Annotated in this window: 51 protein-coding genes (1 of these 51 running past the window's edge); 32 read left to right on the forward strand and 19 right to left on the reverse strand. The window is 48.6% G+C overall.

Going from position 1 to position 57,671, the window contains the following annotated elements; all coding sequences use genetic code 11:
• The 4 genes from AC6R1A_RS05200 to rplT form a co-directional block, all read left to right on the forward strand.
• A partial coding sequence (locus tag AC6R1A_RS05200; RefSeq protein ID WP_500646150.1) for an aminoacyl--tRNA ligase-related protein occupies positions 1-745 on the forward strand: 745 nt, incomplete at its 5' end.
• 3 nt (positions 746-748) lie between these two features.
• Positions 749-1,300 (forward strand): translation initiation factor IF-3, encoded by a 552-nt coding sequence (gene infC / locus AC6R1A_RS05205; protein ID WP_334552191.1) that lies wholly within the window; start codon positions 749-751, stop codon positions 1,298-1,300.
• Positions 1,301-1,412: 112 nt separating this feature from the next.
• A complete protein-coding gene (gene rpmI / locus AC6R1A_RS05210) occupies positions 1,413-1,607 on the forward strand; it encodes a 50S ribosomal protein L35 (protein ID WP_140131889.1) in 195 nt (64 codons plus the stop codon).
• Between the two features lie 41 nt (positions 1,608-1,648).
• Positions 1,649-2,002, forward strand: a complete 354-nt coding sequence (gene rplT / locus AC6R1A_RS05215) for a 50S ribosomal protein L20 (protein WP_009841742.1) — start codon at positions 1,649-1,651, stop codon at positions 2,000-2,002.
• 144 nt (positions 2,003-2,146) lie between these two features.
• Here rplT and AC6R1A_RS05220 read toward each other — a convergent pair whose 3' ends face one another.
• The gene (locus AC6R1A_RS05220; protein ID WP_487901599.1) at positions 2,147-2,491 is read right to left on the reverse strand and encodes a DUF3316 domain-containing protein; all 345 of its coding nucleotides are present in this window, start codon (positions 2,489-2,491) and stop codon (positions 2,147-2,149) included.
• 336 nt (positions 2,492-2,827) lie between these two features.
• Here AC6R1A_RS05220 and AC6R1A_RS05225 point away from each other — a divergent pair, with 336 nt between their 5' ends.
• From AC6R1A_RS05225 to AC6R1A_RS05235, 3 genes are all read left to right on the forward strand, one after another.
• Positions 2,828-3,658, forward strand: a complete 831-nt coding sequence (locus AC6R1A_RS05225) for a DUF6279 family lipoprotein (RefSeq protein ID WP_500632968.1) — start codon at positions 2,828-2,830, stop codon at positions 3,656-3,658.
• A gap of 124 nt (positions 3,659-3,782) precedes the next feature.
• Positions 3,783-4,562, forward strand: a complete 780-nt coding sequence (locus AC6R1A_RS05230; RefSeq protein WP_500632969.1) for a sulfite exporter TauE/SafE family protein — start codon at positions 3,783-3,785, stop codon at positions 4,560-4,562.
• Between the two features lie 166 nt (positions 4,563-4,728).
• Positions 4,729-4,923: a hypothetical protein gene (locus tag AC6R1A_RS05235; RefSeq protein ID WP_500632970.1), complete on the forward strand. Its 195-nt coding sequence runs from the start codon at positions 4,729-4,731 to the stop codon at positions 4,921-4,923.
• Positions 4,924-4,992: 69 nt separating this feature from the next.
• Here the strand turns inward: AC6R1A_RS05235 and exaC are convergent, their stop codons facing one another.
• Positions 4,993-6,513 carry an acetaldehyde dehydrogenase ExaC gene (exaC, locus tag AC6R1A_RS05240; protein ID WP_500632971.1) on the reverse strand — a complete coding sequence of 507 codons (1,521 nt, stop codon included), beginning with the start codon at positions 6,511-6,513 and terminating at the stop codon, positions 4,993-4,995.
• A 322-nt stretch (positions 6,514-6,835) separates the two neighbouring features.
• Between exaC and AC6R1A_RS05245 the strand changes: the two genes are divergently transcribed.
• Positions 6,836-8,593, forward strand: a complete 1,758-nt coding sequence (locus AC6R1A_RS05245; RefSeq protein WP_500632972.1) for a sigma-54-dependent Fis family transcriptional regulator — start codon at positions 6,836-6,838, stop codon at positions 8,591-8,593.
• Between the two features lie 32 nt (positions 8,594-8,625).
• Here AC6R1A_RS05245 and AC6R1A_RS05250 read toward each other — a convergent pair whose 3' ends face one another.
• The 4 genes from AC6R1A_RS05250 to zwf form a co-directional block, all read right to left on the reverse strand.
• On the reverse strand, positions 8,626-8,769 hold the full coding sequence (locus AC6R1A_RS05250; protein WP_500632973.1) for a hypothetical protein: 144 nt from the start codon (positions 8,767-8,769) through the stop codon (positions 8,626-8,628).
• 184 nt (positions 8,770-8,953) lie between these two features.
• Entirely contained in the window at positions 8,954-10,402 is a 1,449-nt protein-coding gene (gene gnd / locus AC6R1A_RS05255; protein ID WP_500632974.1) for a decarboxylating NADP(+)-dependent phosphogluconate dehydrogenase, read from the reverse strand.
• A gap of 40 nt (positions 10,403-10,442) precedes the next feature.
• The gene (gene pgl, locus AC6R1A_RS05260) at positions 10,443-11,159 is read right to left on the reverse strand and encodes a 6-phosphogluconolactonase (RefSeq protein WP_500632975.1); all 717 of its coding nucleotides are present in this window, start codon (positions 11,157-11,159) and stop codon (positions 10,443-10,445) included.
• Positions 11,156-12,658, reverse strand: coding sequence for a glucose-6-phosphate dehydrogenase (zwf, locus tag AC6R1A_RS05265; RefSeq protein WP_334552192.1), 1,503 nt, complete (start codon positions 12,656-12,658; stop codon positions 11,156-11,158). Before zwf ends, pgl begins: the two co-directional genes overlap by 4 nt.
• A gap of 424 nt (positions 12,659-13,082) precedes the next feature.
• Between zwf and AC6R1A_RS05270 the strand changes: the two genes are divergently transcribed.
• From AC6R1A_RS05270 to AC6R1A_RS05280, 3 genes are all read left to right on the forward strand, one after another.
• Complete coding sequence (locus AC6R1A_RS05270) at positions 13,083-14,012, forward strand: GyrI-like domain-containing protein (RefSeq protein WP_500632976.1); 930 nt, start codon at positions 13,083-13,085, stop codon at positions 14,010-14,012.
• A 197-nt stretch (positions 14,013-14,209) separates the two neighbouring features.
• Positions 14,210-16,366: a TonB-dependent siderophore receptor gene (locus AC6R1A_RS05275; RefSeq protein WP_500633974.1), complete on the forward strand. Its 2,157-nt coding sequence runs from the start codon at positions 14,210-14,212 to the stop codon at positions 16,364-16,366.
• An 83-nt stretch (positions 16,367-16,449) separates the two neighbouring features.
• The gene (locus AC6R1A_RS05280) at positions 16,450-17,211 is read left to right on the forward strand and encodes a siderophore ferric iron reductase (RefSeq protein ID WP_500633975.1); all 762 of its coding nucleotides are present in this window, start codon (positions 16,450-16,452) and stop codon (positions 17,209-17,211) included.
• Here AC6R1A_RS05280 and AC6R1A_RS05285 read toward each other — a convergent pair.
• On the reverse strand, positions 17,208-20,096 hold the full coding sequence (locus tag AC6R1A_RS05285) for an HD domain-containing phosphohydrolase (protein ID WP_500633976.1): 2,889 nt from the start codon (positions 20,094-20,096) through the stop codon (positions 17,208-17,210). The two genes, AC6R1A_RS05280 and AC6R1A_RS05285, sit on opposite strands and share 4 nt — an antisense overlap.
• 139 nt (positions 20,097-20,235) lie before the next feature.
• Positions 20,236-23,127, reverse strand: a complete 2,892-nt coding sequence (locus tag AC6R1A_RS05290; RefSeq protein WP_500633977.1) for an HD domain-containing phosphohydrolase — start codon at positions 23,125-23,127, stop codon at positions 20,236-20,238.
• A gap of 159 nt (positions 23,128-23,286) precedes the next feature.
• Between AC6R1A_RS05290 and AC6R1A_RS05295 the strand changes: the two genes are divergently transcribed.
• Positions 23,287-23,670, forward strand: coding sequence for a cytochrome b562 (locus AC6R1A_RS05295; RefSeq protein WP_500633978.1), 384 nt, complete (start codon positions 23,287-23,289; stop codon positions 23,668-23,670).
• Here AC6R1A_RS05295 and AC6R1A_RS05300 read toward each other — a convergent pair.
• Positions 23,667-24,590: a LysR family transcriptional regulator gene (locus tag AC6R1A_RS05300; protein WP_500633979.1), complete on the reverse strand. Its 924-nt coding sequence runs from the start codon at positions 24,588-24,590 to the stop codon at positions 23,667-23,669. The two genes, AC6R1A_RS05295 and AC6R1A_RS05300, sit on opposite strands and share 4 nt — an antisense overlap.
• A 189-nt stretch (positions 24,591-24,779) precedes the next feature.
• Here AC6R1A_RS05300 and AC6R1A_RS05305 point away from each other — a divergent pair, with 189 nt between their 5' ends.
• On the forward strand, positions 24,780-25,976 hold the full coding sequence (locus AC6R1A_RS05305; protein WP_487901586.1) for a glycine C-acetyltransferase: 1,197 nt from the start codon (positions 24,780-24,782) through the stop codon (positions 25,974-25,976).
• Positions 25,976-27,007: an L-threonine 3-dehydrogenase gene (gene tdh, locus AC6R1A_RS05310; protein WP_500626967.1), complete on the forward strand. Its 1,032-nt coding sequence runs from the start codon at positions 25,976-25,978 to the stop codon at positions 27,005-27,007. The genes AC6R1A_RS05305 and tdh overlap by 1 nt, the downstream gene beginning before the upstream one ends.
• A gap of 95 nt (positions 27,008-27,102) precedes the next feature.
• Here the strand turns inward: tdh and AC6R1A_RS05315 are convergent, their stop codons facing one another.
• Complete coding sequence (locus AC6R1A_RS05315; RefSeq protein WP_500633980.1) at positions 27,103-28,683, reverse strand: BCCT family transporter; 1,581 nt, start codon at positions 28,681-28,683, stop codon at positions 27,103-27,105.
• A 244-nt stretch (positions 28,684-28,927) separates the two neighbouring features.
• Entirely contained in the window at positions 28,928-29,680 is a 753-nt protein-coding gene (locus AC6R1A_RS05320) for an SDR family NAD(P)-dependent oxidoreductase (protein WP_500633981.1), read from the reverse strand.
• A 348-nt stretch (positions 29,681-30,028) separates the two neighbouring features.
• Between AC6R1A_RS05320 and AC6R1A_RS05325 the strand changes: the two genes are divergently transcribed.
• Positions 30,029-31,342: an aspartate aminotransferase family protein gene (locus AC6R1A_RS05325; protein WP_500629407.1), complete on the forward strand. Its 1,314-nt coding sequence runs from the start codon at positions 30,029-30,031 to the stop codon at positions 31,340-31,342.
• Between the two features lie 74 nt (positions 31,343-31,416).
• On the opposite strand, the gene pdxR is transcribed toward AC6R1A_RS05325, so the two are convergent.
• Positions 31,417-32,952, reverse strand: a complete 1,536-nt coding sequence (pdxR, locus tag AC6R1A_RS05330) for a MocR-like pyridoxine biosynthesis transcription factor PdxR (RefSeq protein WP_500633982.1) — start codon at positions 32,950-32,952, stop codon at positions 31,417-31,419.
• Positions 32,953-33,200: 248 nt separating this feature from the next.
• Between pdxR and AC6R1A_RS05335 the strand changes: the two genes are divergently transcribed.
• The 4 genes from AC6R1A_RS05335 (at position 33,201) to AC6R1A_RS05350 (ending at position 36,307) form a co-directional block, all read left to right on the forward strand.
• Positions 33,201-34,022, forward strand: a complete 822-nt coding sequence (locus AC6R1A_RS05335) for a transporter substrate-binding domain-containing protein (protein WP_500633996.1) — start codon at positions 33,201-33,203, stop codon at positions 34,020-34,022.
• A gap of 77 nt (positions 34,023-34,099) precedes the next feature.
• Positions 34,100-34,741, forward strand: a complete 642-nt coding sequence (locus tag AC6R1A_RS05340; protein WP_500633983.1) for an amino acid ABC transporter permease — start codon at positions 34,100-34,102, stop codon at positions 34,739-34,741.
• 11 nt (positions 34,742-34,752) lie between these two features.
• Positions 34,753-35,418 carry an amino acid ABC transporter permease gene (locus AC6R1A_RS05345; protein WP_500629410.1) on the forward strand — a complete coding sequence of 222 codons (666 nt, stop codon included), beginning with the start codon at positions 34,753-34,755 and terminating at the stop codon, positions 35,416-35,418.
• Positions 35,411-36,307 carry an amino acid ABC transporter ATP-binding protein gene (locus AC6R1A_RS05350; RefSeq protein ID WP_500633984.1) on the forward strand — a complete coding sequence of 299 codons (897 nt, stop codon included), beginning with the start codon at positions 35,411-35,413 and terminating at the stop codon, positions 36,305-36,307. The genes AC6R1A_RS05345 and AC6R1A_RS05350 overlap by 8 nt, the downstream gene beginning before the upstream one ends.
• 190 nt (positions 36,308-36,497) lie before the next feature.
• Here the strand turns inward: AC6R1A_RS05350 and AC6R1A_RS05355 are convergent, their stop codons facing one another.
• Positions 36,498-37,739 carry an MFS transporter gene (locus AC6R1A_RS05355; RefSeq protein ID WP_500633985.1) on the reverse strand — a complete coding sequence of 414 codons (1,242 nt, stop codon included), beginning with the start codon at positions 37,737-37,739 and terminating at the stop codon, positions 36,498-36,500.
• A 125-nt stretch (positions 37,740-37,864) separates the two neighbouring features.
• Between AC6R1A_RS05355 and soxR the strand changes: the two genes are divergently transcribed.
• Both soxR and AC6R1A_RS05365 read left to right on the forward strand, forming a co-directional pair.
• A complete protein-coding gene (gene soxR, locus AC6R1A_RS05360; protein WP_500633986.1) occupies positions 37,865-38,329 on the forward strand; it encodes a redox-sensitive transcriptional activator SoxR in 465 nt (154 codons plus the stop codon).
• A 242-nt stretch (positions 38,330-38,571) separates the two neighbouring features.
• The gene (locus tag AC6R1A_RS05365; protein ID WP_500628392.1) at positions 38,572-39,453 is read left to right on the forward strand and encodes an NAD(P)-dependent oxidoreductase; all 882 of its coding nucleotides are present in this window, start codon (positions 38,572-38,574) and stop codon (positions 39,451-39,453) included.
• A gap of 91 nt (positions 39,454-39,544) precedes the next feature.
• Here AC6R1A_RS05365 and AC6R1A_RS05370 read toward each other — a convergent pair whose 3' ends face one another.
• The 3 genes from AC6R1A_RS05370 to AC6R1A_RS05380 all read right to left on the reverse strand — a co-directional run bounded on the left by AC6R1A_RS05370 (position 39,545) and on the right by AC6R1A_RS05380 (position 42,010).
• Positions 39,545-40,423 (reverse strand): AEC family transporter, encoded by an 879-nt coding sequence (locus tag AC6R1A_RS05370; protein WP_487901582.1) that lies wholly within the window; start codon positions 40,421-40,423, stop codon positions 39,545-39,547.
• Positions 40,424-40,518: 95 nt separating this feature from the next.
• Complete coding sequence (locus tag AC6R1A_RS05375; protein ID WP_500633987.1) at positions 40,519-41,259, reverse strand: DeoR/GlpR family DNA-binding transcription regulator; 741 nt, start codon at positions 41,257-41,259, stop codon at positions 40,519-40,521.
• On the reverse strand, positions 41,252-42,010 hold the full coding sequence (locus AC6R1A_RS05380) for a glycerophosphoryl diester phosphodiesterase (protein WP_500633997.1): 759 nt from the start codon (positions 42,008-42,010) through the stop codon (positions 41,252-41,254). The genes AC6R1A_RS05375 and AC6R1A_RS05380 overlap by 8 nt, the downstream gene beginning before the upstream one ends.
• A gap of 278 nt (positions 42,011-42,288) precedes the next feature.
• Between AC6R1A_RS05380 and ugpB the strand changes: the two genes are divergently transcribed.
• From ugpB to AC6R1A_RS05425, 9 genes are all read left to right on the forward strand, one after another.
• Entirely contained in the window at positions 42,289-43,596 is a 1,308-nt protein-coding gene (gene ugpB, locus AC6R1A_RS05385; RefSeq protein ID WP_500633988.1) for a sn-glycerol-3-phosphate ABC transporter substrate-binding protein UgpB, read from the forward strand.
• 53 nt (positions 43,597-43,649) lie between these two features.
• The gene (gene ugpA / locus AC6R1A_RS05390; protein ID WP_500633989.1) at positions 43,650-44,531 is read left to right on the forward strand and encodes a sn-glycerol-3-phosphate ABC transporter permease UgpA; all 882 of its coding nucleotides are present in this window, start codon (positions 43,650-43,652) and stop codon (positions 44,529-44,531) included.
• Positions 44,531-45,379: a sn-glycerol-3-phosphate ABC transporter permease UgpE gene (ugpE, locus tag AC6R1A_RS05395; protein WP_487901579.1), complete on the forward strand. Its 849-nt coding sequence runs from the start codon at positions 44,531-44,533 to the stop codon at positions 45,377-45,379. Before ugpA ends, ugpE begins: the two co-directional genes overlap by 1 nt.
• Before the next feature lie 3 nt (positions 45,380-45,382).
• Positions 45,383-46,483 (forward strand): sn-glycerol-3-phosphate import ATP-binding protein UgpC, encoded by a 1,101-nt coding sequence (locus AC6R1A_RS05400; protein ID WP_487901578.1) that lies wholly within the window; start codon positions 45,383-45,385, stop codon positions 46,481-46,483.
• Positions 46,476-47,297: an HAD-IIB family hydrolase gene (locus tag AC6R1A_RS05405; protein WP_500633990.1), complete on the forward strand. Its 822-nt coding sequence runs from the start codon at positions 46,476-46,478 to the stop codon at positions 47,295-47,297. Before AC6R1A_RS05400 ends, AC6R1A_RS05405 begins: the two co-directional genes overlap by 8 nt.
• Before the next feature lie 140 nt (positions 47,298-47,437).
• A complete protein-coding gene (locus AC6R1A_RS05410) occupies positions 47,438-47,602 on the forward strand; it encodes a hypothetical protein (protein ID WP_487901576.1) in 165 nt (54 codons plus the stop codon).
• Between the two features lie 177 nt (positions 47,603-47,779).
• Positions 47,780-48,718, forward strand: a complete 939-nt coding sequence (locus AC6R1A_RS05415; RefSeq protein WP_487901575.1) for a LysR family transcriptional regulator — start codon at positions 47,780-47,782, stop codon at positions 48,716-48,718.
• Between the two features lie 129 nt (positions 48,719-48,847).
• Positions 48,848-50,767, forward strand: a complete 1,920-nt coding sequence (locus AC6R1A_RS05420; RefSeq protein WP_487901574.1) for a TonB-dependent receptor domain-containing protein — start codon at positions 48,848-48,850, stop codon at positions 50,765-50,767.
• A gap of 17 nt (positions 50,768-50,784) precedes the next feature.
• Complete coding sequence (locus AC6R1A_RS05425; protein WP_500633991.1) at positions 50,785-51,783, forward strand: MBL fold metallo-hydrolase; 999 nt, start codon at positions 50,785-50,787, stop codon at positions 51,781-51,783.
• A 68-nt stretch (positions 51,784-51,851) separates the two neighbouring features.
• On the opposite strand, the gene AC6R1A_RS05430 is transcribed toward AC6R1A_RS05425, so the two are convergent.
• Entirely contained in the window at positions 51,852-54,326 is a 2,475-nt protein-coding gene (locus AC6R1A_RS05430; protein WP_500633992.1) for a bifunctional diguanylate cyclase/phosphodiesterase, read from the reverse strand.
• A 296-nt stretch (positions 54,327-54,622) separates the two neighbouring features.
• Positions 54,623-54,823 (reverse strand): hypothetical protein, encoded by a 201-nt coding sequence (locus AC6R1A_RS05435; RefSeq protein ID WP_334551694.1) that lies wholly within the window; start codon positions 54,821-54,823, stop codon positions 54,623-54,625.
• Between the two features lie 357 nt (positions 54,824-55,180).
• Between AC6R1A_RS05435 and AC6R1A_RS05440 the strand changes: the two genes are divergently transcribed.
• A complete protein-coding gene (locus tag AC6R1A_RS05440) occupies positions 55,181-56,179 on the forward strand; it encodes an ABC transporter substrate-binding protein (protein ID WP_500633993.1) in 999 nt (332 codons plus the stop codon).
• A 2-nt stretch (positions 56,180-56,181) separates the two neighbouring features.
• On the forward strand, positions 56,182-57,513 hold the full coding sequence (locus tag AC6R1A_RS05445) for a diguanylate cyclase domain-containing protein (RefSeq protein WP_500633994.1): 1,332 nt from the start codon (positions 56,182-56,184) through the stop codon (positions 57,511-57,513).
• Between the two features lie 50 nt (positions 57,514-57,563).
• Here the strand turns inward: AC6R1A_RS05445 and AC6R1A_RS05450 are convergent, their stop codons facing one another.
• Positions 57,564-57,671, reverse strand: partial view of an SDR family oxidoreductase gene (locus tag AC6R1A_RS05450; RefSeq protein WP_500633995.1) — the 3' end only. The gene runs 600 nt beyond the window's last position; only the last 108 of its 708 coding nucleotides appear in the window; the start codon falls outside the window, past its right edge; its stop codon occupies positions 57,564-57,566.

The raw sequence follows: 57,671 nt of genomic DNA on the forward strand, positions 1-57,671 counted from the left end.
AGAGGAAGTGACGGGCTGTATTAAGATGGTCTACGACACATACCAGACGTTTGGCTTCGAGAACATCGTCGTTAAACTCTCGACTCGTCCTGAAAAGCGAGTGGGATCGGATGAGATCTGGGATCAGTCGGAAGAAGCGTTGAAGCAATCTTTGCAATCGATGGACATTCCATACGAAATTCAAGAGGGCGAAGGCGCATTTTATGGTCCTAAGATCGAATTCACTCTGTATGACTGTCTTGATCGTGCATGGCAATGTGGTACGGTGCAGCTAGACTTCAACCTACCTGGCCGTCTAGGTGCCTCTTATGTGGATGAGAACAACGAACGTCAAGTTCCAGTTATGATCCACCGTGCGATTTTGGGCTCGCTTGAGCGCTTTATCGGTATTCTAATCGAAGAGTACTTTGGCTTCTTCCCAACTTGGCTATCTCCTGAGCAAGCTGTTGTCATGAATATTACGGATAAGCAGTCTGATTACGCGAAGGAAGTGGCTCAAAAACTACAAAAAGTTGGAATTAGAGCAAAAGCAGACTTGAGAAATGAGAAGATTGGCTTTAAAATCCGCGAACATACTTTAAAGCGTGTACCATACATGCTGGTTTGTGGTGACCAAGAGATGGAAGCCGGCGAAATCGCAGTACGTACTCGTAAAGGTAAAGACCTCGGTAAATTTAAAGTGGATGACTTTATTGCATACATCCAAGACGAGATCTCTACCCGTAAGCTCAATCTGGAGGAATAAACTATTAAAGGCGGAAGACGCGGCCAAGTACCGGCCAAACAAAATGCTCATCGTTTAAACGGTGAAATTCGTGGCGTTCGTGAAGTTCGTTTGACGGGTGCTGATGGCGAATCAGTGGGTGTTGTTTCTATCCAAGAAGCAGTCGCAGCTGCTGAAGAAGCAGGTATGGATTTGGTTGAAATCAGTCCAAACGCTGAGCCACCAGTATGTCGTGTAATGGACTACGGTAAATTCCTCTTTGAGAAGAGCAAATCTGCTAAAGAGCAGAAGAAAAAGCAAAAACAGGTCCAGATTAAAGAAGTAAAATTCCGTCCTGGAACTGATATTGGAGACTATCAGGTAAAACTACGCAACCTGACGCGTTTCCTTGAAGAAGGCAACAAAGTGAAGGTAACAATTCGCTTCCGTGGCCGAGAAATGGCACACCAAGACATCGGTGTTGATGTTCTCAAGCGCTTGAAAGAAGACACAGTAGAATTTGCTGTTGTGGAATCTTTCCCAAGCAGAATTGAAGGGCGTCAGATGATCATGGTTCTTGCCCCTAAGAAGAAGTAATTAACGGCTTACAAGTAATTCAACCCCGCCGTTTACCTTACGGTCAAATGGCGGGGTTTTATTCGCCCTGATTACGTGTTTATTAAACTACTACAATGCGGAGTTATTCATCATGCCTAAGATGAAAACCAACAAAGGTGCTGCTAAGCGTTTCAAGAAAACTGCTGGTGGTATTAAGTACAAGCACGCTACAAAACGTCACATCCTGACTAAGCGTACTACTAAGAACAAGCGTCAACTACGTCCTAACGCAATCCTTCCACGTTGTGAAGTGGCTGCTGTTACCCGTATGTTGCCATACGCTTAATTCTTTTTAGTTTATTTATCGTTTAGTTTAGGAGAAGCATAATGCCTCGCGTAAAACGTGGTGTACAAGCTCGTGCACGTCATAAGAAAGTTCTAAAACAAGCTAAAGGTTACTACGGAGCACGTTCACGTGTTTACCGCGTAGCTTTCCAAGCAGTTACTAAAGCTGGTCAATACGCTTACCGTGACCGTCGCGCTAAGAAGCGTCAGTTCCGTCAACTATGGATCGCTCGTATCAACGCTGCATCTCGTCAAAATGGTCTATCTTACAGCCGTTTCATCAACGGTCTTAAGAAAGCATCTATCGAGATTGACCGTAAGATCCTTGCTGACATCGCGGTATTCGACAAATCTGCATTCGCAGTACTTGTTGAAAAAGCGAAAGCAGCTCTTTAATTAGAGTTCGCTGTTAGGATTAGGAAAAGGAGAGCTTAGGCTCTCCTTTTTTATTGCCTGTCTATCGGATGCGATCTTTTGGAACAAGGCAAAACAAAACGCAGGCAAATGCCTGCGTTTTGTTGTTTCAGAGAAAGGGCGCTACTAGCTATTATTGCTTTCGCGGTACTGATATTCATAGTCGACGTTCACTAGCGCTTTATAGGCAACTTGGCCGCGTTCAGAAGCGAACTCTTCGACGGTGACCGTCATATCTTCCACTTTGATAGAAGGTAGTAGAACGTTACTTTGATGGATAGGAAGTGTACGTTTTAACTCCGATGCATCCATGGCGCGCACTTCTTCCATCAGTTTAAAGCCCGCCTCGTAAGCCATCTGCTTACTCTGATAATCACCCGTCGTCAGTGAGCGATGTGATTGTGTGGTTTGCGTTGACGCCAACACAGAAGAACTTAGGATTAACGTTGAAAGTAGAATGAGTTTTTTCATCACGGAGACTCCTTATTGGTTACCGTTGATGTCTATACTAGCGAGTGATCGATTTTGCGTCTGTCAAGGTAAGTAATTCTTATTACAGCTTGTGTAAAGAGTTTGGATACGATGCTGACGTTGGCGCAACCTAGCGTTAACAATGTCAAACTTCTATGGATTTTTGTGGTCGTATTACAGAAGTCGGTCATGGAGTGTTGAATAGAGGTGAAGGCCTTGACCGACCAATAGCAACTTTCAAGTTTGGTATTAATATTGCTTGGTTTATCACCACTGCCAGTGCGCAGTCGTGATAAACAGAATGGACATCAGCAGTGTGTTGCAAAGGAAACCGCAATGAAGAAATTTGGACTGATGCTTTTGATCGCGCTCGGTTTAGTGGGGTGCAGTACTAAGTTTGTGTACAACAATATGGATTGGTTGTTGGTACGTTACTTACAAGACTACGTTGAACTGGATGATGACCAAGAGTCCCTCGCAAGCGAGAAGATAGCCACCTTGAGCGAGTGGCACCGTGAGCAAGAGATCCCACATTATATTGAACATTTGGATGAGTTGATGGCGATTGAGCCAGCCACGTTTACTGTCGATGATCTGATCTCTGAGCAGCAGAAGCTCGAGGCGCACACGACTCGTCTGGTCGCAAAAGTGACGCCAGAACTCTACGAACTGGCCAGCCAACTGTCTGATGAGCAAGTTGAAGAGCTCATGGACAATATCCGAGTAAAGCACACCCAGTACAAAAAACGTTACCAAGACCTTTCTGAAGAAGCGATTCGGCAACGATACAAAACGCGTATAGAAGAGAATATCGAAACTTGGATCGGTGACTTAACCGATGAACAGCAGCTGATGGTTGATCAATGGGTTGCGGACATGACACTGACCAATCAAGATTGGGTCACGCATCAGACGCGTATGCGTGTTGAGCTCAATGCCTTACTTGCTGTACGTGTCGAACCTTCACTCTTCCAACCTAAACTACAATCGTTGATGGATACTCCAGACAAGCTCTATAGCGCCGATTTAGAGCAAAAAATTGCATACAACCAGCAGCTGTCGAGACGTTACCTGGTGACCATTATCAACAGCATGACCCCTGATCAGACTGCGCACTATCGACAAGAAATCCAGGAGTGGAAGGAGATTGCACTGTCAATTCGATGAACATTAACAGCGAGAAATCAATACCTTGGTCTAAGTTAGCCAACGCACAGTTTCGTTGCTCTTTACTTGGGCTCGCCTCGAAAACTGGTTAGATTATGCTTTTTGCAGCGAAGGTTGGAGTGGTATGGATTGGGCAGTGTTGTTCGTCGCTGGCGTGTTGGGGGGAATACTCAATAGCGTCGCTGGGGGAGGCAGTTTTATCACTTTTCCTGCGCTGATGTTTGTTGGCGTGCCGCCGATTGTTGCAAACGCCACCAATACCTTTGCCGCTTGCGCGGGTTATCTCAGTGGCGCCTATGGATTTCGTGAAGACATCGCTTCTGAAAAAAAACAAATGATTCGAATTGTTCTGGGCAGTCTACTCGGCGGAGCGTTAGGTGCTTGGCTGTTATTGAGTGTCTCAGAGCAGCAGTTTCTTGGTGCAATTCCGTGGCTGCTGCTGTTTGCTACCTTGCTGTTTATTTATGGTCATCACATTAGCGCATGGGCGTCACGGCTGGCGACACATCCGACTCGAGAAGTTCGACTTAAAAGCGTCATCTTGACACTGTTTTTGGTTTTCGTCGCGGCGTATGGCGGTTTCTTCAATGCAGGGCTTGGCGTGATTGTATTGAGCTACCTTGTGTTAGCAGGCTATCAAAATATTAATCAAATGAACGGTCTTAAACTGCTGATTTCCTCGGCGGTCTCTTTGGTGGCGATCGTTATTTTTGTCGCTGAAGGGGCAATAGACTGGCCTCGTGGTATAGCGGTCATGATGGGTACACTAAGCGGCGGGTATTTGGCGGCACGTGTGTCTAGGCGAGTAGCGCAGCAAACGGTGAAACGTTTCGTCGCCTTGTCTAGCTTAGCCATGACGGTGTACTTCTTTATTGATGTATATTGGCCTATCGACGAGTGGTGATGCGCTTTGTGTTGTGCTGACTGCCATGATCACATCTAAAGCTATTTTGAGCTTGTTTTAGGTTAATTTATCTCCCTTTCTGCCACTCTCTAACTGTACTCATGACGAAGCATCTGTCACCGATATCACCCAGTTTCCCCATTCCTTTCCAGTGATAGGAGGCGTTATGAGTAGAAAACTAGGTCGCGTGATGTCGAGCAGCCGTATGATCTGTTTTGTGGCTTTTCTCGCAGCGGTATTTGCATGGATTTTGAGTATGCCGGCACTGTTTACGGTGTCACTTTTAGCGCTGGTGGCTAGTGGAGTACTGTATTGGGGTGACGTGAAGAAAGCGCGTCAATCCTCAGAAAGATCATTCTAGCATTGCTCAAGTGGCCAGATAAAAATGGGCACACGCAAGTGTGCCCAGTGAAACGTCGGATGGCCTTACCTAGAAGAACCCAAGTGGATTCACGTCATAGCTGATAAGTAAGTTTTTGGTGTTTTGATAGTGATCCAACATCATTTTGTGTGTCTCACGCCCGATGCCTGATTTCTTGTAGCCTCCAAAGGCGGCGTGGGCAGGGTAGGCATGGTAGCAGTTTATCCACACTCGGCCAGCTTCGATGTGACGCCCCATACGATAGGCAAGGTTGGCATCACGTGTCCACACTCCAGCCCCCAAGCCGTAGTCCGTATCGTTGGCTATCGCGAGCGCTTCTGCTTCATCCTTGAACTTGGTGATCGCAATGACAGGGCCGAAAATTTCCTCTTGGAAGACACGCATTTTATTGTTGCCTTCAAGTAGTGTTGGTTGGATATAGTAGCCAGAGGCAATGTCGTCACTTTGCGGGGCTACTTCTCCGCCGAACACCACATTTGCCCCCTCTTGGCGGCCAATTTCCAAATAGCTCAGAATCTTGTCAAATTGCTCTTGAGAGGCCTGCGCTCCGACTTGTGTGTCCGTATCAAGCGGGTTGCCTTGTTGAATGCTCTTTGCTCGCTCTGCGACTTTGGCAATGAACTGGTCATACACGGCTTCGTGCACCAAGACACGAGAAGGGCAAGTACAGACTTCGCCCTGATTGAAGAAAGCGAGCAATGTGCCTTCTATACATTTATTTAGGTACTCATCCTCGTGTTCAAAGATGTCAGGGAAGTAGATATTGGGCGATTTACCGCCCAGCTCAACGGTGGACGGTATCAAGTTATCCGCGGCGCATTTGAGGATGTGGTTACCGACTTCTGTTGACCCCGTAAAGGCCAGTTTGGCGATTCGGTTACTGGTAGCAAGTGCTTGACCTGCTTCATTGCCGAAGCCGTTGACAACATTAATGACTCCCGCCGGGATTAAGTCACCAATTTTTTCCATCAAGAGTAAGATGGACGTGGGTGTTTGTTCTGCCGGCTTTAATACCACACAGCAGCCCGCGGCAAGCGCTGGCGCAAGTTTCCACGCCGCCATGAGCATGGGGAAGTTCCATGGGATGATTTGACCAACAACACCAATCGGCTCAGGAAAGTGATAGCTTGCGGTTGTGGCATCCAGTTCGGCGGCGCTGCCTTCTTGTGCTCGGATACAGCCAGCGAAATAGCGGAAGTGGTCGACAACCAACGGTAGATCAGCGGCCAGCGTTTCACGTACCGGTTTTCCGTTCTCCCAAGTCTCGGCCACGGCCAGTTCTTCAAGGTTAGCCTCGATGCGATCTGCGATTTTAAGCAGGATGTTGGCGCGTTCAGTGACGCTCGTGGATGCCCATGCCGAGCGAACGTGGTGCGCCGCGTCGAGTGCGAGTTCGATATCTTCGGCGGAAGAACGTGCGACTTGGCAATACACTTTGCCATTGACGGGAGAGACGTTGTCAAAGTATTCGCCGCTGACTGGTTTCACCCATTCTCCTCCGATGTAGTTGTCGTAGTGAGACTTGAAGTTCGTAAGTGAACCTTGAGTTCCGGGTTGAGCATAGATCATGTGAAGTCCTTATGTTTCTCGTTCAGATTACTGGTAGCGCTGGGCGCTATCGTTATTGTTCTGGGTAGATTGTTCATGTGTATCAAATCGGCGAAGGTACTGATCTTCGAATCTATCGCACGGTGTTTTAAACACATGGACAAGAAATACTTAGGCAAATCACAGACCAAGTGTTAAAAACTTGTTGTAAACATGTTGTCGAGCTAGAGTTTCCAATAATGTAACGGTGTTATGGGTGCGAGTTTTTTGCGCTTTGGAAAGCGGGCAGGAATGTTCAGCTGTTCCAAATTGACACATCTGATTGTTGACTATTGGAGCAGGTATGCAGCTGCGATCGATGAACACGCAAGACTGGTTGGCTTCTTCTTGGACACGCAGTAGCCATGCGGGTCTAAGAGAAGTGAGGAAGCCAGAAGACATTACGTTAAGCAAAGCGAAATTGGATGAACGTCGCTTTCAATGTCGTGAGGTCATTGAGGCGGTGGAAACCAGTGCGCTTCCTCTGTTCAATCAAGTGATGGCTCGCACAGACAGTCGTTTGATCTTGACCGATCCACAGGGCGTGATTCTCGCGACTTGGGGACAAGATAAATTTCGCGATAAATTAGCGGCCATTTCACTCGGCACAGGTTCGTGTTGGTTGGAGCATGTTAAGGGAACCAACGCCATCGGTACAGCGATCCATGAACGTCGCGCGCTCACCATCGTTGGGGAGCAACATTACATCAAACATCACCGATTCATCAGTTGTTCGGCGAGCCCACTCTTCAATCATCAAGGTACCTTGGTTGGTATCTTGGATGTCACTAGTGAGCAGAAAACCCACGATGCCACCGAGCAGTTACTGGTGCAAAATATGGTTCAGATGGTGGAAAACCGATTGTTAGCCTCTGTACCTGACGGTGCTGTGCAACTCAACTTAGCCACAGACTCTTCCTTCCTCAGTTCTGGCTGGCAAGGCATAGTGATTGCTGATGAGCGAGGTAAGGTCTTGGCCCACAACCCAGTGGCTTCACAGCTAATACGTCACTCTGGTTTAATTGGCATGTCGGTTGAGCAAGTACTTGAGCAATCACAACGCCAGCAAGGCTTAATTGTGCAACAGACGGCGCTTGGCCCCCAAACTCGGCGTAGGAAGCGCTTCAACACGGACAATTCACTTCATTATGGCGACTCTTTGGTTGAGCAGGCTTGGCAGCAAGCGAGTCGTTTATATGGCAAAGATATCAGCTTGCTAGTGCTTGGTGAGACTGGCGTGGGTAAGGGGGAGTTTGTCAAAGCGTTGCATGCTAGCAGCGTTCGGCGTTCAGCACCTTTGGTTACTGTAAATTGCGGTGCCCTCGCAAAGGAGCTCATCGAGTCTGAGCTGTTTGGTCACGCGTCGGGCGCTTTTACAGGGGCGAACAGCAAGGGCTACATCGGCAAGGTTCGGCAAGCGGACAAAGGCTGTCTGTTTTTAGATGAAATTGGCGAGATGCCTTATGAAGCTCAAAGCCGCCTGTTAACGGTATTGCAAGACAAGGTGGTTACACCTATTGGCAGTGGGGATAGTTATAAAGTCGATGTCCAAATTATCGCCGCTACCCATCAAGATTTAGCCAAGCTCGTTGAGCAAGGGCAGTTTCGTCAGGATCTGTACTATCGACTCAATGGGTTAATCATCACTTTACCGCCACTTCGAACTCGACACGACCGACGTGAGTTAATTCAAACGCTGCACCAGAAGCATGCCCAGCGGGATAACCAGCAGCTAAGCGCAAGGCTACTTGACACACTGGATGGTTATTCGTGGCCGGGAAATTTACGAGAGTTAGACAACCTACTCAAGGTGACCGCGCTTCTTAATCCGGATGAAGAGTGGCTGAGTATTGAGCATCTGCCTAGCCACTTAGCTCATGCAATGGTGTCTGAGTCTGAGAGTTGCGATGACGAGAGACAAGATTTGCAAACTGCTGTGAATAGCGCATTGCTCAATGCTTATCAAGTGTCAAAAGGTAACATCAGCCAAGTGGCGCGCAGTTTAGGTGTGAGTCGAAATACCGTTTATCGTAAGCTGAAGTTGTTGGGATTGTTAGAGTAAAAAATAAGAGCGCCGAATGGCGCTCTTATTTTTTAGCCTTGTAGCCCGCCTTGTTGTTGGGCTTGTTTTACTAGTGCCTGACGCTCAGTCTCTTTATCAGAAATTACTCTATTATTCTTGTTATTTGCTTGTTCAACATCCGATGGAACAAATACAAAGTGTTTGTTAATAGTCATAATTGAGCCCTACTAAGTAAATATTGCCACTCCAATTTAGGTGAGTGGTCAAGGTGTGACATCATCCACACTTTTTTAATTATAGGCGTAGATGAGGGGATGAGATCACCCAACCTCATCTATCAACGGGATGAGCCAACAAAAAAGGGCGCTTTCGCGCCCGATTCAATGGTTGCGCTACAGGTTACACATCGTATGTGGTCGATGCGGTATCACCGCCTGTACCTGTCCAGTTGGTGTGGAAGAACTCACCACGCTCACGGTCGATACGCTCGTAAGTGTGCGCACCGAAGTAATCACGCTGAGCTTGCAGAAGGTTCGCTGGTAGACGAGCCGTTGTGTAACCGTCTAGGAAAGATAGCGCAGAAATCGTACATGGCATTGGGATGCCTGACTCTAGAGATTTCGCTGCCACTTTACGCCATGCTGTTAGGCTGTTTTGTAGGATGTTTTTGAAGTACTCGTCAGAACCTAGGAATGCAATGTCTGGGTTCGCTTCGTACGCATCACGGATGTTGCCTAGGAATGCAGAGCGGATGATACAACCACCACGCCACATTAGTGCCACGTTTCCGTAGTTAAGATCCCAGCCGTTTTCGTTTGATGCTTCGCGCATTAGCATGAAGCCTTGAGCGTAAGAGATGATCTTAGACGCTAGTAGCGCTTGACGAAGTGCGTCAACCCACTCTTGCTTGTCGCCTTCAACCGGTGTGATTGTCTTGCCGAACAGCTTCTCAGCTTCAACACGCTGGTCTTTTAGTGCAGATAGGCAGCGAGAGAATACTGACTCAGAGATAAGTGTCAGTGGAATACCTAGGTCTAGGGCATTGATACCTGTCCACTTACCCGTACCTTTTTGGCCAGCTGTGTCTAGGATCTTCTCAACGAGAGGCTCACCGTCTTCATCTTTATAGCCAAGGATGTCAGCCGTGATTTCAACCAGGTAGCTGTCGAGCTCAGTCTTGTTCCAATCAGCGAATACAGCTTGCATCTCGTCAGCAGACATACCAAGACCGTCTTTCATGAACTGGTAAGCTTCAGTGATTAGCTGCATGTCACCGTATTCGATACCGTTGTGTACCATCTTAACAAAGTGACCAGCACCGTCGTTACCAACCCAATCACAACAAGGTTCACCAGCGTCAGTTTTTGCTGAGATACCTTGGAAGATAGGCTTAACCGCTTCCCAAGCTTCCGCAGCGCCACCAGGCATGATTGAAGGACCGAAACGTGCGCCTTCTTCACCGCCAGATACACCAGTACCGATGAAGTGAATGCCTTGCTCACGGCAGTGCGCTACGCGGCGGTTAGTGTCTGGGTAGTTAGTGTTACCACCATCGATGATGATGTCACCTTCGTCTAGAAGTGGGATTAGGTTGTCGATGAAAGTGTCAACAACGTCACCAGCACGAACCATCAGCATCACTTTACGTGGCGTTTCGAGTTTCTCAACCAACTCTTCAAGTGAGTAAGCACCAATAATGTTGGTACCCTTCGCTGGGCCTTCTAGAAACTCGTCTACTTTCGCAGCAGTACGGTTGTGAGCCACCACTTTAAAGCCGTGGTCGTTCATGTTGAGGATAAGGTTTTGACCCATTACCGCTAGGCCAATAACACCGATATCACCTTTCATTATTTCTCTCCAATATGTTCTCGTTGGACGAGCAACCGCGTTATGCGATTTTCGCCGCTGCGTCAGAATCTAAGTACCACTCCGTCTCACCCGCTTTCGACTGAATTTTCGCCGCGGGGTAAGGCAGTTCGCTTGCTGGAGTGGTGTGAATTTCGTGCACGATATCAACTTTACCTGAGCCAAGAACGAGGTAGCTGATTCGTTTTGCTGCTTCTAGCACTTTAGCGGTTTTTGACACGCGTAGTTGGCCAGATTCAGGATGAGAAGCGACAACAGACAAGTTCTCATCCGCATAGTTGGTTTGACCCGGGAATAAAGAGGCAGTGTGGCCGTCGGCGCCAACACCCAATAGAATCCAATCAAACACGGGCGTACCGTGTTCACACGGGATAACCTCTGCCATCTCGTTGGCAAAGCGCAGCGCTTCCTGCTCGGCGTCATTTTCGCCGCGAATACGGTGGATGTTTTCAGCAGGTAGGTTCACTTTGCTAAATAGCAAAGCATTTGCTTCACCGTAGTTGCTTTCCGCGTCATCCGGTGCAACGCAGCGTTCGTCTCCCCACCAGAAGTGGAGGTTTTGCCAAGCGATGGTATCCGCGTATGGGGCCTGGGCCAACAGGTTAAACAGCATCTTAGGTGTGCTGCCGCCGGAAAGTGAAATGTGAACAGGTCGGCCAAGCTCGCTGTACGATTTCATATCGTTGGCAAGGCTTTCTACCACCTGCTGCGCGGTTGAGTGGATCTTGTGATTGATCATAGTTCGCAGTAGTCCGTATCTGTCAGGTTTTTACATGGGAAGCGCCATGCACGGTTGTTTCGTGCTAACAAGTCATCAGACTCTTTTGGCCCCCAAGTACCACAAGCGTAACCAAACAGTGCTTGTGGATCTTGTTTGAAGTCGAGAATCGGTTGAACGTACTTCCAACACGCTTCAACCGCATCGCTACGGGCAAATAGAGTAGCATCTCCATTTAAGGCATCAAGCAGAAGACGCTCATAAGCCGTCAGCATTTGGGTCTCTTGCAGGTCGGCGTAGTGGAAGTTCATTTTCACTTCTTTCGCTTTAAAGCCTGCGCCTGGCTCTTTGAGACCAAAGCTCATCTGAATGCCTTCGTCAGGCTGAATTCGAATGATGAGTTTGTTTTCTGGTGCATTTTGACCAAATACAGGATGCGGCGTCTGTTTAAAGTGAATGACCACTTCAGTCACGCGAGTAGGAAGGCGTTTGCCCGTACGTACGTAAAAAGGCACACCATTCCAGCGCCAGTTGTTGATGTAAGCTTTTAGACCAATGTAGGTTTCCGTGCGCGAGTCGTCGGCAACGCCATTTTCTTCGCGGTAACCCAATAGGTGCTGGCCACGGACTTCAGACGCCGTGTACTGACCCAACACCAAATCATTGCGCAGTGCGTCTTCGTCTAACGGTTTGAGACACTGCAGAACTTTCACCACTTCATCACGCATGGAATCAGCATTGATTTGTGCTGGCGGCTCCATCCCTACCATCGCTAACACTTGCAGCAGGTGGTTTTGGAACATATCACGCACAGCGCCAGAGCCATCGTAATAGCCACCACGTTCTTCAACACCGAGAAACTCGGCGCCAGTGATCTCGACGTAGTCAATAAAGTTGCGGTTCCACAAGGGTTCGAACATCGCATTAGAGAAGCGGAACACCAGTAGGTTTTGTACCGTCTCTTTTCCTAGGTAGTGGTCAATGCGGTAAATCTGGTGCTCTTGAAAATGTTCGTGGATCTCTTTGTCCAGCTTTTGCGCAGACTCTAGGTCATAGCCGAATGGCTTTTCGATGATCAAGCGTTTCCAGCCGTCTTCTTCATTGTTCAACCCATGTTCAGCAAGGCTGGCTGGGATGACACTGTATAAACTTGGCGGTGTCGCAAGGTAGAAGAGCGTATTGCGTTGCTCGAACTGGTACTGGTTGGAAAGGTCATCCAGACGAGAGACCAATTTGCTGTAATCGGTGCTGTCTGAGGTATTGATCGCTTGGTAATGAAGATGGTTGATGAAGGCATCGAGCGTCTCTGGAACCGTCTTTTCCATCTCTTGTAGAGAGCGCTTCAACTTATCACGGTACGATTCATCACTGTATTCAGTACGACTTACACCCAAAATGGCAAAGTTCTCTGGAAGCTGCTTGTTCGCATACAGGTGGTATAACGCGGGGATCAGCTTACGGTATGTTAAATCTCCCGAAGCACCAAAAATCACGATGCTGCTGTTTTCTGGTATTACCATCATCTTTCCTTTAGAAACAAGGGTCTTAAATCTGTTGCGCCAAATTATCAGCGCAGCGAATAAATAGAAAATCGGTGCTACCTATCATCACAATAGGGAGTGCCACTTACTTTCTAGGCGTTTGAAACGGCAGGGTATTGTCTACGACAATTTGACATACATCAACTATTGAGAAGGCAATCGATTAATATTTGTCAGACTAATTTATTAAATAATTGAATAAGCAGAAAAAAGAACAGTAACCGGTAAGGCGGCGTTCGCTATGAGCTCGAAAACGATTGCGCAAAAACCAAACAGAGCGGACCAAGAGGTGATGAGATTAAGAGTCAGGTTGACTATGGTCATTTGGGCGAGCTTGAGCACATATTTGCAGCGCTCATAGAATGTGAGACACTTCGCGAACCAGGCATTGAAAAGATGAGCGATGAGCAGCGACAGCAAGCAAGATAAATCGATGGCCGTATTTCAGCGGATCAGTAAGGTGTTGGATTACATTCACCACCACATCGAAGATCCGATGACGCTGGATGAGTTGGCTCAGCAGAGTTGCTGGTCACGTTGGCAGTTGCAACGCGTTTTTCAAAACGAGACGGGCACGACAGTGGCCAATTATGTGCGAGAGCTAAAGCTCAGCGAAGCGGCTGAACGTTTGCTCGATGGTGAGGATAAGGTCATTGATATCGGCTATGCGCTCGGTTTTGGCTCGGAAGTCAGCTTTAGCCGCGCGTTTAAACACAAGTTTGGCGTCAGTCCAAGAGCGTATCGGCAGGCAGGTAAACGCACAGGGTTAAGAAAGCCTCTTCAGTTTTCCTCGGATAGAGATACAGCGTATCAGTTTGGCAATCAGGCTGCGTTTGTCCATATTCGAGTCGAATCTAAGCCCGCATTTTATGTTCGCGGCAGTCACGGTCACATCAGTGGGTTGTTTTCACCGCAGCCCAACTTCGCCACGCAAGTCCCACTGTTGTGGCAGCAGCTTGAACAGGCGCTGCCAGACTCCACTGACCAATGGCAGAGGGTAGGGGTGGTCGACACTCAGCACGCTCAATTTGATGCCGCGCCACTGACTTATTGGGCAGGGGTTGAGCTTTGCGATGCGCGGCAAATTCCAGATAGGGCGCACTCATCTACGTTGAGTACTCTGTCCGTTCCGGCTCAAACTTATGCGGTAGTCACACATAAAGGTTCGATTCGTGGGCTACCGGACACCCTAGAGTGGTTTATTCTCAATTGGTTACCTAGCTCAAACTACCGCGGCGTTGATGGCTTTGAACTGGAAGTGTATCCAGCTCACTATTACTCTGAATCGCCAAGTGCAGAAATGGAGTATTGGTTGCCAATCGAGTTGCGATAAGGCGCAGTCCGCTGACTTCCACTCCTTTTTCTCTTTTTCCCTCCTCCGACTGAATTGCGCGCTCGCAGCGAATAAAACACTGCCAAACAAAAGTCGGTGACTTTGCACCAAATTGTTAACTTTTACCCAATTAAAAAATTTAGAATGCAAATGATATTAATTCTTATTAAGATAAGGCATGGGTAATTGAGGACAATATGCAATCTATCACTCACTTTCAGCGCTCGACATTGACGTTGGCGCTCATTTCAGCGTTTTCTTCGCCCCTTTACGCTGCCGAAGGCGGAGACGCTTCAACGATGGACACCATCACCGTTCTGGGCGAAGCGTATCGTAACACGGCCACTAAAACTGCGTTAGAACCAGAGGAAACCCCGCAAGGGATCACCACGATTGAATCAGAGCAGTTGGAGCAACGCGGTGTCAAATCCTTGAATCAGGCGCTCCGATACGCCCCTGGCGTCGTCACAGAGAAAAAAGGGGCGTCGGTCACTATGTACGACACCTTCTCGATTCGTGGTTTTGCCAACAGTGAGAGCTATTATGATGGGCTTAAGCTTCCCTATCTAACAGGATGGAACTTGCAACCACAAATCGATCCTATTGCACTGCAACAGGTGGAAATTTTCAAAGGCCCTACCTCTGTGTTGTACGGTTCCATGCCGCCGGGCGGGATGGTGAATATGATTGCTAAATCGCCGCAGCAGCAGAGCCAAACGCGTTTGAGTGTCGCGACAGGAACCAGAAACCTGATGGAAACCTCGCTCGATACGACGGGTCAAATCGGTGAGAGTGATGTCTCTTATCGTTTGGTGGCCCTTGCTCGTAAACGAGACAGTCAAGTCGATAATGCAGAGGAAGAGCGCTACGTGATTGCACCGTCGATTGATTGGCAAGCTAGCGAGCGGACGTTAATTAACCTCAACTTGTACTACCAAAAAGATCCGAACATGGGGATCAACTCAGCGCTGCCCGCGTCGGGAATGATTGACAGCAACGCCAACGGTTCAACGTCACCGTCCACCTCGGCAGGCGATGTCAATTGGAGTCAGTTTGAGCGTGAAGTGTTTATGCTCGGTTATAAAGTCAATCACGACATTAACCATCAATGGACCTTCCTACAAAACGCACGCTACGCCGATGCCTCCCTATATCAGGAAAATACCTACCACAGAGCCACGAGTTTCGATGCGTCCACTGGCGCTATGAGCCGAAACATTTACGATACGGACGAATCATCGCAGTCATTTGTGATTGACAACCAATTGTCTGGCTTAGTGACGGTCGGGCAGGCTCAGCACAACCTGCTGTTTGGCATCGATTACCTCAAACTCAAAGGGGACTCCGTCTATCGTGAATACGCTGCAAACGCCGAGTTCTATGGATTCAATGTTTTTCGCCCCAACAACGCGCTGTTAGACAGAAACGCGTTGACAGAGGTGTATGACGAAACCCACAAGATTGAGACCGAACAACTGGGCTTCTACCTTCAAGACCAAGTTCGATTGGGCGATTGGGTACTGCTGGCGGGTGGACGCTATGATCGCTTCGAATCGAGTGACCGCAAAACCAGCACCACTGGGAGCGACACCGTCGATACGGCTGACCACCACCAATTTTCTTATCGCGTTGGGGCGTTGTATGAGTTTGACAATGGCCTTTCCCCGTTTGCGAGTTTTGCAACCAGTTTTGAGCCTGCCTCAGGCACAGACATCGACGGTAATGCGCTTGAACCTCAGCTCGGTGAGCAAGTTGAGGTCGGGGTTAAGTACCAATCACACGATGGCGCGCAGAGCATGACTGCGTCTTACTTCCACATTACTAAGCAAGATGCGGTCTCTTATGACCCTAATGACCCTAGCTACCGCGCGAAGATTCAGCTAGGAGAAGTGCGTTCTCAGGGCCTTGAGCTAGAAGGCCGCTGGTTGGTCACAAGCGCTTGGGATCTTAATGCGGGCTACACCTACATGGATATGGAAGTGACAGAGGATGTCGACAGTGCCTTAGTGGGAACGACGCCGATTTACGTGCTAGAGCACACGGCCAATCTATGGACAAATTACTATTTGTACGATGGCCCGTTGGCCGGCGCGCGTGTTGGCGGGGGTGTTCGTTATGTCGGTGCGATGCAAAGAGATGCGTATAACACCGGCGAAAAAGTACCCGCTTATACCTTGGTGGATCTCTCTTTGGGGTATGATCTTGGCGCAATGAGTGAGTCACTTAACGGCGCCGTGGCCAATCTAGTTGTGAACAACCTCTTTGATGAAGAGAGTTACACCTGCTATGACGACGCGAACTGCTGGTACGGTGAAGAGCGCTCGATTGAACTCAATGTGAATTACGAGTTCTGACCGAGTTATTCCACGTTCTGGCTAACGGTGAGTTAAATTTAACAGTACTAAGCAGCCCAATTGGGCTGCTTTTGAACCAAGAGATGAATGCAAAATTGAATGCCTTAGGCAGCAGCGCGGTGGATATTGAATCGCTCGATCCCTTTTTCCATGCGCTTTTTGAGAACTGCAAACACGTCACGCCCTTGTTAGATGGCAAGGTGAGTGTACCTGAGTGCGAGCAACTGTTGCCCCAACAAACAGAGCAGAATCGACGTCTGCTCAGTGCGCTATATCAAAGGCTGAGTGAGCAACACACAAGCGCTGGAAATGGCTACTGGATAACCCGAACCTGGGATTTGGTGTGTTGGCAGCCAATGTTTGTGGCATTTGTTGCCGTCTACGCGTGTCGAGGGGTACCTAGATTTGACTCGATGGCACAAACCGTTGATGGGTATTGGGTCGCGGGATTTTCATTTGAGACCCAAGCGCATCAACATGGCGAGTTACCTAAATTGATTTCGCTTGCGGGGCGCACCTTGTCGGCGTTGTTTGAGGTTTACCGCCAAGACATTGAGTCATTTACCCGAATTAGACCGGGGTTTACCCAATCGCTGATGAGTGATGCACTGCTCAACTGTCTGGTTAAATTGTCACATTTTGAGCCGACTTTAACCTTGGAGGAAGCCAAAACACACGCTGAGTTATGGTTGGCGGCGTTTCAATTACGCCCTAGAGCGGCGCAGCAACTCTATTTGGATGATGATGGAGCGCTGAATATGCATCGCATCAGTTGCTGCCAGGTCTACAAATGCGAAAGCGGCAGCTATTGCGATAACTGCCCCAAGCGCGCGCGATCCCGCTAAGCGAGTTCGCTAAGGTACGCTTTGACTTTTTGAATGTGCCCCTTTCTGTCAAACTCGCTATGTTGCGAGGCAGGAAGGTAGTGATTTGCGTAGTACTGGTCCACTTCGTGCTCCAAAAACAGCAAGTACAGCTGCGGGTCAATATGCCCGCTAGTCGCCATCGATGTCATGATCTTGATTGACTCATCGAGTGTTTTGCCTTTTTTGTAAGGTCTGTCTGAAGAGGTAAGCGCTTCGAATACGTCCGCAATGGCCATCACGCGAGCCGGAATCGACAACTCCTCCCCCTTAAGCCCCAATGGATAACCTTTGCCATCTATTCTCTCGTGGTGTCCTCCGGCAATCTCTGGCACCTGTTTCAAATGATCGGGATAGGGGAGGCGATTGAGCATGTTGATGGTTTGAATCACGTGATCGTTAATCAAAAAGCGCTCGTCGTCATTCAAGGTGCCGCGCTTGATAGACAAGTTATACAGCTCACCCTGGTTAAACTTCAGCTCCCCAGGCTCAAGGACAAAGTCTTTTGACCAATGCTGCTTTGGATCGACGCCTTCACCCCAACTCACTTTGTGTACTTGCTTGTCTGCGAGCAGTTTTTCTTTGGTGGGCAGTGGCGTTCTAGGGCCCGCGCGATCTTTCTCAATCCAAGAGATACCCAATTGGTCATCGAGCGTGCGAGTCCACTCCTTATCGGCGATGCGCTCTAGCCTCGCGACCGCGTCGTCGGTCATAAACTCACTGCCTAAATTGCACTGTGCGACAAACTCAAAGTCATCATCAAGCTCGCGAAGGGTTCGCTCTAGCTGCGCTTGTGCCTCGGCAATCTCAACGCCGTTCGCAATGCTCTGCCAATATTCGGTGTTGGCGTCGGATTTGAGGAGCTCAAAGCGCATGCGAATCTCGTGGATGCGGTCGTAAATGGTTTCAAGTTTTGTGGCTTTGTCGACCACGTATTCTGGGGTGGTGACTTTCCCACAATCGTGCAGCCAAGCCGCAAGATGAAGCGCCTCCCATTGGTCGTCTTCCATCTTAAATTCGGGGAAATAGCGGCCGTCGTTGTGGGCCACTTTCGTCAGGACATTCGCCAGTTCAGGAATGCGTTGGCAGTGACTGCCCGTGTAAGGGGATTTGGTATCAATCGCCGAGGCAATTAGAGAGATAAAGCCATTGAGCATCTCTTTTTGCTGCTCAATTTGGGTGATGTTTTCTTTGGCAATTTCAGCAAAACTGAGCAGTTCTTTTAAGAAGGCGTGTTTGTCGCTCTGCTCGGCGGTGATGCGTCGTTCATAACCGAGCAGTAACAGCCCGACCAGTTTTTTATTTTTGTTGTGAATGGGGAATAGATAAATGTCCGAAGTGTAGAGACGATTGGCGATGCCCTGCAGCGCTGCTTGGTGGCGCTGTAAGTGGACGATCTGGCCTTGATCTAGCTTGGCTTTTAGCCCGTCAATCGCATGAATAAAGGCGTTGATCTCTAATTTAAACGGGATGATGGATGTGCTGGTTGCCAGTTCGAAATCGTCTTCACTGTTACTTTTACTGGTAAAGAGCACAACGCTTTCGGCTTTAGTCAGCTGATAGCTCTGTTTACACAGAGTTTTTGATAGAAGCGCGAAATCTCGGTTACTGGCCGTGTCACGCAGTAAGGTCAACATGTCATGTAGCGTGTGCTCCATCAATTGGATAGAGGCCGTTAAGTTCGAGACCTCTTTGATGATGCTGGAGGGATAGCGCGTTTTTTTAAACTCAAAACGGGTGATATTACTGGTCAGGGTAATGAGCGTTTTCAGTGGCGTCGAAATTTTTTGCGAGACAAACCAGATGATACACAGGCTCATGACCAGCATCATGATCGCCACTTGAATTTGCTTGTCTCGCATCGAAATCAATGAACCTAGCAGGTCATCGTGCGGGGTCGCTTCCGCTAATCGAAGTTTGATGTCTTTATTAAGCATCACAGGGACAAGTGTTATCGACCATTCAAGGCCCTCACTCTCTACTGTTTTATACACCACGCCATCGGAGAAGCGGTTGAATATTGGGTCAAACACGGTTTCTCGGATAGTGTCGTGAACCTCCTCGTACCGGCTGGATTGTTCTGGGAATACGGTACCGAGATTGTGATGAGCAAGCACGTTGAACTTTCGATCAAATAGTATGAGTTTAGTATGTTCAGAGAGCGCCATTGAATGCAACTTTCGCGACAGTGAATCTAGGGTAAAGTCGGCACCGATGACAAACTGGCCATTAGCGGATCGCCTTGAAAGCGTCACACCGGTGGTTTTGAGTTCATAGAAAAAGTACGGCTCAGTCAACTGAATCGCGCCATCTTGGCGGGTGTTTTTAAACCAAGGACGAACGCGTGGATCAAATTGGTTATCCTGTTTAAGACGCTCAGTCAGTATCTTGAGGGATGAATCAAGGAAGTAGAGGTTGTTTTTTCCATCGACACCCATCTCATGAACCATCACTTTCGCATGGCTTGGTGCGCCAAAGCGCTCTGCGTCTGCTGCGTCCTTAAAAAGGCGGATGACGTTCATATCACCCTCTTGACTGGCATAGTACATCCCCACCATCTCAGGGTTTTTCTCGAACGTCCTCACCAGAGAGGCAATCAAGCCGCGATTTTGGTGCAACGCCATACCTCGATTGAGGCTATCGCCATTGGCAATAAAATCTAACGAAGTAAAAATCGGTGCAGTGGCACTTTCAAATGTGATTTCGAGCTTTGCGCTGTTTTCGTTGGACAGCTCTTCGGCGCTCTTGTTGAGCAGCCCTTGTGAATGTTGGTAACTGGTGAACACCAGGATGACCGCAGCGATTGACGTCAGTGCCAAAAAGAGACTGGTGATGTGAATGGTCAGAGAATATCGGCGTTTCTTCATTCAATTTATCCGCTTAAATACAATACCTTATATAGCTCTAGCGTAGACCTATATTGGAGTTCCTGCTTCAAAACTGCGTTTTGTAGGTAATGATTCGTCGTGCCAGATCTCATTTTGTAGTGAAGTACGCCGTGCCCTATCAGAGAGACGCTTTGATGTAGGCTTTCACCTTCTGAATATGCGCCTCACGATCAAACTCACTGATTTGTGAAGGGTGGAGGTAGGCGCTGGCGTATTCTTGATCGATCTGGTGCTCTAAAAACAGCAGATAAAGCTTAGGATCGATATGACCGCTGGTGGCCATCGAGGTCATGATATTGATCGACTCGTCCAGCGTTTTGCCTTTTTTATAAGGTCGGTCGGATGAGGTCAACGCCTCGAAGACATCGGCAATTGCCATCACCCGAGCAGGCACGGAGAGCTGCTCGCCCGTCAAGCCAAGTGGATAGCCTTTACCGTCCATTCGCTCATGGTGTCCACCGGCAATTTCAGGCACTTGTTGCAAGTGTTCTGGGTAGGGCAGACGGTTCAGCATAGTGATGGTTTGTATGATGTGATCGTTGATGATGAAGCGCTCTTCATCGTTGAGCGTGCCTCGGCGAATGGATAAGTTGAACAGCTCGCCACGATTGTATTTGAGCTCGCCGGGATCGAGAATGAACGCTTGTGCCCACTGATCTTTCGGGTTGACGTCAACACCCCAGCCCACCTTATGTACGGGCTTATCGGCGAGCAGTTTCTCTTTGATGGGCAGTGGCGTAGGATCTCCCGCGCGTTCGCGTTCTATCCAGGAGGTACCGGCTTGATCATCTAAGGTACGTACCCATTCGATTTGCGCGATCTGCTCCAAGCGCTCAATCGCTTCGTCGGTCATGGATTCTCCACCTAAGTTGCACTCTGCGACGAAGTAGAAATCGTCATCCAATTGCTGGTGGCGCTGAGCCAATATGTGTTCTGCCTTTTCTTTCTCCTCACCATCGAGAATCGATTGCAAGCAGTCAACTTCAGCCTGCACTTTCAATAGCTCAAAACGCATTCTCACTTCATGGATACGGTCATAGATGGTTTCGAGCTTGGTGGCTTTATCGACCACATATTCTGGCGTGGTCACTTTGCCACAATCATGCAACCAAGCGGCGAGATTAAGCGCTTCCCATTGATCTTTGCCCATTGAAAAATCGGCAAAATAGCGTTTGTCTTTGTCTGCCACTTTGGTCAACAAGTTTGCCAGTGTCGGGATGCGCTGACAGTGTCCGCCTGTATAAGGCGACTTTGTATCGATAGCCGATGCAATCAGGGCGACAAACGCATTGAGCATCTCTTTTTGTTGCTCCATCTGCGTGATGTTTTCTTTGGCAATTTCGGCAAAGCTTAACAGCTCTTTTAAAAACGCATGTTTATCACTCTGTTCAGGGGGGATGGGGCGTTCGTACCCCAACAACAAAATGCCGACCAATTTCTTGTTTTTGTTGTGCATTGGGAAGAAATAGATATCGGTGTTAAACAGTGATTCGCTGTATTTTGCGATGGCGTTGTCACCACGGGTGAGATGGATAATTTCGCCTTTCTCTAAGTCTTTCTGCATCCAGGGGGTGTTAGAGAGGAACTCGTTGATATCGACTTTGAACGGGATAATCGCGTGATTGGCGGCAATCGAGAAGGAAGCGTCCTTGTTGTCCAGTGTGTAGAGCACGATGGTTTCCGCTTTGGTGACCATATAGCTTTGGTGAGTAATGGTCTTTGCCAGCAAGGAAAAATCTCGGTTACTGGCCGTTTCACGCAGTAGACGAAGTAAGTCATGCAGAGTATGTTCCATCAGCTCAATGGATTTGGTGAGATTGGATACCTCTTTGATCACACTCTTTGGGTAGCGGGTCTTTTTAAAGTCGAAACGTGCGATGTTGCTGGTCAGTGTGACCAGCGTCAACAATGGATTGGTAATGCGTTTAGACACGAGCCAGATGACCACAAAACTGACAATCAGCATAAAAATCGCCACTTGTACTTGTCTGTCTCGCATCGAAAGCAGCGAAGCAAGAATATCATGTTGTGGGATGGCTTCGGCAAGCAGCAGTCGCGTCTGGTTGTTTAACTCGACGGGAGTTAAGGTCACGGACCAATCAATACCGCCGTTTTCGAGCGCCTCATAGATGATTTGCGATGACACACGGCCCAGCACTGGCGCAAACACACTCTGTTCCAGTACGCCGTTGATATCAGATTGAGTGACGGAGTCGCTTAGGTCGGGCAACGTTACTTCTAATTGGTGGTGCGCTAAGACATTGAATTGGCTATCGAGTAACAGCAGGCGTGTTTGTTCAGAATACCCCATGGTGCTGACTTGTTGAGAGAGGGAGTCTAGAGTGAAATCCGCGCCAACAACAAATTGGCCGTCGGGCGATCTTCGTGACAACGTCACGCCACTGGTTTTGAGAAAGTAAAAAAAATAGGGTTCCGTTAAGCGAATATCACCGTCTGAGCTTGCGTTGACAAACCAAGGTCTCACTCGAGGATCAAAATCGTTGTCATTGTTTTCAATCGATTGGAGCAGCACATGGCGACCATTTAAGAAATGGACATCGTTTTTACCGCTAACGGCCATCGAGTTAATCATCAATGTTGCTTTATCAGGGGCATCAAAACGCTCACGGTCCGCGATGGTGCGAAGTGGGCGAAGGACATTGAGATCTCCCTGTTCGCTGGCGTAATACAAGGCGACCAATTCTGGGTTGCGCTGAAAGATGATCGCGAGGGAAGCGATGAATCGGGTTTGGTCAATCGGTGCGTCGGCCGACTCAATTACGTCACTCATCGACATGAAATCTAACGTGGTCAGGATAGGCCCTGCGCGATTTTGGAAGGTGGTTTCCAATTTGGCGCCATTTTCACTGCTGAGCTCCTTGGCGCTCTCGGTTAACAAGTCTTGAGAGTGCTTGTAGCTGATACCGATAAGTACCGCGCCCACGAGCGTGGTCAACACCAAAAACAGACTCGTAATGTGGATGGACAGTGAATAGCGGCGTCGACTCATGAAGTTCCCTCTATAAGAATTCTCTTAAGTATTAGCCAATCTGCGAAACATGCAAAAAAACGTCGTGAGTTTACTCATTTATAACTCGCAACACTTTTCCTATTTCACCCCTTAATCCATCGCTTACAATGGCGTTTTGAATCCAATAAGTAGAATAAAATGAGAAAGTTAATAGCAGCGATGAGTTTGCTGGTCGCGTGCCAAGTTTGGGCCTCGGGCGGCGACCTTAAGGCCGTGATGAAGCAGATGAAAGTGGAGTTTCGTCACGCGGCGCAAGCCAGTGATGTAGTCGAGATGCAAACTGCGGTTGGGGCGCTCAATTCGCTGGTGGAGCAAGCTAAGCAAGGCGAGTACCCACCCGAGAAAGTGGAGGTGTACCAAGAAGGTTTTCAAGCGCTATCTCAAGCGCTTGGAGAGGTACAGCAGTCATTGGAAGGTGGCGATCTTGCTCGCGCTAAGACGCAGTTGAAACGCGTTGACGAGCTTCGCATCGAATATCACGACAAACGCAATCCAAGCATCTGGAGTAAGTTGTTTGGCTAACGCGCTAATTTCTCTTTCAGTGCGTCGCTGACATAATCGATGAATGCCCGCAACCTCGCGGGCATATACTTGGTTTGCGGGTATTGCATCGCCACCGCGCCATGGTAGTTACTCTTTATCGTCCACTCGGGCAGCACCGCGATGACCTCACCACATTCAATTGCATCCGCGATGACGAAATCGTGAAAAATCCCGATTCCAATCCCTTGTTTGACCCCATTTAAACGCATTTGTGAATGATTGACGGCGTAGCGTCCGCTCACGGCAACGGAGTGGTATTCGTCCTCTTTGAAGAAATCCCAAATGTGGTCTTTGTCGGTTTCAGCCAAATAGAGACAGCTGTGGTTCGCGAGCTCAGTGGGGTGCGTCGGCACGCCATGAGCGCTGAGATAGTCCGGGCTCGCGCACAATTGTAGGTGTGTTTTCCCCATCTCTTTGAGGACCAAATTCTCATCCGGTTTGTCGGTCAGTTTGAAAGCGATGTCAATGCGATCGCGCAATAAGTCTATTTCGCCATCGGCGGCGCGCAGTTTGAGCTGAATATCGGGGTAGGCTTTTAAAAAGGGCGTCACAAAGGGTTGCAAGACCGAGTTAAGAAACGCCTCTGGCGCCGCGACCACAAGTGGCCCTGTGGGCTCACTGTGATCAGAGCTCGACAAGTCCACCGCCTGGCGAGCGGCATTGACCATCACAATCGCTTGGTCATAAACCTGTTGCCCTGTAGGTGTGATGATCAATGAGCGTGTGGTTCTCTCAAACAGCTTGGTCGAGAGTGATTTTTCTAGCCTAGTCACCAATTTACTGAGCGCAGAAGGGGTGACGCCAAGTTGCTTGGCGGCCGCGGTGAAGCTGCCTTCCTCGACAACAAGAATAAACGAAGCTAAATCGGGCAGTAGTGTCAGTAGTCGGGTATCAAACAAGATCAAGAACTCGGTGTAACAGTGATGAAGACTAGTGTATCAGAGCGTGATTGGGCGCTAAACCAACAGAGTTCACAAAACCGCCTTATCTGTGCCCTAGAGGCAAAAATGTTTTTCCGTGCCTATGGATAATGGAAGTGAAGACGATGGATTACACTTAGCCTAACCATAACGCGAAAGGAAACAGCAATGTCTTCTGCATTCTATCAACAAATTCAAGATCAAATCGAAGAAGTAAAGGCGGAAGGCCTTTACAAAGCGGAGCGAATCATTACGTCTCAGCAGCAAGCCGCCGTTAAAATCTCAACGGGCGAAGAAGTGCTTAACTTCTGTGCAAACAACTACTTAGGGCTCGCTAACCACCCAGATCTCATCGAGGCGGGTAAAGCGGGTATGGATGAGCACGGCTTTGGTATGGCATCGGTACGCTTCATCTGTGGTACGCAAGACATCCATAAACAACTGGAGCAAAAACTGTCTCAGTTTTTAGGTAAAGAAGACACCATTCTGTACACCTCATGTTTTGATGCGAATGCGGGCCTGTTTGAAACCATTCTGGGTAAAGAAGATGCGATCATCTCTGACGCGCTGAACCATGCCTCGATCATTGATGGTGTTCGTTTGTGTAAAGCGATGCGTTTCCGTTACTCCAACAACAACATGCAAGAGCTTGAAGAGCAGCTGATTGCGGCAAAAGAAGCGGGCGCTCGCCACATCTTGATCGTGACCGACGGTGTGTTCTCGATGGATGGCGTGGTCGCCAACCTTCCGGCTATCTGTGATCTGGCGGATAAATACGGCGCATTGACGATGGTCGACGACTCTCACGCCGTTGGCTTTATGGGCAAAACCGGCGCTGGTACGCATGAGTATCACGACGTAGTGGATCGCATAGATATCATCACAGGTACACTGGGCAAAGCGATGGGCGGCGCGTCAGGTGGTTACACCTCTGGTAAGAAAGAAGTGATTGAATGGCTGCGTCAGCGCTCACGCCCATACTTGTTCTCAAACTCTGTCGCACCAGCGATTGTCAGTGCATCACTTCGTGTGCTTGACCTGTTGAAAGAGAGCGGTGATCTGCGCGAGCGTTTGTGGGACAACGCCGCACATTTCCGTGCGCGTATGGAAGCGGCTGGCTTTACGATGGGCGGCGCGGATCATGCGATCATCCCAATTATGTTAGGCGATGCCAAGGTAGCGGCAGAGTTCGCTGAACGCGCATTGGCGAAGGGCATTTACGTCATTGGCTTCTCGTTCCCTGTGGTACCTAAAGGTCAAGCGCGTATCCGCACGCAAATGTCCGCGGCGCATTCTCGTGAGCAACTGGATCGTGCGATCGACGCCTTCATTGAAGTGGGCCGTGAGATGGAGATCATCCAATAATGAAAATCAAAGCACTCTCTAAACTTAAGCCTGAAGAAGGCATTTGGATGACGGAAGTGGACAAACCTGAGGTTGGCCACAACGATATCCTGATCAAAATTAAAAAGACCGCCATCTGCGGAACCGATGTCCATATCTACAACTGGGATGAGTGGTCACAAAATACCATTCCCGTTCCTATGGTCGTTGGCCACGAATACGTGGGTGAAGTGGTAGCGATTGGCCAAGAAGTTCGCGGCTTTGAAATTGGTGACCGCGTGTCGGGCGAAGGCCATATCACCTGTGGTCACTGTCGTAACTGTCGTGGTGGCCGCACGCACCTGTGCCGCAACACGATAGGTGTGGGTGTGAACCGCGAAGGTGCGTTTGCTGAATACCTAGTGATCCCTGCGTTCAATGCATTCAAGATCCCTGAAGGCATTTCTGATGATCTTGCTTCAATCTTTGACCCGTTTGGTAACGCGGTTCACACGGCGCTCTCTTTTGATCTCGTCGGTGAAGATGTGCTTATCACTGGCGCTGGCCCAATTGGCATTATGGCGGCGGCCGTCGCGCGCCACGTTGGTGCTCGTCATGTCGTGATCACAGACGTTAACGAATACCGCTTAGAGCTGGCACGCAAAATGGGCGTCACTCGCGCGGTGAATGTTGCCGAACAAAAGCTGGAAGACGTCATGTCAGAGCTTGGCATGACTGAAGGTTTTGACGTCGGTCTTGAGATGTCTGGCAATCCATCCGCCTTCAACTCAATGCTTAAAACCATGAACCACGGTGGACGTATCGCATTACTCGGTATTCCACCATCGGACATGGGCATCGACTGGAACCAAGTGATCTTCAAGGGCCTCGTCATCAAAGGCATCTACGGCCGAGAAATGTTTGAGACTTGGTACAAGATGGCAAGCCTGATTCAATCGGGCCTGGATCTGACGCCAATCATCACTCACCACTTCAAGGTCGATGACTTCCAAAAAGGCTTTGACGCCATGCGTAGCGGGGCTTCTGGGAAGGTTATCCTTGATTGGGAATAAAGACATCAATTAAACAAAGCGCTCCGATTGGAGCGCTTTTAGTTTATCTTTATATGACGCTGGATTAGTGTCACTGGATAAAGCGTTTAGGCGTCTTATTTTATACCTTGCTCATACATCATAATTTGCGCGTATTTTCTTCCGAACCAGATGCTAGGGAGAAGAACAAAAGAGACGGGTACCGCAGTCACAACGATAAACGATTGCAGTGCGTTGATGCCGCCCTTACCCATGGCGATTAGGGCGATGGCAACTAAGCCCATAGTGATGCCCCAGAATGCTCGTAATATCGCGTTGGGCTCTTTCTCTCCGCTGATGACCATACTGATGGTGTACGTCATGGAGTCTCCGGTGGTGATAATAAACGTTGTGGTCAGTATTAGAAATAGCAATGCAATCGGTGTCGAAAGCGGCAGTTGATCTGTGATAGCAAGCAGTACTGCAGGTAAATTAAAGCCCTCAAACGCTTGTGAGATGACGCCTGGGTTGGCAATTTCAAATGCGAGTCCACTGCCGCCAATTGCGGTAAACCAAAAACACGTCACTAACGGCGCGACAATGCTGACTGAGAGAACGAGTTGTCGGATACTTCGACCACGTGAAATACGAGTGATAAATATGGCCATCATTGGCCCGTAGCCGATAAACCAACCCCAAAAGAAAACGGTCCACCAACTAAGCCAGTCTGTGTCTGCTCGATAGAGGGCCATCACGACAAAGTTATCGAGCATACCTCCTACCCCTTGTAAGTAACCATCAATAATAAATTGAGTGGGGCCAAACAGCAGAATGAAGCCGATCAAAACTACTGAGAGAATGATATTGTATCGACTCACAATTTGAATGCCTTTACTAACGCCACTAAGCGCAGAAAGCGTGTACATAGCGACGGCGAATAGGATCACCATGGTCTGAGTCGTAAATCCATCCGAGATACCAAACAAAGCATTCAACGCGTAACTGATTTGCAGCCCTAAAAAACCGATCGGGCCGATGGTACCAGCAGCCACTGCAATGATGCAGGCAGTATCAATGATGTTTCCGAGTGAACCAGTTATGGCTCGTTGTCCAAATATCGGGTAGAGCAAGGTTCGCGGTTTGAGTGGTAGGCCTTTGTCGTAATGCAGGTGCATCAACACAACGGAAGACAGGCAACCAAGAATAGCCCAGGCCAAAAAGCCCCAATGCAGAAACGACTGAGACAAAGCATTGATGGCGGCTTCGATAGGGGGCGCTTCGCCATACAAAGGGGGGGCAGTTACGAAGTGGGCGATTGGCTCAGCAGCAGCCCAGAACACGCCACCACCAGCCAGTAGTGTACATAAAATGATAGAGATCCACTTAAATGTGCTTATCTCTGGGGTGAGCAGTCCACCCAATCGCACACTCCCGCTACGAGATACGGCTAAATAGAGTCCAACAATGAAGTTTGCAAGCAGAAGAACTTGCCAAAATGCTCCAAAGTATTCGGTCGCTAGTGCAAAACCTTGATTGACCCAATTTGAGAGTAAAGAGGTATTCGTTAGCGCTAAGAACACAAAGGCTATGAAAAAGGCGCTACTCATTTGAAATGTTGGATTCGTCAGTTGAAGTTGTTGAAAGAGCGTCGGTGCTCCGTTTTGAGTAGGACTTTCGGCCATTTCGGAAGTACTAATGGCGTGAGTCGTATTAGACATGTCGCTGTTCACTTTTTTGTGGCTGAACTTTGGCATTCAGCGTGTATTTGTCCTCGAATAGCTAGCATAATGCGAGGTGCGTCACGTTATGGTAACACGCCGGGCAGTTTGAAGAATACATGAAGCACGCATTGGAGGTGCTTCAAATTTGGCAGGGTGTAAAGCTGTGCTGACAATGATACTTAAGTTGCCAGCATAGCGGTCGTCGAACGAGCAGTGCGATCTACGGATAACACCTGGGCAATCAGTCTCTATCTATCGCAAAAGGTGACCACGCTTGGCGAGTCGGCATTACTTCAACCCTATTGACGTTGATGTGATTTGGAAGCGTAGCGATGTAAAACATATGCTCTGCAATGTCTTGTGCCGTTAAGGGTGTGGTGCCTCGATATAAGTTGTCCGATGCAGATTGATTTCCCTTCGTTCTGACCAACGTGAACTCTGTCTCCGCGATACCGGGAGCTAGGTCTGTCACACGTACTCCGGTCCCGAGGAGATCACAACGTAAGTTGTAGCTGAACTGTTTGACAAACGCCTTACTCGCACCATACACGTGGCTGCCGGGATAGGGCCATTGACCTGCAATAGAACCGACGTTGATGATGGTCGTACCAGCACCAATGTCAATCAGTGTTGGAAGTAAAGCATGTGTTACATTGACCAATCCTGTGCAGTTGGTTTCGATCATAGTATGCCAATCTGTTAGCGCTACTTCAGCAGCGCCTTCGGGTGCTAACGCCAGTCCTGCGTTATTGATCAGTGTGGTCACTTGTGCAAATTCGCTTGGAAGTTCATCGACCGCCTTTATTACCGCATCGGCATCTCGTACATCCAATTGAACAACGTGAGTAGGTACATCTAGGGACTCTTTTAGGTCCAGTAGTCTCTCTAGTCGTCTCCCTGACAGCACCAGAGACCAACCTTCACTGGCAAATTTTTGCGCGGCGGCGCGGCCAAAACCAGAGGTGGCACCGGTAATGAATGCGATATTTCTCATTTATTGTTACTCCCTGTTCATGTAGTAAAGGCTGGCGGTTTATTTAATTCGTGATAGACACACAGCCACTGAAGCCAGTCCGTATTCGAACCTATCCATTACAATGCTTTGCATCGATGACAGAGTCGGTGTAGAAGCATCTTGCATTGCCGTTGGTAGGCTGTCGCCAATGTAATTAGTCTGCTGTACTCTCCATAGAGCCAGTTTGCAAAAATCGCTAGGGCAGAGGAAAGGCACTGACTGACCCACGACTTTGTTTAAACTGACACTACGCTTTCTCCCAGTTTTCTCGCCAAGATAGCAGAGCGGCTCGCGACTCAGAGCGATGGTTTTGTACAGGAGAAAAAAATGGATTTGTTATCATCTGGTATCACTAACCAAGACGTTATTGATCTCGACAAGAATGTCTTTCACTCGTGGTCCGTTCAAGAGAGTGCGACGCCAGTGGCTATCGCGAAAGCTCAGGGCTGTAGCATGTGGGATTTCGAAGGAAAAGAGTACCTCGACTTCAGTAGTCAGTTGGTGAACACTAATCTTGGACACCAGCATCCTAAGGTGATTGAAGCGCTAAAATCTCAAGCCGATACGTTGGCGACGGTCGCACCTGCAACAGCCAATCTAACGCGAGGATTGGCGGCAAAATGTATTTTGGAACGAGTACCAGAGTACTTTAAGAAGGTTTTCTTTACCAACGCAGGGGCTGATGCGAATGAGAATGCTATTCGTATGGCCAGACAATACACAGGGCGAGATAAAATTTTGTCTGCTTATCGATCTTATCATGGCAATACCGGTTCCGCGATAGCAGCCACAGGAGACTTTAGACGTGTACCGAATGAATACAGTCGTGGTCATGTCCACTTTTTCAACCCCTATCTCTACCGAACGGAGTTCAATGCAACCTCTGAAGAAGAGGAGTGTGAACGAGCATTAATACACCTCAAGCGTGTCATTGAATGCGAAGGTCCTAGCTCGATTGCCGCAATCATCCTTGAGACTATTCCTGGAACTGCGGGCTTTCTACTCCCCCCAGAGGACTATCTTCAAGGCGTTCGTAACATTGCCACTGAATACGGGATTCAACTGATTTTTGATGAAGTGATGGTGGGCTTTGGTCGGACGGGAAAATGGTTCGCTTTTGAACACTTTAATGTAATACCGGATCTCGTCACCTTTGCCAAAGGAGTGAATTCTGGCTATGTCCCCGTTGGAGGCGTAATAGTAAGTGATCCAATTTGCGAGTTTTTTAAGTCCGAATTCTTTATGGGTGGGTTGACTTACTCTGGGCACCCACTGGCTATGTCGACCATTGTTGCAGCTATTGAAACAATGGAAGAAGAGGGCATCGTCCACTATGCAGATGAAATTGGTAACACACTTCTTGGCCCGACGTTAATTGCTTTAATGGACAAACGCTCTGTGATCGGTGACATCCGGGGCAAGGGCATGTTCTGGGCCGTCGAGCTAGTTGAAGATAAACAGAGTAGAATACCTCTGAGCAATGAAAAGATGGCGCGAGTTAAGCACGAGCTTACCGAAAAAGGGTTGCTAACGTTTATCGTAAACAATCGAATTCATGTCACTCCTCCGCTCATCATAAAACCCAACGAGATTAAGCACGGTATAGATATCATCAGTGATGTATTGGCTGAATTTGATTGATATAGATTTCTGCACTCAATTAATAATGCCAAGCATGAAGCTTGGCATTGTTCGTCTTGTTTACCTCAGGCCGATTACGTTAATCCGTCGAAGGCTTTGGCCAGTGCAACTATACCTGGTTGTATCAACGGCTTATCAATAGAGTGAAACCCAAGTCTAAAATAGCGATTCGCATCCTTACTCATTGTATCGGTACCGATGAAAGCGTCACTATCACTGGTAGGCTGAGAGGGATTTATAAAGTGAGAATGTCCTGCCTCAACTAACACACCATGTTGAGCTGCTCGAGAAACGAGTCTTTGACTACAGACTCCCGCAGGCGTTTGTAGCCATAGTGCATTGCTCAACTCGTTTTTTGCTAGTCTTTCACAATAGGGAATGTGCTTTTTTACTGCATCATTAATGATATCCCAGCGCTGACGGGTATTTTCCCGAAAACGGCGAACAAAACTGTCGTAATATCCTTGCGAGATGAAGTGTGCCATTTCCATTTGCAGCCGTGTGGGTGGGTGACGAATCATTAGTCGCCTAAGAGCCCTAAGCTCATAAATGAGCTCTTCCGGTGCTACGATGAATCCCAATCTGAGTCCAGGAGCAAGTATTTTAGAGAAGCTGCTAACATAGATGACTCGACCAGACTTATCTTGAGCTTTTAGTGCGGGGGCGGGGTTAGATTCGAAATTGCTATTGGAATCGTAATCATCTTCGATAATGATAGCGTCGTTTTGCCGCGCAGTTTCCAATATGGCTTTGCGACGCTGCTGGCTCATGGTTACCCCAGTTGGGGCCTGATGGCTAGGAGTGACATAGAAGTAGTCGCACATCGATGAGAGAGAGTTTAGCTTAAGGCCGTTCTCGTCGACTTGGTGGGGGTGTAACTGTGCACCTGCAAGTGCAAAAATATTGTAAGCTTCTTTATAGCCTGGATTCTCCACGCCAACGCGAGAGTGGCGATCCATGAGAAGTTGTGACAACAAATATAAGCCGTTTTGTGAACCAATGGTAATAAGTATCTCATCATTATTGGCCAGAATACCTCTTTGTGGGAGTACTCTAGTCCGTATCTGTTCGATAAGCAGCTCAACATCTTTATCAACTTTATCACACAGCCATCCATGGTTTTGAGAATCCGCGATCACTTTTCTTGAGGCTTCACGCCAATGCGCCAATGGGAATTCATTGATATAAGGCTGGCCATAAATAAAGGGATACTGATAACAGCTCCAATGACTCGGCTTGACTATTCTTGGAAACAGGTGCGAATCGACCTTGATCTTGCTGTCCCAATTTGGTGCGGAGTCTGCACTATTTTCTTCTTTCTCACAAAGTTCAATGTGGTTATCGGTATCTTGATTTTTATAGTTATCAGCCAGGTAGTAGCCACTTCGAGGTCGGCTTACTAGATACCCATCGTCGAGCAAACTTTCATAAACTAGCGACACTGTATTGCGTGATACTTTCAGCTGCCGAGACAGCTTTCGGCAGGATGGGAGCGCCTGATCGGAAGAAAAACTACCTGCAAGGATGGCTCTCACCAGATATTCTCGAACCTGCTCTTGCAGGCTTCGGGTTGAGTCAAATTCAATATAACACTGGTAGTCAATAGCCACGACGTCTACCTCCGATGTAATCAGTAAGAACAAGTTTTCTTACTGGAGCAAGAAGTAGACCAAAGTGTATACCGCCAAAATTGCGCTAAAAGCTGTCCCATTGCGATGTAAAAATTGGCTCTACCTGATAATCCGTACAAATCTCTAAAGTGAAGCTGTTGATGAAATACGTTCACAAAATCAATAAGGAAGGATATATGAGACATGGAATGATGTTGAAAAAATGGTTTTCTGTTGCAGCTATCGCTATGGCTATAGGAACATCTGTGACGGCGTTCAGCGCTGATCTTCCTGAAGTTATGCAAAAGGGCGTGTTAAAGGTGGCGACAGAAGACAACTACTCTCCCTTTAACTACATTTTTCAGGGGGAGCCAAGTGGTATCAATAAAGAGCTACTCGATGAGCTTCGTGAGTACGCTAAATTTGAAGTAAAGCAAGACATTTTGCCTTGGACTGGGCTGCTCGCATCGGTATCTGCAGGACAATATGACCTTGCGTTAACGGGGGCAATCGTGACAGATGCTCGCCTTCAAGTGTTTAACTTCACGCCCCCTATTGCCTCTGCACAACACTATTTTGTCGCTCGAGCTAAAGACGATTCAATCTCTGGTGTGTCTGACTTAGATGGTAAAACGGTTGGTCTTCAGGCGGGCAGTGCGTTGCTTGAGCGTCTACCTGAACTAGAGATGATGCTGGAAGCCCAAGGCAAGTCACTTGGGAAAGTGGTCGAATATCAATCTTACCCGGAAGCTTATGCGGATCTTGCGAATGGTCGGGTCGACTATGTAATCAATAGTATCGTTTCGGTCAATGAGGTAGTTAAAACCAAATCAAATGTGTTCAAAAAAGGTGAGGCGGTTTCTGGCCCTGGCTTCGTTAGCTGGCCAGTACCGAAGGAAAACCCGGAACTGCTGGCTTATTTAACAGACTTTTTCAAACACTTAAAAGAAACGGGTCGTCTCGCAGAGCTTCAAGAGAAGTGGTTTGGTGAATCTTTTGATGACCTCCCGATTGAACCTATCACAACCGTTGATCAGTACCACTCACTCACTGAAGTTAACCCAAGCTGATGGAGTAGTTCGCACTGGGGCTGATAGACACTGATCAGCCCTGATTCAAAATTAGTACTGTCGGGAGGACTGTCAAAATGGACTACTATGCATGGATGCAATTATTGGAAGGCGCATGGACCACAGCGTGGATTTCGTTGGTTTCTATTGGGCTTGGAGTGGCTATTGGGTTGATTATCGCGCTGATTCGCATGGCTCACATTCCTATTGTAGATCAATGTCTTGGCATCTACGTGAGTTGGGCAAGGGCGACTCCGCTGGTCACCTTAGCGTTGTTTATTTTCCTGTCTTTCCCCGCTTTTGGCCTTAGTCTAGATAAACATTTATCCGCTATTTTATGCTTAACGCTTAACACTTCTGCATTTAATGCTGAGATTTGGCGTAACGCTTTTCTTAACTTCTCCAACGGTCAACGCGAAGCTGCAGAGGCTATCGGTATGTCCCGTTGGACCTACTTTCGTCGCATTATGTTCCCACAGATGGTAATCGTTAGTTTACCCGCTCTGGTTAATGAGATGTCTTTCCTCATTAAGGGCAGTCCAGCCATCGCCGTCATCGGGGTCGTTGACCTGACTAGAGTCACCAATCGTATTGCGGCGGTCACTTACGAACCACTCGGGCCTATTCTTTGTGCAGCGCTACTTTATATGGGGTTCATCGGTTTGCTGATCAAGTTACAACATATGGCTGAGCAGAAAGCCAGTCACTTGGCGGCTTAGGAGAGATCAATATGAACGAATGGCAAATCATCTGGGAACAACGTGAGGTCTTTCTCTACGGGCTTTTCACGACTGTGGTGTTATTTGTTGTCGCATCCACGATCAGTTTTTTTGTTGGCTTAGCCTTATTGGGGCTACTAGAAAACGGACAGCGTGGTCTAAAAATAGGTGTCACGCTGAGCATCAATATCATGCGAACCTTGCCCTTTCTTATTCTTGCTTACTTGCTTTATTACGGGCTCCCACAAATTGGCATTCGTATGGATGCTATCACTTCGGGGTTGGTCTCTTTATGCTTGTACCACAGCACGTATTTTTGCGAGATTTTTCGCGGTATTAGGAAAGAGATGGATCCCGGTTACATCGAGGCAGCAGAGTCGTGCGGATTCTCTAAATTCAAGACTTTTACTAGGGTGATTGCTCCCAACGTCCTGTTCAAATCTATCCCTCTTATCGCCAACCAGTTAATCATTTGCTTAAAGGACACGGCGTTCTTGAGCATTATCACTGTTAGTGAAATCACTGCAGCGGCCAACAGTATTCAGTCGACCTACTTTATTCCACTCAATGCGTTTATCGTCGCAATTGGTTTGTATTGGATAGTGAGCATTGTAGTCGAACAGTTAACAAAACGAGCACTTAGCAAAGTGCAACAGCGAGGTCTAAGTTATGCTTAAAATATCATCTGAAAAAACGTTTGACAGGATAGATGAAATCGCGAGTGAGAATACGCAATTGCATGTTGTTGAGCCGGTCACTTGCGAGTCGCTACAAGGCGCAAGGGTTGGTCATCAGCCATTAAAGTCTCTGAACAAAACCACTATCCAGATTAAAAACTTGTCAAAACAGTTTGACGGTATCGAGGTATTAAGAGATATCAGTCTGAGTATTGAAAAAGGTGAAGTGGTAAGCATTCTTGGGTCATCTGGATCAGGGAAGTCGACATTGTTGCGTTGTATAAACTGGTTAGAGCAGCCAGAGCGTGGTGCTGTCTATATTGGGGGAGAACGTATTGGTGTGAGTAGTGACACCAATAAGCCTGTTAAATACAAACAACTAGCGAAGATGCGGCAACGTGTTGGAATGGTATTTCAGAGTTTCAACTTATGGCCTCATCTAACCGTCAAGCAAAATGTCATGGAGGCACTAATTCACGTCAAAAAGTGGTCCAAAGAGGACGCACAAGCTATGGCGGAAACTCAACTACACAAAGTAGGAATGTCACACAAACTTGATAGTTACCCTAGCATGTTATCAGGTGGGCAAAAACAACGTGTAGCGATTGCTCGCGCTTTGGCGATGGAGCCAGAGGTTCTCTTATTTGATGAACCGACGTCAGCGCTCGATCCCGAACTGGTCGAAGAAGTACTGGCGGTGATGAAAAAGCTCTCAAAAGAGGGATATACCATGGTTATCGTCACTCACGAAATGGATTTTGCACGACAAGTATCCGACCAGGTCGTGTTTTTAGAAAAAGGGATTTTAATCGAGAAGAATCATCCAGAAAAATTCTTCACCGACCCAGACTCCGAGCGAGTACGTCAATTCTTAAAGATCGATGCGTAACTTTCACGTCGTTGGGCGTTGTTAGCGCATGGCGCGCGTTGTTATATAGAACGGAGAAAGCAGTTCTTCGTTCTATCCCTGCTGTTTCTATTCGTACTTTTGCGAAAGCCAGTTTACATCTACACCTTAAAATACTGCAATTGCGCTGATAAATGATCGGTAGTTTCGGCCATGTGTTGATTACCTTTGATCACGTTGCGGTGGCAGATAACTCTCCTCTCTGAATAGAAGCGTTCATAACGCTGGACTCTGGTGCATGAGTCAGTAGCCAACGCATGGCGAGGGTCGCTCCTCCCATGGTGATTGCAGCGAGTAAGAACCCCAGTTCGATCCACTGGGCATGACTGAGCAAAGCGATCAGCACATAGCTCATACTCTGGGTTAGAGTGGCAAACATTTGCAAAGCACCGTCGGCGCGGCCTCGTTGATGGATGGCGATGGTGTGGTGCATCCAGTTCGTTCGCGCGATTCGATTTAACGCGTTAAAAAGGCCAAATAACAAGGTGAAGACAAGCAAGGTCGCTGGGCTTAATGAGATGCTCATCCCTAGTACCATCACACTACTGAGCGACATGGCGAGCAGCATGGTGCGGGGTAAGGCGCGACGGGTCAGTAATTTGTGTACGATGAGTCCGGTGAGCAGCGAGCCAATCCCAAACGCCATGTTGTAGCCCGCGAGCCAGTGCCCAGCAATGTGCTGCTGTGCAAACCAGATCGGCACCAACTTTCCCAAGTAAGTCAAAATGGGGTAGGAGAGAGAAGAAAGCATCAAGAAGGCGTAAAAGCGTGGTTCAGAAAGCACGATGGAGCGGCTTTCGACGAGTTGTTGCCAAAAGCGTACTTTACGTTCGGCGCGAAACGCTTGTCGATAAGGTGTCACCAGGTAACTGATACCCGCCAATGTGGATGCCAACATGGCAAAACCTGAGAATTCGACAATTCCCCATTGCTCGAGGAGCACAATACCTAACGCGCCAGCACCTAGCGTGGTGCCTTGCATTATGATCTCTTGTTGTCCAGAAATCGTGGCGTATTCATGGTGATCATAATTTTCTTGGGTAAACGCATTGTTGGTAGACCAAGCCAGATTGCTCGAGACCCAAAACACCAGTTGCGCGAGTGCCAATAGCCATGGGGATTGCATGCCGTGGTATGACAGGATCATCACCAGCGCGGCGCAAATGGCTTGCACCCATTGGACCATCACTAAGATTGTTTTGCGTGAATGGCGGTCAATCAAGGTTGAAAAGAAGGGGGTGAAGAAAAATGAGAGACCAGTACAAGTGAGTGCCACTAAGGCGACAAAGGTGCCCATATTGTCCGATTGCAACATGAGCCAAGGCAGAGCCATCATAAATAGCCCAGAAGAAATGCCATCAAAAAAGCGTCCGGTTAGGTAGGGAGTGGTCTTATTGCGTCCGTGTAATGTCATTGTGGTGTTCCTTTCTGTGTACCAATATTGATCAGTTGCTGCTACTCTAAAACCTCAAGTTAACTTTAGGTAAAGCGTTATTTTTCATTTGAGTCGATAACGTTCGAGTGAATTAAGGAGCCAAGATGGAACTGACGGTCGGAGAGGTCGCTAAACGTTCAGGTGTTGCGGTGTCGGCCTTACATTATTATGAGCAGAAAGGGCTGATCTTCAGTTGGCGTAACGCCGGGAACCAGCGCCGATATCATCGAAGTGTGCTGCGACGTGTTGCCATCATTAAAGCTGCTCAACAAGTTGGACTGACCTTGGAGGAGATCGCGGCATCGTTTGCCCACCTTCCACACCACCAAGCGCCCAATCGGCAAGAATGGCAAGTGATGGCGTCAGGGTGGCATCAACTGCTTGAGCACCGCATATTGCAGATGAAAGCGCTGCAACAGGACTTAGGTGGGTGTATTGGTTGCGGCTGTTTGTCGATGGAGAGTTGCGCTATTTACAACCCAAGTGACATTCGAGCGCAAGCATCGCCGAGTGAAACGCGGCTGACCGATCCTGAAAACTGGTCACCTGTGTTAGATGATGAGCGCTAAAGGCGGACAATTCCCATCATTTGGTCACACAAATAAGCGTTTTCTACGATTCATTGGTGTGATTTTTTCTTCTTTTTTCTGGGCAATGTTTGTGTTTTAAAACACTGTCTCATTCTGATTGAGTTCACAATTCTAAGGCTTTACCGCAATTTTTATTGAATCAAGGATTGCGTTAGCCGCTCATGAGCGGTATTCTACGACCACATCATATAATCATACAATATTGCATTTAGGAGTCTGAAATGACTAAACCTGTAATTGGTTTCATCGGTCTTGGCCTTATGGGCGGCAACATGGTTGAGAACCTACAAAACCGTGGCTACGAAGTTAACGTTATGGATCTTAACAAAGACGCAGTCGCTGCTGTTCTTGCTCGTGGCAACGCCTCTGAAGCGACGTCTGGCAAAGAACTGGCTGAGAAAAGTGACATCGTAATGCTATGTCTGACGACTTCTGAAGTGGTTGAGAAAGTGGTTTACGGTGAAGCGGGTATTCTAGCGGGTATGTCTGAAGGCAAAACGCTCATCGACTTTGGTACTTCTATCCCAGCTTCGACTAAGAAGATTGGTGCTGACCTTGCTGAGAAAGGCGCGGGTATGATTGACGCACCTCTAGGTCGTACACCTGCACACGCGAAAGATGGTCTTTTGAACATCATGGCAGCAGGCGATATCGAAACATTCAACAAAGTGAAGCCTGTTCTTGACGAGCAAGGTGAAAACGTCTTCTACCTAGGCGCACTAGGTTCAGGTCACGTAACTAAGCTTGTTAACAACTTCATGGGTATGACAACGGTTGCGACAATGTCTCAAGCATTCGCTGTTGCTAAGCTTGCAGGCGTAGACGGCCAACAATTGTTTGACATCATGTCAGCAGGTCCATCTAACTCACCATTCATGCAGTTCTGTAAGTTCTACGCTGTAGATGGCGAAGAAAAACTAGGTTTCTCTGTTGCTAACGCTAACAAAGACCTTGGTTACTTCCTTGCTCTTTGTGAAGAGCTAGGTACTGAGTCTCTCATCGCTCAAGGTACTTCTACAAGCCTACAAGCGGCTGTAGACGCTGGTCTAGGTCAAAACGACGTACCGGTTATCTTTGACTACTTCACTCAACTGAAGAAGTAATTAATGATGATGTGAAAACAGCGGCCAATGGCCGCTGTTTTTGTTTATACATCGCTTGGACATGTCAACGCCAGTTAGCAGAGATAAGCAGTTAACCCAGAGATAAGGCGAATGTCAGCAGCAGGGGCAGAGTGATCAAACTGAAGAAGTTACCAAACAGCACCATCGACGCCACTTTCGTCGGCTCAACTCCAAACCGTTCGGCAAACAGGTAGTTCATTACTGCCGGTGGTAACATGGTAAACAGCACCATCATTTGCAGCTCCAAAGTCGGCAGCGGCACAAACCAATAGATGACGGCAAACGCCACTGCACCCGTCGACAAGGATTGCAGCGTGCACAGCACACCGATACGAAATCCACTCAAACGCATATGACACATTTGCGCCCCTAAAGAGAGCAGCATTACGGGTACCGCGGCTTGACCGAGTAACACCGTCGCTTCATACAAAGGGGACCACACACCAATCCCACTTAGGTTGAGAAAAAGCGCTGCGCTGGCCGCCAGAAAAATCGGCATTTTGACCACTTGTTTGATTGGGTTGCCTTCACTCAGCAGCGCTAAGCCGATACTGATGTGCAAGCAGGCGGAGACCACGAACAGCAGAACCGCAGGCGCCAGCGCCGTCTCACCAAACGTATAGGTAAAAAGAGGGATCGCCAAGTTACCGCTGTTGCGAAACATATGTGGCGGCGCCCAGGCTTTAAAGCGCAGTTTACTGATGGCGCAAATTGGGATCATCAATAGCCCGGGTAATAAAACTGAAATGAGTGACGCACTCAAAAGGGGCAACTGGTTGGTATCGAGAGGCATCGCAACCAAAGAAGAGAACACCAACGCGGGGGTGAAAGCGTCCATGTTGATGCGGTTGATCGGTTTGAAGTCTGGTTTTAACCAACGCCCAACAGAAAACCCAATCAATACCAACGCAAAGACGGGGAAAAGAATGCCAACAACCTGCTCGACCATAGCTTTCCTTGCACTGAGTTAACGGCCTCGTTAACTGAAAAAAACAAAACAATGTTTCTACGTTAACCCATCTTGAGGGTGAAACCTAGAGCAGGTTAGGCTTGTTTGCTGTCTTTGAAGATGCGATCAAAATATTCCAATGGCGCGACTTTGGTATTGGCGCGTCGCTGCCATTTGCTGTCGTTGGCCACTAACCAACGTTGCTCTGCATGGGCCAATATCGCTTGGCTGACACGCGCCTCCCGCAATTCGTGCTCCATCACATACTGCGTCACTTCTGTATTCTCTAGGCCACTGCGTATATCACTGACCGCTGCGCAGCCAATAATACCAATGTCAGCACTGAACTGAGCGAAAAAGTCGGCGACTTTATCATCCACCACATCGCGATCATTGCTGCGAATGCGCCCGCCTGGGATCCAGGTTTCCACCTCTTCAAACTGGGAGAGAATATGCGCCGCCTCAAAGTTGTTGGTCACCACACGCAATTCTCGGTGATGCCCAAGCTGCTCTGCAATCGCGGTGATGGTTGTGCCGATACCCAAAAACAGAGTGCAACCATTGGGAATATGCTGCACGACGCGCTCGGCAATGGCGTGTTTGTCCTTGGCATTCGTCATGCGTCGTGAGGTGTAACTACGGTTGCTCAGGGTGGCAGGTAAGCTGACACCGCCGTGGTGACGACGGGTCAAGCCTAGGTTGCACAGTTCGTTGATGTCACGGCGGATGGTTTGTGTCGTGACATCAAACTGCTGAGCCAATTCATCAATCGAACAATATTCCTGTTGATGAATGCGCTCAATGATCGCGTGTTGGCGGAGTGAAAGATTATCCATGAATAGCGTGGCGTTCGGCACCAGTGTGAGTTTCGTTACGCTGAGTATAACGCTGAGGCACGTCGGTGATCATCATATCGACGCCCCATAAGCGATGTGGCTCAACTAATTCGGGAAAGTTGGGGGTGTAGCAGTAGAGTTGATAACCCATCTGCTTAATCGCTTTGGCTTGCGCCTGTGTCAAAAAGCGGTAGTCGCAGTGCACGCTGTAGGCATCAATTTGAGTCAGGACCGACGCCGCGTCATAGGGAATGCTTTGCCACAATTGCCCGCGGCGCACATCGGGTAAATACTGTTTGATGCATTGCAAGGCATGAGTGCTAAAGCTCGAAAAGAGCAGGGTTTGAGGGTTAATACCCATCTCATTGATCACCTCAGCGACGTGATGGCACAGGCGATCAATGTCCGTGTGAGGATAGAGTTTGAGCTCAATGTTGAGGTTAACATTGGCCGCTTGGGTCAAGGCCAATGTTTCCGCTAAGGTAGGGATTGGTTCCCCTTCAAACTCATCAGAAAACCACAACCCGGCGTCGAGTTGTTTCAGTTGCTGTAACGTCAACTCACTCACTTTACCTTTGCTGTTGGTACAACGGTTCACCGTGTGGTCATGAATCACCATGGGCACATCATCGGCGCTCAGTTGGACGTCGATTTCTATCCACTGGCAACCCAATTCAACGGCACGCTGAAACGCGACGAGTGTGTTTTCTGGCGCAAGGCTAGAGAGGCCGCGATGGGCCATGGTTGGGATAAGGGTAGGGAGTGTTGTCATTGTTCTTCACTGTCTATGTTCATTTTGTTTCAAACGAACTCTGTCATCTTCATGTGACCGTTTGATGACACCCAAACAGGCATTCAACCGAAAGTTAAGTTTCATTTATGTTCATTTAAGTGTCATCTCAGCGTAACTTTCGCTAATTAATGTTCACTTGAATTCTGAAGCAGCGAATGTGAAAGAGAAGTGAACATCCGCTGAGGTTTAACCACACTAGGACTTTACGCAAGTAAGACTCACATAAGGGAACCATTATGTCTATCAAACACCTGACCGGTTTGGCCGTCACCGCAGCACTACTGAGTGCGCAAGCTCAAGCGAAAACAGAAGTGGAATGGTGGCACGCCATGGGTGGTGCGCTAGGTAAAAAGGTCAATGAAATAGCGGCGGATTTTAATGCCAGTCAAGATGACTACGAAATCAAACCTGTATACAAAGGCTCATACGCAGAAACCATGACAGGTGCGATTGCGGCATTTCGTGCGAAAGAGCAGCCAGCCATTGTGCAGGTTTTTGAAGTCGGCACGGCAACCATGATGGGTGCCAAGCAGGCCATCTACCCGGTTTACCAGTTGATGGAAGACACCAAAGAGCCGTTTGATCCAGACAACTACCTCTCCGCTGTGACGGGTTACTACACCACCAGTGAAGGCCAAATGTTGTCGATGCCATTCAACAGTTCAACGCCTGTGCTGTACTACAACAAAGCGATGTTTGAAAAAGCGGGCATTACAGAGGCACCGAAAACCTGGCAAGAGATGGAAACCGTCTCACGCAAGCTGATCGAGTCGGGCGCTAAGTGCGGCTTTAGCACCACTTGGCAATCTTGGACGCAAATTGAAAACTTCGGTGCTCGCAATAATGTCCCTGTCGCCAACAACAGCAATGGTTTTGACGGACTCGATACCCAGTTCAAGTTCAATGAGTCGGCGTTTGTGAAGCACATTGAGAAAATGGGCGAGTGGTCAAAAGAAGGGATCTTTAAGTACGGCGGTCGTCAATCCGATGGTATGCCACTGTTCTACACCCAAGAGTGTGCGATGACCATGGGTTCGTCGGCGGGGCTAGCGGGCATTAAAGAGAACATGAAAGGCATTGACGTCGGTGTAGCGCAGCTGCCGTATGACGCGGAACTGGTCGACAAACCGCAAAACACCATTATCGGTGGGGCCTCGCTTTGGGTACTGCGTGGTCACTCTGATGAAGAGTACAAAGGGGTAGCGAAGTTCTTCTCATATCTCTCTAGCCCTGAAGTTCAAGCTGATTGGCACCAGTTTACCGGTTACCTACCGATCACTAAGGCTGCCTATGAACTGACCAAGAGCCAAGGCTTCTATGAGGCGAACCCAGGCACTGACACCGCTGTCGTACAGATGACGTCGGTTGAGCCAACGGTCAACTCCAAAGGCATTCGCTTTGGTAACTTCTTGCAAACGCGCGATATCATCAACGAAGAGTTAGAGGCCGTTTGGTCTGGTAAAACGACGGCGAAAACAGCATTGAACAATGCGGTAAGCCGTGGTGATGAGCAATTGCGCCGCTTTGAGCGCACGCAAAAGTAACACCCTCGTTTGGCGGAGCGAGTGTGCTCCGCCTTTTTCTATCTGGATTATCTATGTCATCGCCTGTTATTTTTAAACATAAATGGCTGCCCATTGCGCTGATCGCCCCGCAACTGGTGATCACCCTGGTCTTTTTTATCTGGCCGGCTGGGCAAGCGATTTTTCAATCATCTCAACTGGAAGATGCGTTTGGGATGAGCCGTGAGTTTGTTGGCTTGGAAAACTTCGAAAAGCTGCTTCACGATCCGTATTATCTCGATTCCTTATTCACGACGCTACAATTTAGTCTCAGCGTAGCGGTGCTTGCGTTGGTCAGTGCGTTGGTGCTGTCGGCCTTTGCCGAGCATATCGTTCGTGGCAGCACCTTCTATCGTACCTTTCTGATCTGGCCGTATGCCGTTGCGCCTGTGGTGGCGGGCTCTTTGTGGCTGTTTCTCTTTGACCCAACGATTGGCGTGGCCAGCCAACCCCTCCAGTGGATAGGGGTTGATTGGAATCCGACACTCAATGGCACCCACGCGATGTGGATGGTGATCATCACCTCAACGTGGAAACAGATCAGCTATAACTTTTTGTTCTTCTTAGCGGCGTTGCAGTCCGTCCCCCGTTCATTAATTGAAGCAGCGGCCATCGATGGCAGTGGGCCGGTAAAGCGTTTTCTCACCATCAGCTTCCCGTTGATTTCGCCTACGAGTTTCTTCTTATTGGTCGTTAACTTTGTCTATGCCTTTTTCGACACCTTCGCCATCATCCATGCGATGACGCAAGGCGGGCCGAGCAACAGCACTTCCACGTTGGTGTACAAAGTCTACAACGATGGATTTATTGGTTTGGACTTAGGATCGTCGGCTGCGCAGTCGGTGGTGTTAATGGTGTTGGTCGCGACGTTAACCGTGTTCCAATTTAAGTACGTTGAGAAGAAGGTGGCTTACTGATGGTAGAACGCAGACCCTTATTCACTCTATTTTGCCACTTTGTGTTGGTGGCTGGCATCGTCTCGATTGCACTACCAGTCTGGATTGCGCTGGTGGCGACCACCCATGAAAACACCGCCTTTGCGACAGGAACGCCACTTTGGTTTGGCGACCTCGGTTTCAGTGTGTTTAACGAACTACTGAGTAATGCAAGCCAAGTCAATAATACAGCACTGCCGATTACCGGTATGTTATTGAATTCCCTCGTGATGGCACTGTGCATCACCTTTGGTAAACTGACCATTTCGATTTTGTCGGCCTATGCGGTGGTCTTTTTTCGCTTTCCGGGCCGCATGTTGGCGTTTTGGATGATCTTCTTCACCTTAATGCTGCCAGTGGAAGTGCGCATTATGCCGACCTTTGAAGTGGTCACTAATCTCAACATGCTCAATTCGTTTTATGGCTTAACCATCCCACTGATCGCCAGTGCGACGGCGACCTTTTTATTCCGCCAGTTCTTTATGACGGTGCCAAGTGAGTTGGTGGAGGCGGCGCGCATTGATGGCGCAGGACCGATTAAGTTTTTCTTTGACATATTACTGCCGCTCTCTCGCACCAACATCGCGGCGCTGTTTGTCATCACCTTTATTTACGGCTGGAACCAATACTTATGGCCGTTACTGATCACCACCGACATCGAGTACTACACCATAGTGATGGGCATCAAGCAGATGCTGGGTGTTGTCGATGGGGTCATTGAATGGAACAAAATTATGGCCACGACCATTATTGCCATGTTGCCACCGGTCATTGTGGTGCTGGCGATGCAAAAAGCGTTTGTCAAAGGTCTGGTTGATTCGGAGAAATAATTCATGTCTACACTTACTCTCAATAACGTAGCGAAATGCTACCCGAACGGATACCAAGCGATTCATGGTGTCGATTTGACCATTCACGATGGCGAAATGGTGGTCTTAGTGGGGCCAAGTGGCTGTGGTAAATCGACGTTACTGCGTATGATTGCCGGCCTGGAAGCGATCAGCTCTGGGGAGCTGTCTATCGATGACACCATCGTCAATGCGCTCGAGCCGAGTGAGCGAGATATCGCGATGGTGTTTCAAAATTATGCCTTGTATCCACATATGACGGTCTACAACAACATGGCTTATGGGCTACGCAACCGAAAAACACCGAAGGCAGAGATTGACGCTTTGGTGAATGAGGCCGCTAAAATGCTCGAGTTGGATCACTTACTGGATCGCAAACCGGGTCAACTCTCTGGAGGGCAAAGACAGCGCGTGGCGATGGGGCGAGCGATTGTTCGCAAACCTAAGGTCTTTTTGTTTGATGAGCCCTTGTCGAACCTCGATGCCAAGCTGCGCGTACAGATGAGATTGGAGATCAAAAAGCTGCAACGCCGTCTCGCGACCACATCGATTTATGTCACCCACGATCAAGTCGAAGCCATGACCTTGGCCGACAAGCTAGTGGTATTGAACAAAGGGAACGTGGAGCAGGTGGGTACACCCCTTGATATCTACGACTACCCGGCTTCTCTTTTTGTCGCGACTTTTATTGGTTCTCCCTCCATGAATATTCTTGATGCGAGTGTAACCATTGATGGTATTGAATTGGCTCAGGCGCTCTATCCGCTAGAGACCGCATCGCTGAATCTGGGCGATATTAAGCTTGGGCTCAGACCGGAGCACCTGCAGCTGTGCGATGATAACCCGTGGTTCCACGTTGAAGTCGAGTTGATCGAAGCGCTGGGCGCTGACCTCTTGCTCTACTGTAAAACGCTCGACGAAGAGGCGCAGCGTTTGGTGGTGCGGGTTGAAGGTCATAGCAAAATCGCCATCGGTGATAGCTTTGGTGTCGACATCAAACCCGAGCATCTGCATCTTTTTGATGCCAACACCTCGAAGCGCATTTCACTGACAGAAGGCCGCCATCAAGAGGTGGTGAATGCCTGATTCGTTGCTTAGCGCTAATCAAGCGTCGCTCGCGTCTATCACCTGGTTACTCACCGATGTCGACGACACGTTAACCTGGCAAGGACAGCTGCCTGCGCAAACGCTGAATGCGTTAACGCTGCTGCGTGATGTCGGCGTGAAAGTGGTGGGTGTCACGGGTGCTTGCGCTGGATGGTGCGATCAAATGGCCAAACTCTGGCCGCTCGATGGTGTGATTGGTGAAAACGGCGCGTTTTGGATGCGCCGCAGCGAGAGTGGGTTCATCACCCACACGCTTACGCCTTTGGATGAGATGAAGCGCCAGCAGCGAGCGTTAATTGAGCGTATTGCCGAGCGGCTGCGTGACTACCCAGACGTAACGTTTGCCAGCGATCAAGCGTTTCGTTACTGCGATGTCGCAGTCAACACAGGTCAAGAGCGTACTCCGTTATCTCCAGCGTTGTGTGAACAACTGCTTGCTGACATTCGCGCTATCAAAGTGGACGGGCAAGTCGTCAATGCGACACAAAGCTCGATTCACATCAACGCTTGGTTGGGTCAGCACACTAAGCGCACCAGCAGTGAAGCCTATCTTCGCGCGCACAATCATGGCCAACTGCCGGCGTTGTCCAATATCGCTTACGTGGGTGACTCGCTCAACGATGAAGGGATGTTCGAGTGGTTATCGACGACCTTTGGCGTGCACAACATTCGCCATGTTCTGAGTCAGCTTAATCACCAGCCGCAGTGGATCACCGACTCAAACGGCGGGTTTGGTTTTGCTGAGCTGGCAGAGCGAATTGCGCTTGCTAAGCGAAGTGAAAATGCGCGGTAGAACCCCCTCCAATCTTAAAATCTCGCCTCGCTTTGTCATTTTGTGTCAAGCAGGGTAAGGTTCGGTAAAACGACTCGCGCCTATCGCCGGTACTAGCTAGATTAAAAAGGAGCAATGAAGACGGTCACTAAGAGGGACAAATGATGAAAACATTAGCGGTGATTTTGGCGTGTATAACCTTGGCAGCGTGTACATCCGGTTATAGCAATCAAACCAATCTAGAGAGCAACGGTCACTACAGTGCTGCTCAATCGACCCCCAACCCATCGAATGACGCGGCGGAGCTGTTAGTTTTTGGTGAGTAACCGGCGAGGCGATGACCCTGTACGGATTAAGCCCTGCGTTAAGGCAGGGCTTAATGGTATTGACTTCTTAAGGGCGAGTGTCCCTGTCATGGTTTGCTCAATTTATTCCTGACATTTCTCTTAGCAAAGATTACCCTAGCGGACTAAGACGAATTTTGACTCTAGAGTTGTCCAAGCATGAATGTATCCCAGGTCGACATTAGCTCGCTGCTGATTTTGAAAAACTTACTCGAAGAGAAGCACGTTTCGAATACTGCTTTGGCGATGAACATCAGCCAATCTTCGGTCAGTCGAGCTTTGCAGAAAATGCGAACGCTGTTTGATGATGAGTTGTTGGTGCGCACCAATTCGGGTTATGAGTTAACCACCAAAGCCGACAGCATTAAACAAGACATCAATCTCATCATCAATAGCTTGGAAACGCTTGTTCATAAGCAGTCTTTTGATCCCAGTAGCATCGAAACCACCGTTCGCTTTTTTGGCTTGCAGCCGCAAATCAATACTTTGATGCCGCCTGTTATTGCACAAATTCGCCAGCGTGCACCCAATATGATCGTCAGTTTGGATACCACGCCGCAGCGTCACTTTGAGGCTCTAATTGCTGGCGATGTGCACTTTGCACTCTCGTCACATGAGCCCGCCAGTGGCGACCAAAATCTTTATCGTGCACTGGTCTCCAAGCGGGATTTTCGCTTGTTGATGAGTAAATCGCATCCACTGGCCAATGAGACATTAACAGCCGAAAATTTGTTGGGCTGTAGCTTTGGTCAAATCTCGTTGCAGGGCGAGAAAACCCTCTCTTTCGAGCATAAATTTATGGAACTTGGATTAGTGGACAAAAAGAATCGCTTGTCGATTCCGGTGCAACTATCGAACTTCCATGCTGCTCCAGATATTGCGGCGACCAGCGATATTATTTTCCACTTGCCAAGCCCCTACGCGCAGCGTGCATGCCAAGATGCGCGTCTGATTGCGAGAGAAGTACCGCCAGAGTTGAGATTGGCGTTCCAACATGTCTATTTGTATTGGCATAAGCGTTTTCATGACGACCCTATGTGTATTTGGGTTCGCGGCATCTTTAAGGATCTGTTTGACGTAGAGCACACATCTGCATAAAAAGGCCGATCGTTATGCATAAATGGGATAATGGCATTCGCCATTATTGATGATAATGTAGTTGCGAATCATTTTCATTAGATATTAAATTGAGAACGATTATCAATTATATGTCTAAGAAATACCATTATGTCTATTTGCCCATTTTCTCTTCGTCCTGTTGCGTTGGCGATCGCCAGTGCGGCAGTGGCATCCATGCCGTCCTTCGCCGATGACAACTCTTCTATGGAAACCCTAGTTGTCACTGCGGCAGGTTACGAGCAAACTGTGACTCAAGCGCCGGCTTCCATTAGTGTTATCGACCGTGCTCAAATCGAGAATCGCGCCTATAAGGATCTTACTGATGCATTACAAGACATCCCGGGTGTGACCGTGACCGGTGGCGGTGATGGTCAAGATATTTCCGTCCGCGGTATGCCTTCAGAATACACAGTGATCTTAGTGGATGGCCGTAAGCAGTCTGGTCGTGAAACGCAGACCAACGGCAGTACCTTTACCGAGCAAGATTGGCTTCCACCTCTGAGTGCGATTGAGCGTATTGAGGTGGTACGTGGCCCAATGTCTACTCTATATGGCTCCGATGCACTGGGCGGTGTGATCAACATTATCACTCGTAAAGACTACCAAGAGTGGCACGGCAGTCTGCAAGTGGAGACGACGCTGCAAGAGAATTCTCGTTCAGGCAATGGCTATCAAGGTCAGTTGTATCTTGCGGGCCCAGTGATTCCAGATCTGCTGAGTGTATCGCTAACAGGTCTTTACCAAGAGCGAAAAGAGGATGAAATAGAAGGTGGTTATGCGGGTAAGACGCTCGACAACTACCGTGCTGCGGTGCATTTGACCCCGACTGATGAAGATACCTTTTCGGTTGAATACACTCAGCATGATCAAGAGCGTGTCACGACGCTTGATAAGTCAGTATCACGCGAGTCACAAGTCGCTGAGCGTGAATATCAACGTGAATCACTGGCTGGGACTCACTCGGGTAATTATCAATGGGGTAGTGGCACCACGTTTATCAGCACAGAAACAGTACGTAACAACGGTGCTGAGAAAGAAATTGAAAACAGTTTACTCAACACACAGTGGAGCTTACCCCTTGCTGCACATTACTTGACCTTGGGCGCCTCCTTTGAGCAGAAAGAGTTGACGGACGACAGCAACGCACTGGCGTCTAAAAACAAGCAGTGGTCACTGTTTGCCGAAGACGAGTGGTACTTAACGGATGACTTTGCACTGACGCTGGGTCTTCGCTACGACCAAAATGATATTTTTGATGGTCACTTTAGCCCGAGAGTCTATGGGGTGTGGTCACTGGCTCCTGAATGGACACTGAAAGGGGGCGTATCGACAGGTTACCGAGCGCCGACACTCACAGAAATGGATGAAGAGTGGGCGCAGCCTAGTTGTAACGGTCGTTGCGATGTGTATGGTAATGCAGACCTATCGCCTGAGACCTCGGTGAATACCGAGGTGGGCCTCTATTTTGTTGATACTGCGGATTTATCTGCGAATGTCACGCTGTTTTATAGCGAGTTCAAAGACAAAATTGAAAACGACTTTGTCGACCCGAGTTGTACCGACCGCAGACGCTGCGATCGCACCTACGTCAATATTGACGAGGCTAACACTTACGGTGTAGAAAGTTCTGTGGCGAAAAGCTTGACGCGCACGATTAAAGTCAGCGCGAGTTACACCTATACTCACAGTGAGAAAAAGACCGATGACGAGGACAACGGATTGCCGCTTGTGCAGTCACCTGAGCATCTAATTTCTGCCAATGGTGATTGGGCGATTCGCGATGACGTTAACTCATGGTTGCGTGTCAATTATCAAAGCCGTGAGAAAGACAACATTACCAGCACAAGCACGCGCACACTAGCACCGTCTATCACCTATGTTGATCTCGGAGCAAATTGGCGAGTGACAGACAACGTTAAGTTGATGGCAGGCATTTACAACCTGTTTGATCAAGAAACAACGGTGGATGAGTATGGTTATGTTGAAGACGGGCGTCGTTACTGGTTAGCGGTTAACACCACTTTTTAATAGGATAAGAGCAACCAATGAAAGTACTCGCATCGACTGTTCTAATGGCATTGGCATGTTGCGCCCATGCCAGTGAACCCACCGCGCAAGAGTATGCGCAAAAAGGCATGCAATACGCCGACTTGTTTCCAGGTTTGACCAATATTTGCGATCTTGAGTCGCCGATTCGAAATATGGCGATTCGCACAGTGAACAGCGAACAGAAGCGCAAAGAAAAGAAAAGCGGCAAGGGGCGTTCTGAACCCATCCCACCGACACAGGTGTTTGATAACCTCTACTACATCGGCACGGGGGGCGTATCCAGTTGGGCCATTACAACCAGTGACGGCATTATCTTAGTCGATGCGTTAAATAACAACGCGCAAGCTAAGCAATATATTGAAGCGGGGTTGATTGAGTTGGGTTTGGATCCCAATTCAATCAAGTATTTGCTGATTACGCACGGTCATGGCGATCACTATGGTGGACAAGAATACCTCGTCGAGCACTACCAGCCACGCTTGGTGATGACCGATGTCGAGTGGACGCGTCTGGAGCAGCCAGTGCAAGACTTTGCCAGTCCTCGTTGGGGTAAGAAACCATCACGTGACATCACAGTAGCCGACGGTGAATCCATCTCCTTAGGTGAGACGACAGTGAGCATTTATCTGACTCCGGGTCACACGCCGGGTACGATGTCGCTAATTTTCCCGGTATACGACAACGGTGAACAACACATCGTCAGTTTGTGGGGCGGAACAGGGCTCAATTATGGTCCTGATGAAGAGAGAATCCTTGCCTACAGTCAGGCCGCTCAGCGTTTTAAACAGATTGCAAAAGAGGCTGGCGTGGATATCTACCTGTCCAATCACCCTACACGTGATGGCTCGTCGGAAAAAATGTTGCGAGATTTACCGAATCGTCAGGCTAATCAGCCTCATCCCTTCGTCATGGGGCAGGCGGCGCTCCATGCCTACGATATGCTCGGAGATTGTACCTACGCACAAGTGCTGAGAATTCGCGCTGAGCAGCAATAAAAGACCCTTGAACAGACGCGCACCAAGTTAATCACTTGGTGCGCGTTGGTGTGTTTATTGAGCGCCTTTTAATCCAGCGCTCTTGGCTCACCTAAATGAAACCCTTGCAGATAATCGATGCCAATGTCCGTGGCGATTTGGCATACCTGCTCATTGTGCACAAACTCTGCGACGGTTTTGGCGTCAAAGACTTCACACAGTCGTACCAGCTGCGAGGCGATTTTTCGCTGTTTGGCGTCTTGGTCTATGGTGCGAATCAAACTGCCGTCGAGTTTGATGACTGACGGCTCGAGCTTAATGATCTCATCCAAATTGGAATAACCAGAGCCAAAATCGTCCACAATGATCGCAACGCCCATGGCGCGAAAATGGTCACACACTTCACGCATGCGTGCAAAGTTGCGGATCTGCTCGGACTCGACGATCTCAATGCCGGCGCGGCTCGGGTCAGCAAGGCTATGCACCTCTTGCTCTAACAGGGCCAGCGTTCGGTCGTCGAGGAGATCTTGCGGAGAGAGGTTCAATGAGAAGATATCGTTATTCAAGCGCATTTTAGCAAAGGTGTGCTTGATCATTTGACGACTCATCTTGGTGTAGAGACGCGTGCCTTGAATATGCGGTAAGAACAAGCCCGGAGAGACAATCTCACCTTGATGCTGCAAGCGTACTAAGCACTCATAGAACGCGGGCTCTCGGGTTTTGGCATCAAAGATCGGTTGGACAAACGGCACTACTTGATGTTGATTGATGGCGCTGTTCGCCACAGATAATTGCTTCAACCGGACCTGACGCTCTTGGTCTTGAGAAATCAAGTTGCTGGCGTTATACAAATAGCGGTGATGTTTGATTGCGTAGCGACGCGCATCGACCGATTTAAACAACAGCTCATCCGGGCTGCAGTGTGGGAAGTCTCGGCGATACACCACGCCTGCGCAGATGGATACGGCGATGTGGTCGGTCTCCACAATGCCCAGGTGATCCAGATCGAAATGCTCTATCTGTTTGATGGCACGGTAATAGCGTTCGCGCATGCTGTCTATCTGTTTATCAAGGGTAAAAATCGTCGCCCATTCACCCACGCCAAGGCTATACAAGGTGGCCTTGTCCGCAAAGACATCATCCAGATTGTCGATGAAAAAAGAGGTCAGCAGCATCAGCAGACGGTCACCAATGGCGTAGCCATATTTCTCATTGATTTCGGGGAGATTAGCTAATTTGAGTGTAAACAGGGCTTTGTCGTCGCTAATTTTTGCCAGTTGTTGACGAAGAACAGAGCGGTTCGGCAATCCTGTGGTGTGGTCAATGCGATAACTCGATGCCAACTCCTCGGCTTGGGATTGGATTTTGTGCTGCATTTGCAGATGGCGCGTGTCCAAATCAGCAAACGCGTTGCGGATCATCGAAAACAGCGGCGATACACTGGAGGTGTTATCGAGTGTGAGCGACGGTACCGGGCCGCTGGCGTCACCTTCTCGCATGGCAAGGTAGGTCATGCTGTGGTGCAAAATCTCTTGAGTGGACGCCTCTTTGTAGAGCTCGCCCATACAATAAAATCCATACGTCGGCGCGACTTGTTGCAGTGGCGCTAACTCTTGATTGCCCTCGATAAAGTCCAGTCGAGACGTACAGTTAAAGACAAAGATCGCATCGGGTTGCTGCTGAGCCAGGTGGTAAGCGCTGTCTTGGACTTGGTGAATGGTGAGCTCGGGGTGCACATAGCAAAACTGAACCTCATCACCAACGCTGAGGGCTTTATCAAACACCAAACCCGAATTCTCATCCACATACTGCGGCAGATAAACATCTTGATGGGTTGGGTCGCCTTTGATGAGAGGGAAATCAATCAGCTTTTGCTGCGGCAGCTGCTGCCCATCGGCTAAGTAGCGCTGGTACAACTCGGTAATGTTTTGATGGTTGAGCGTATAGACGGTGTTGTCGGAAGTTTGGGTGACTTTAAATCTTTGCCCTATGGCGTTCCACTCACTGAATGCTGAGCGCCAAACGTGAAGCTCAGGGCTGTGAATCGCGACCGCGACGCTGCATTCTTGGTAACATTCGCCATTGAGCAGCACCCAGCGGCCTTGTTCTGTGATGGTTGAGGCGCCGCCCGCGACGGGGATGTTGCTTTTATCAAAGCAGCGGAAGAAGGAGTTGCCTTTTGCCGTCAGTCGATCAACGAAGCAGAGTATGGCCTTGGTCTCTGAACTCAGTGATAGAGAGTGAGACAGTGACTTTCCGCCTTTTTCACCGCTGGCGTTTGGCGCTGATGCATAGGTCAAGGTGGCGTGATCAAATCGCGTGATCACGACCTGCGTCGCTCCGCGCTCTATGACCCCATCGTGGATCACGTGTTGGGCACTGGCGCCGATAACCACCGCATCCGGCCATTTTCTTTGCAAGGTACGAGAGAGACCTTGAACCGTCTTAGAGGACTGGCTGGAAAATAACTGGATGAGAATCGCAGAAGAAAAGCCAAGTTCCTGCTTTTCGAGATGTTTCTCTAGCTGAGTGTTGGAGCGAACACAAAGCGAAATACTATACATAGACAACCACTTTATTCTTATTACACCGCGCATCAAGTCACTGATTGTGTCCTAGATACGATGGTTCACTTCTGTCTAGGGCGATGTCTCGCTGATTATGCGTAATATCGCGTCACCGATAGAGTCACTCATAAGTTGAGTCGCCGCTTTGATAACAACCTATATGAAATGATACTTAATGAGTAGTCCGAGGAGTCAACTTTTGACAAGAAAACTGTGTAACAAGGGAAACAAAAATAGTCCTCGCTATGAGGCCTATTGAGATGTGAATGTCGATGTTCGACTGAGCGCGCCGTTTATGCGGCGTATTTTGCCACTTCATGCGGATACACGCGCATGCCGCTGGTGGTGTTTTCGTAAACGGACAGGTCTTGTAAGTAAGACCACGCGTGACGGTCGGTTTTCGTTTGCGCCGCCAGGCGTTCGATGACGAGGTCGATGTCGCGACCTGCGTAGTCTCTATCGTGAACGAATAGATTTTTAATCACTGATAACATACCCAACTCCCTCGTTGTAGTTAAATTACATGGTTGTATGTAAATAACATAGTTCATTGTTTAAATGTGATCAACAACTAATTTTTAATGTCACGGAAGATTCATTTTATGTAATTTAATTTCACTTTATTGGTGCGTGCTTGGGTGCATGCGCACCAGTTTGGGGAGCTAAAGCATGAGATACAAAGCCTAATAAGGCTAACTATGATGAATAGCACCGCAATTGAAGGCGCAAATTGCTCGATAGGCGCGTTAATTGTGAGAAATCCTCGGCTTTATTCATTCTTTTTCTGTCCAGACAGGCAAGTATTGACTAGATTTATACGAGCGTGATTGCGTACATAAAGCGAATAATGAATGCAGAAAACAACAAAAAGTCAGTGGCTATGGGTAGGGATCAGTGTGGTTTTCGTCGCACTGTTTATGTGGTTGGGTGCCAAAGGTAAGGATGACCAGCAAGGTGAATTGAATAGGATGAGGATTGCCGTCTCGACGACGCCACTCTCCACTCCCTTTATTGTGGCAAACGCGTTGGGGCTGTATGACAAACAGGGCTTATCCGTTGAAATGATCCCATGCACCGGTGGGGTCGAGTGCGCGAAGTTACTGATGCAAGGCGAGGTCGATTTGGCGACCGCATCGGAATCGGTGGCCATGTTTAACGCTTTTGATCACCCTGAACTGGCACTGCTGGCCACCTTCGTCGAGTCAGACAATGACGTAAAACTGGTCTCACTCAGTTCGTCGGACATTCGTCAAGTGAGTCAGCTGCAAGGTAAACGCATTGGCGTGATTCAAGGCAGTGCGAGCGAGTTCTATTTAGATGCGGTCTTGCTGTCCCATGAGGCGAGCCATCTCGATATCAACAAGGTGTTTGTAGCATCTTCAGAGATTGTCACAGCGCTACTTGAAGGGCAGGTGGATGCCATTTCGGCTTGGGAGCCCATGATCTACCAGATTCACCAAGCAACCGGCGGTGAAATTAATCATCTCGGTTTAACCGGACTGTATCAATTGAGCTTTAATCTACTTTCTACTCAACCCTATTTGGCTCAAGCTAATGATGCACCTATGCAACTGATTCAATCGCTCGATCAAGCGATAGAGTGGATTCACCTCAACCCAGAGAACGCGCAGAAGCTAGCGGCGGAGTTTCTTGCGCTGCCGGCGGAACAAATCACGTGGTCGTGGGATGACTATGTGTTCAGATTGTCCCTAGGCAACGCTCTGCTGTCCAACCTGCAGATCCAGGCGCGTTGGGCGAAGCAAAATGGTTTGGTTGACAATGATATGCCAGATTTTCGTCAACTGCTCTACACCGAGCCGTTTGAGCAATGGTCGGAGCTGCGAGATTAATTATGCTGAAGTCGTTAACCAAGAAACTCTCGTTATTGTTTGGGACCACACTCGTACTGACCGTGTTGATTGTGGTGCTATTGCTAAACATTAACGCCCAGCAGCGTCAAACAAAAATCGAATTGGATCAGGTGGTCGAACTGCAACTGTCGGTGGATATGCTGAGAAGTCAGTTGTGGTTGTTCATGCAGTTTTATGATGAGCAGAGTTTGCATCACGTCATCAGCGCTCATTCAGACCTCGCGGCGCAGCTCAGCACTTTTGAAAACCGTGATCACCGGTTGGACAATATGCAAAGAATGAGTGACGGCCTTTCCGCTGTGATTGCGCAAGAGAGTCGTATCTATTCGGCGCAAGATTCGGCCTTACCGTTGGCGAGTGATTTGAGCAGTCGTGAGCTGTTTCAATCTCGCTACAGCATGATTGTACAAACCATGACTGAGGAGCTGGCGTATGTGCATCGCCAAGTTTTGGATAAGAGCGCCCGTGAACTCAAAGCCTTGATGTGGTTTGCCGCTGGGTGGATGATCATCGGCTCGGTTGTGGTGTGTTTGATCAGTTTGCACATTTTCCTTCGTTATCGTATTGGTGCGACGGAAATCAAAAGGGCGATTGTGGCGGTATCCAAAGGGGATTTAGACTCCAAGGTATCGCTGAAAAAAATGGATTCAGAATTTGAAACCATAGCGACCTTTTTCAATCGTATGACCAGCAACCTCAAAGAGACCACGGTGACCAAGCAAGAGTTGCAACGTGAAGTGGAACGTCAAACGTTGCAGTTAAAAGAGAAACAGAAGCAGCTGACGTTCTTATCTGAGCATGACACGTTAACCAACCTAAAAAATCGCCGAGCCTTCAATGCCAAACTGGACGATGCCTTGCAACGAGCGCGTTTGCAGCAACACAAGCTCGCGTTGCTGTTTATTGACTTGGACAAATTCAAGCAAATCAATGACACCTTGGGCCATGACGCAGGCGACTGTATTTTGGTGACGGTGGCGCATCGATTGAGCCATTCGTTCCGTGACAGTGATTTTGTCGGCAGGCTGGGTGGCGATGAATTTGTCGTCTGTCTCGATTTACTCGATGATTTCTCCTGTCTCGATGCTCTTATTGATGAGCTGATGCATCACCTCAATCAACCTATCGTGTTCGAGGGCGAAGCGGTGAGATTAGACGTGAGTATCGGGGTGAGTTGTTTCCCAGACCATGCGCAAGACAGAACCAGTTTGATGCGTTTGGCGGACTTGGCGATGTACCAAGCGAAAGGCCACAGAGGCCCAACATGGCAACTGGCTTCCCACCACTTATCGATTCAGCCTATCGCCAAATAGTCTTTATCGATAAGTGGTGGCCAATGGCGTGATCGTCTGTTAAAGGTCATTCACCATTCAATGCGCGCCCCATCATAAGCGAGAAACTCACCGCTGAGCTGCTCATCGGCCTGTGACACTATCGCCAGCAATTGACGCGCGACACGCTCAGGGGAAAG

This window comes from Vibrio sp. R10-SG3-ISO3 (genome assembly GCF_059834225.1).

Coding starts and splice junctions, on each gene's coding strand:
- AC6R1A_RS05370 (WP_487901582.1), bottom strand. CDS start 40,423: ATGGTCGAGCAGGTTGTTGGCATTCTTTTCCCCGTCTTTGCGTTGGTA.
- pgl (WP_500632975.1), bottom strand. CDS start 11,159: ATGATCAATCACAAGATCCACTCAACCGCGCAGCAGGTGGTAGAAAGC.
- ugpE (WP_487901579.1), top strand. CDS start 44,531: ATGGTAGAACGCAGACCCTTATTCACTCTATTTTGCCACTTTGTGTTG.
- ugpA (WP_500633989.1), top strand. CDS start 43,650: ATGTCATCGCCTGTTATTTTTAAACATAAATGGCTGCCCATTGCGCTG.
- AC6R1A_RS05235 (WP_500632970.1), top strand. CDS start 4,729: ATGAGTAGAAAACTAGGTCGCGTGATGTCGAGCAGCCGTATGATCTGT.
- AC6R1A_RS05420 (WP_487901574.1), top strand. CDS start 48,848: ATGTCTATTTGCCCATTTTCTCTTCGTCCTGTTGCGTTGGCGATCGCC.
- AC6R1A_RS05415 (WP_487901575.1), top strand. CDS start 47,780: ATGAATGTATCCCAGGTCGACATTAGCTCGCTGCTGATTTTGAAAAAC.
- rpmI (WP_140131889.1), top strand. CDS start 1,413: ATGCCTAAGATGAAAACCAACAAAGGTGCTGCTAAGCGTTTCAAGAAA.
- AC6R1A_RS05430 (WP_500633992.1), bottom strand. CDS start 54,326: ATGTATAGTATTTCGCTTTGTGTTCGCTCCAACACTCAGCTAGAGAAA.
- zwf (WP_334552192.1), bottom strand. CDS start 12,658: ATGGTAATACCAGAAAACAGCAGCATCGTGATTTTTGGTGCTTCGGGA.
- AC6R1A_RS05250 (WP_500632973.1), bottom strand. CDS start 8,769: ATGACTATTAACAAACACTTTGTATTTGTTCCATCGGATGTTGAACAA.
- AC6R1A_RS05355 (WP_500633985.1), bottom strand. CDS start 37,739: ATGACATTACACGGACGCAATAAGACCACTCCCTACCTAACCGGACGC.
- exaC (WP_500632971.1), bottom strand. CDS start 6,513: ATGATCTATGCTCAACCCGGAACTCAAGGTTCACTTACGAACTTCAAG.
- AC6R1A_RS05305 (WP_487901586.1), top strand. CDS start 24,780: ATGTCTTCTGCATTCTATCAACAAATTCAAGATCAAATCGAAGAAGTA.
- rplT (WP_009841742.1), top strand. CDS start 1,649: ATGCCTCGCGTAAAACGTGGTGTACAAGCTCGTGCACGTCATAAGAAA.
- AC6R1A_RS05445 (WP_500633994.1), top strand. CDS start 56,182: ATGCTGAAGTCGTTAACCAAGAAACTCTCGTTATTGTTTGGGACCACA.
- soxR (WP_500633986.1), top strand. CDS start 37,865: ATGGAACTGACGGTCGGAGAGGTCGCTAAACGTTCAGGTGTTGCGGTG.
- ugpB (WP_500633988.1), top strand. CDS start 42,289: ATGTCTATCAAACACCTGACCGGTTTGGCCGTCACCGCAGCACTACTG.
- AC6R1A_RS05440 (WP_500633993.1), top strand. CDS start 55,181: ATGCAGAAAACAACAAAAAGTCAGTGGCTATGGGTAGGGATCAGTGTG.
- AC6R1A_RS05345 (WP_500629410.1), top strand. CDS start 34,753: ATGAACGAATGGCAAATCATCTGGGAACAACGTGAGGTCTTTCTCTAC.
- AC6R1A_RS05410 (WP_487901576.1), top strand. CDS start 47,438: ATGATGAAAACATTAGCGGTGATTTTGGCGTGTATAACCTTGGCAGCG.
- AC6R1A_RS05295 (WP_500633978.1), top strand. CDS start 23,287: ATGAGAAAGTTAATAGCAGCGATGAGTTTGCTGGTCGCGTGCCAAGTT.
- AC6R1A_RS05290 (WP_500633977.1), bottom strand. CDS start 23,127: ATGAGTCGACGCCGCTATTCACTGTCCATCCACATTACGAGTCTGTTT.
- AC6R1A_RS05315 (WP_500633980.1), bottom strand. CDS start 28,683: ATGTCTAATACGACTCACGCCATTAGTACTTCCGAAATGGCCGAAAGT.
- AC6R1A_RS05280 (WP_500633975.1), top strand. CDS start 16,450: ATGAATGCAAAATTGAATGCCTTAGGCAGCAGCGCGGTGGATATTGAA.
- AC6R1A_RS05230 (WP_500632969.1), top strand. CDS start 3,783: ATGGATTGGGCAGTGTTGTTCGTCGCTGGCGTGTTGGGGGGAATACTC.
- AC6R1A_RS05320 (WP_500633981.1), bottom strand. CDS start 29,680: ATGAGAAATATCGCATTCATTACCGGTGCCACCTCTGGTTTTGGCCGC.
- AC6R1A_RS05325 (WP_500629407.1), top strand. CDS start 30,029: ATGGATTTGTTATCATCTGGTATCACTAACCAAGACGTTATTGATCTC.
- AC6R1A_RS05350 (WP_500633984.1), top strand. CDS start 35,411: ATGCTTAAAATATCATCTGAAAAAACGTTTGACAGGATAGATGAAATC.
- AC6R1A_RS05245 (WP_500632972.1), top strand. CDS start 6,836: ATGCAGCTGCGATCGATGAACACGCAAGACTGGTTGGCTTCTTCTTGG.
- AC6R1A_RS05220 (WP_487901599.1), bottom strand. CDS start 2,491: ATGAAAAAACTCATTCTACTTTCAACGTTAATCCTAAGTTCTTCTGTG.
- AC6R1A_RS05435 (WP_334551694.1), bottom strand. CDS start 54,823: ATGTTATCAGTGATTAAAAATCTATTCGTTCACGATAGAGACTACGCA.
- AC6R1A_RS05400 (WP_487901578.1), top strand. CDS start 45,383: ATGTCTACACTTACTCTCAATAACGTAGCGAAATGCTACCCGAACGGA.
- AC6R1A_RS05335 (WP_500633996.1), top strand. CDS start 33,201: ATGGCTATAGGAACATCTGTGACGGCGTTCAGCGCTGATCTTCCTGAA.
- AC6R1A_RS05340 (WP_500633983.1), top strand. CDS start 34,100: ATGGACTACTATGCATGGATGCAATTATTGGAAGGCGCATGGACCACA.
- tdh (WP_500626967.1), top strand. CDS start 25,976: ATGAAAATCAAAGCACTCTCTAAACTTAAGCCTGAAGAAGGCATTTGG.
- AC6R1A_RS05225 (WP_500632968.1), top strand. CDS start 2,828: ATGAAGAAATTTGGACTGATGCTTTTGATCGCGCTCGGTTTAGTGGGG.
- AC6R1A_RS05405 (WP_500633990.1), top strand. CDS start 46,476: ATGCCTGATTCGTTGCTTAGCGCTAATCAAGCGTCGCTCGCGTCTATC.
- AC6R1A_RS05270 (WP_500632976.1), top strand. CDS start 13,083: ATGAGCAGCGACAGCAAGCAAGATAAATCGATGGCCGTATTTCAGCGG.
- AC6R1A_RS05285 (WP_500633976.1), bottom strand. CDS start 20,096: ATGAAGAAACGCCGATATTCTCTGACCATTCACATCACCAGTCTCTTT.
- AC6R1A_RS05275 (WP_500633974.1), top strand. CDS start 14,210: ATGCAATCTATCACTCACTTTCAGCGCTCGACATTGACGTTGGCGCTC.
- AC6R1A_RS05365 (WP_500628392.1), top strand. CDS start 38,572: ATGACTAAACCTGTAATTGGTTTCATCGGTCTTGGCCTTATGGGCGGC.
- AC6R1A_RS05425 (WP_500633991.1), top strand. CDS start 50,785: ATGAAAGTACTCGCATCGACTGTTCTAATGGCATTGGCATGTTGCGCC.
- AC6R1A_RS05375 (WP_500633987.1), bottom strand. CDS start 41,259: ATGGATAATCTTTCACTCCGCCAACACGCGATCATTGAGCGCATTCAT.
- gnd (WP_500632974.1), bottom strand. CDS start 10,402: ATGAAAGGTGATATCGGTGTTATTGGCCTAGCGGTAATGGGTCAAAAC.